The organism is Idiomarina sp. ST10R2A5, from assembly GCF_051842325.1.
In the GTDB taxonomy this organism is placed as follows: domain Bacteria; phylum Pseudomonadota; class Gammaproteobacteria; order Enterobacterales; family Alteromonadaceae; genus Idiomarina; species Idiomarina abyssalis.
On record NZ_JBNIEX010000005.1, the window covers coordinates 1 to 57,671 of the forward strand.

Annotated in this window: 55 protein-coding genes and 1 other RNA gene (1 of these 56 running past the window's edge); 20 read left to right on the forward strand and 36 right to left on the reverse strand. The window is 48.3% G+C overall.

Translation table 11 applies throughout. The annotated features are described in order from the left end of the window. The first annotated feature begins 220 nt into the window (after positions 1–220). Positions 221–673 (forward strand): hypothetical protein, encoded by a 453-nt coding sequence (locus ACP7FG_RS07790; RefSeq protein WP_439226037.1) that lies wholly within the window; start codon positions 221–223, stop codon positions 671–673. Between the two features lie 166 nt (positions 674–839). Here the strand turns inward: ACP7FG_RS07790 and gcvP are convergent, their stop codons facing one another. The 3 genes from gcvP to gcvT all read right to left on the reverse strand — a co-directional run bounded on the left by gcvP (position 840) and on the right by gcvT (position 5,373). Continuing rightward, positions 840–3,728: an aminomethyl-transferring glycine dehydrogenase gene (gcvP, locus tag ACP7FG_RS07795; RefSeq protein WP_439226038.1), complete on the reverse strand. Its 2,889-nt coding sequence runs from the start codon at positions 3,726–3,728 to the stop codon at positions 840–842. A 125-nt stretch (positions 3,729–3,853) separates the two neighbouring features. Further along, on the reverse strand, positions 3,854–4,243 hold the full coding sequence (gcvH, locus tag ACP7FG_RS07800) for a glycine cleavage system protein GcvH (RefSeq protein WP_054491221.1): 390 nt from the start codon (positions 4,241–4,243) through the stop codon (positions 3,854–3,856). Positions 4,244–4,293: 50 nt separating this feature from the next. Next, a complete protein-coding gene (gene gcvT, locus ACP7FG_RS07805) occupies positions 4,294–5,373 on the reverse strand; it encodes a glycine cleavage system aminomethyltransferase GcvT (protein ID WP_278358461.1) in 1,080 nt (359 codons plus the stop codon). A 141-nt stretch (positions 5,374–5,514) separates the two neighbouring features. On the opposite strand from gcvT, the gene ACP7FG_RS07810 reads away from it, so the two are divergent. After that, positions 5,515–6,357, forward strand: coding sequence for a LysR family transcriptional regulator (locus ACP7FG_RS07810; protein ID WP_414018646.1), 843 nt, complete (start codon positions 5,515–5,517; stop codon positions 6,355–6,357). A 182-nt stretch (positions 6,358–6,539) separates the two neighbouring features. On the opposite strand, the gene ACP7FG_RS07815 is transcribed toward ACP7FG_RS07810, so the two are convergent. Genes ACP7FG_RS07815 through ACP7FG_RS07830 form a run of 4 tightly spaced genes read right to left on the reverse strand, consistent with a single transcriptional unit; the run spans position 6,540 to position 10,815 of the window. Further along, entirely contained in the window at positions 6,540–7,733 is a 1,194-nt protein-coding gene (locus ACP7FG_RS07815) for an FAD-dependent oxidoreductase (RefSeq protein ID WP_439226039.1), read from the reverse strand. Then, on the reverse strand, positions 7,730–8,896 hold the full coding sequence (gene ubiH / locus ACP7FG_RS07820) for a 2-octaprenyl-6-methoxyphenyl hydroxylase (RefSeq protein ID WP_439226040.1): 1,167 nt from the start codon (positions 8,894–8,896) through the stop codon (positions 7,730–7,732). Before ubiH ends, ACP7FG_RS07815 begins: the two co-directional genes overlap by 4 nt. Further along, the gene (pepP, locus tag ACP7FG_RS07825; RefSeq protein WP_439226041.1) at positions 8,878–10,200 is read right to left on the reverse strand and encodes a Xaa-Pro aminopeptidase; all 1,323 of its coding nucleotides are present in this window, start codon (positions 10,198–10,200) and stop codon (positions 8,878–8,880) included. Before pepP ends, ubiH begins: the two co-directional genes overlap by 19 nt. A 24-nt stretch (positions 10,201–10,224) precedes the next feature. Further along, the gene (locus ACP7FG_RS07830) at positions 10,225–10,815 is read right to left on the reverse strand and encodes a UPF0149 family protein (protein WP_244994781.1); all 591 of its coding nucleotides are present in this window, start codon (positions 10,813–10,815) and stop codon (positions 10,225–10,227) included. 109 nt (positions 10,816–10,924) lie between these two features. Here ACP7FG_RS07830 and zapA point away from each other — a divergent pair, with 109 nt between their 5' ends. Both zapA and ssrS read left to right on the forward strand, forming a co-directional pair. Next, a complete protein-coding gene (gene zapA, locus ACP7FG_RS07835; RefSeq protein ID WP_054491227.1) occupies positions 10,925–11,236 on the forward strand; it encodes a cell division protein ZapA in 312 nt (103 codons plus the stop codon). Positions 11,237–11,270: 34 nt separating this feature from the next. Next, positions 11,271–11,455, forward strand: a non-coding RNA gene (ssrS, locus tag ACP7FG_RS07840) — 6S RNA. Between the two features lie 6 nt (positions 11,456–11,461). Here ssrS and ACP7FG_RS07845 read toward each other — a convergent pair. Beyond that, complete coding sequence (locus ACP7FG_RS07845; protein ID WP_439226042.1) at positions 11,462–13,030, reverse strand: amidohydrolase family protein; 1,569 nt, start codon at positions 13,028–13,030, stop codon at positions 11,462–11,464. Between the two features lie 50 nt (positions 13,031–13,080). Here ACP7FG_RS07845 and ACP7FG_RS07850 point away from each other — a divergent pair, with 50 nt between their 5' ends. The 3 genes from ACP7FG_RS07850 to serA all read left to right on the forward strand — a co-directional run bounded on the left by ACP7FG_RS07850 (position 13,081) and on the right by serA (position 15,639). Continuing rightward, positions 13,081–13,668, forward strand: a complete 588-nt coding sequence (locus ACP7FG_RS07850) for a 5-formyltetrahydrofolate cyclo-ligase (protein WP_439226043.1) — start codon at positions 13,081–13,083, stop codon at positions 13,666–13,668. Positions 13,669–13,741: 73 nt separating this feature from the next. Further along, a complete protein-coding gene (rpiA, locus tag ACP7FG_RS07855) occupies positions 13,742–14,413 on the forward strand; it encodes a ribose-5-phosphate isomerase RpiA (protein ID WP_439226044.1) in 672 nt (223 codons plus the stop codon). Beyond that, positions 14,410–15,639, forward strand: coding sequence for a phosphoglycerate dehydrogenase (gene serA, locus ACP7FG_RS07860; RefSeq protein ID WP_439226152.1), 1,230 nt, complete (start codon positions 14,410–14,412; stop codon positions 15,637–15,639). Before rpiA ends, serA begins: the two co-directional genes overlap by 4 nt. Here serA and phoU read toward each other — a convergent pair. The 15 genes from phoU to ACP7FG_RS07935 form a co-directional block, all read right to left on the reverse strand. Then, positions 15,636–16,355 carry a phosphate signaling complex protein PhoU gene (gene phoU / locus ACP7FG_RS07865; RefSeq protein ID WP_054491232.1) on the reverse strand — a complete coding sequence of 240 codons (720 nt, stop codon included), beginning with the start codon at positions 16,353–16,355 and terminating at the stop codon, positions 15,636–15,638. The genes serA and phoU overlap by 4 nt on opposite strands. A 10-nt stretch (positions 16,356–16,365) precedes the next feature. Next, entirely contained in the window at positions 16,366–17,184 is an 819-nt protein-coding gene (gene pstB, locus ACP7FG_RS07870) for a phosphate ABC transporter ATP-binding protein PstB (protein ID WP_199494386.1), read from the reverse strand. A 59-nt stretch (positions 17,185–17,243) separates the two neighbouring features. Beyond that, on the reverse strand, positions 17,244–18,899 hold the full coding sequence (pstA, locus tag ACP7FG_RS07875) for a phosphate ABC transporter permease PstA (RefSeq protein WP_439226045.1): 1,656 nt from the start codon (positions 18,897–18,899) through the stop codon (positions 17,244–17,246). A 23-nt stretch (positions 18,900–18,922) separates the two neighbouring features. After that, positions 18,923–21,187 carry an ABC transporter permease subunit gene (locus tag ACP7FG_RS07880; RefSeq protein ID WP_439226046.1) on the reverse strand — a complete coding sequence of 755 codons (2,265 nt, stop codon included), beginning with the start codon at positions 21,185–21,187 and terminating at the stop codon, positions 18,923–18,925. A 161-nt stretch (positions 21,188–21,348) separates the two neighbouring features. Continuing rightward, positions 21,349–22,326 carry a PstS family phosphate ABC transporter substrate-binding protein gene (locus tag ACP7FG_RS07885; protein WP_439226047.1) on the reverse strand — a complete coding sequence of 326 codons (978 nt, stop codon included), beginning with the start codon at positions 22,324–22,326 and terminating at the stop codon, positions 21,349–21,351. 97 nt (positions 22,327–22,423) lie between these two features. Continuing rightward, on the reverse strand, positions 22,424–23,719 hold the full coding sequence (phoR, locus tag ACP7FG_RS07890; protein ID WP_054491236.1) for a phosphate regulon sensor histidine kinase PhoR: 1,296 nt from the start codon (positions 23,717–23,719) through the stop codon (positions 22,424–22,426). Between the two features lie 17 nt (positions 23,720–23,736). Beyond that, positions 23,737–24,423 (reverse strand): phosphate regulon transcriptional regulator PhoB, encoded by a 687-nt coding sequence (phoB, locus tag ACP7FG_RS07895; RefSeq protein ID WP_054491237.1) that lies wholly within the window; start codon positions 24,421–24,423, stop codon positions 23,737–23,739. A gap of 94 nt (positions 24,424–24,517) precedes the next feature. Further along, positions 24,518–25,435: an AEC family transporter gene (locus ACP7FG_RS07900; protein ID WP_439226048.1), complete on the reverse strand. Its 918-nt coding sequence runs from the start codon at positions 25,433–25,435 to the stop codon at positions 24,518–24,520. An 88-nt stretch (positions 25,436–25,523) separates the two neighbouring features. Then, a complete protein-coding gene (locus ACP7FG_RS07905) occupies positions 25,524–26,495 on the reverse strand; it encodes a porin (RefSeq protein WP_222235736.1) in 972 nt (323 codons plus the stop codon). A 150-nt stretch (positions 26,496–26,645) separates the two neighbouring features. Beyond that, a complete protein-coding gene (locus ACP7FG_RS07910) occupies positions 26,646–27,902 on the reverse strand; it encodes a tetratricopeptide repeat protein (protein ID WP_439226049.1) in 1,257 nt (418 codons plus the stop codon). 11 nt (positions 27,903–27,913) lie between these two features. Beyond that, complete coding sequence (locus tag ACP7FG_RS07915) at positions 27,914–28,519, reverse strand: energy transducer TonB (RefSeq protein WP_222237020.1); 606 nt, start codon at positions 28,517–28,519, stop codon at positions 27,914–27,916. A 3-nt stretch (positions 28,520–28,522) separates the two neighbouring features. Beyond that, positions 28,523–28,930, reverse strand: a complete 408-nt coding sequence (locus tag ACP7FG_RS07920) for an ExbD/TolR family protein (RefSeq protein WP_199494367.1) — start codon at positions 28,928–28,930, stop codon at positions 28,523–28,525. A 21-nt stretch (positions 28,931–28,951) separates the two neighbouring features. Then, entirely contained in the window at positions 28,952–29,482 is a 531-nt protein-coding gene (locus ACP7FG_RS07925) for a MotA/TolQ/ExbB proton channel family protein (protein WP_439226050.1), read from the reverse strand. A 2-nt stretch (positions 29,483–29,484) separates the two neighbouring features. Further along, positions 29,485–30,864 carry a MotA/TolQ/ExbB proton channel family protein gene (locus ACP7FG_RS07930; protein WP_439226051.1) on the reverse strand — a complete coding sequence of 460 codons (1,380 nt, stop codon included), beginning with the start codon at positions 30,862–30,864 and terminating at the stop codon, positions 29,485–29,487. A 12-nt stretch (positions 30,865–30,876) separates the two neighbouring features. Further along, positions 30,877–31,671, reverse strand: a complete 795-nt coding sequence (locus ACP7FG_RS07935) for a DUF3450 domain-containing protein (protein ID WP_273023207.1) — start codon at positions 31,669–31,671, stop codon at positions 30,877–30,879. A 181-nt stretch (positions 31,672–31,852) separates the two neighbouring features. Here ACP7FG_RS07935 and ACP7FG_RS07940 point away from each other — a divergent pair, with 181 nt between their 5' ends. Next, the gene (locus ACP7FG_RS07940; RefSeq protein WP_439226052.1) at positions 31,853–33,586 is read left to right on the forward strand and encodes a sensor histidine kinase; all 1,734 of its coding nucleotides are present in this window, start codon (positions 31,853–31,855) and stop codon (positions 33,584–33,586) included. 71 nt (positions 33,587–33,657) lie between these two features. Further along, on the forward strand, positions 33,658–34,548 hold the full coding sequence (gene rdgC / locus ACP7FG_RS07945; RefSeq protein ID WP_439226053.1) for a recombination-associated protein RdgC: 891 nt from the start codon (positions 33,658–33,660) through the stop codon (positions 34,546–34,548). Here rdgC and ACP7FG_RS07950 read toward each other — a convergent pair. After that, positions 34,545–35,393 (reverse strand): HDOD domain-containing protein, encoded by an 849-nt coding sequence (locus tag ACP7FG_RS07950; protein WP_222235742.1) that lies wholly within the window; start codon positions 35,391–35,393, stop codon positions 34,545–34,547. The genes rdgC and ACP7FG_RS07950 overlap by 4 nt on opposite strands. Before the next feature lie 97 nt (positions 35,394–35,490). Between ACP7FG_RS07950 and ACP7FG_RS07955 the strand changes: the two genes are divergently transcribed. The 8 genes from ACP7FG_RS07955 (at position 35,491) to srmB (ending at position 45,694) form a co-directional block, all read left to right on the forward strand. Beyond that, positions 35,491–37,143, forward strand: a complete 1,653-nt coding sequence (locus ACP7FG_RS07955) for a dipeptidyl-peptidase 3 family protein (RefSeq protein ID WP_439226054.1) — start codon at positions 35,491–35,493, stop codon at positions 37,141–37,143. 418 nt (positions 37,144–37,561) lie between these two features. After that, positions 37,562–38,302, forward strand: coding sequence for a metalloregulator ArsR/SmtB family transcription factor (locus ACP7FG_RS07960; RefSeq protein ID WP_439226055.1), 741 nt, complete (start codon positions 37,562–37,564; stop codon positions 38,300–38,302). Beyond that, positions 38,289–39,329, forward strand: a complete 1,041-nt coding sequence (gene arsB, locus ACP7FG_RS07965) for an ACR3 family arsenite efflux transporter (protein WP_439226056.1) — start codon at positions 38,289–38,291, stop codon at positions 39,327–39,329. Before ACP7FG_RS07960 ends, arsB begins: the two co-directional genes overlap by 14 nt. Positions 39,330–39,574: 245 nt before the next feature. Next, on the forward strand, positions 39,575–40,570 hold the full coding sequence (locus ACP7FG_RS07970; RefSeq protein ID WP_439226057.1) for an ArsJ-associated glyceraldehyde-3-phosphate dehydrogenase: 996 nt from the start codon (positions 39,575–39,577) through the stop codon (positions 40,568–40,570). Continuing rightward, positions 40,570–41,781 carry an organoarsenical effux MFS transporter ArsJ gene (arsJ, locus tag ACP7FG_RS07975; RefSeq protein ID WP_439226058.1) on the forward strand — a complete coding sequence of 404 codons (1,212 nt, stop codon included), beginning with the start codon at positions 40,570–40,572 and terminating at the stop codon, positions 41,779–41,781. The genes ACP7FG_RS07970 and arsJ overlap by 1 nt, the downstream gene beginning before the upstream one ends. 280 nt (positions 41,782–42,061) lie before the next feature. Continuing rightward, positions 42,062–43,552 carry a SulP family inorganic anion transporter gene (locus ACP7FG_RS07980; protein ID WP_439226059.1) on the forward strand — a complete coding sequence of 497 codons (1,491 nt, stop codon included), beginning with the start codon at positions 42,062–42,064 and terminating at the stop codon, positions 43,550–43,552. 17 nt (positions 43,553–43,569) lie between these two features. Next, positions 43,570–44,418, forward strand: a complete 849-nt coding sequence (locus ACP7FG_RS07985; protein ID WP_222235749.1) for a universal stress protein — start codon at positions 43,570–43,572, stop codon at positions 44,416–44,418. A gap of 31 nt (positions 44,419–44,449) precedes the next feature. Next, positions 44,450–45,694, forward strand: a complete 1,245-nt coding sequence (gene srmB / locus ACP7FG_RS07990) for an ATP-dependent RNA helicase SrmB (RefSeq protein ID WP_222235750.1) — start codon at positions 44,450–44,452, stop codon at positions 45,692–45,694. Here the strand turns inward: srmB and ACP7FG_RS07995 are convergent. The 4 genes from ACP7FG_RS07995 to pomA all read right to left on the reverse strand — a co-directional run bounded on the left by ACP7FG_RS07995 (position 45,691) and on the right by pomA (position 49,281). Then, the gene (locus ACP7FG_RS07995) at positions 45,691–46,035 is read right to left on the reverse strand and encodes a VanZ family protein (protein ID WP_054489423.1); all 345 of its coding nucleotides are present in this window, start codon (positions 46,033–46,035) and stop codon (positions 45,691–45,693) included. The genes srmB and ACP7FG_RS07995 overlap by 4 nt on opposite strands. A gap of 19 nt (positions 46,036–46,054) precedes the next feature. Further along, positions 46,055–47,506 (reverse strand): tRNA uracil 4-sulfurtransferase ThiI, encoded by a 1,452-nt coding sequence (gene thiI / locus ACP7FG_RS08000; protein ID WP_439226060.1) that lies wholly within the window; start codon positions 47,504–47,506, stop codon positions 46,055–46,057. Positions 47,507–47,572: 66 nt separating this feature from the next. After that, entirely contained in the window at positions 47,573–48,511 is a 939-nt protein-coding gene (locus ACP7FG_RS08005) for a flagellar motor protein MotB (RefSeq protein WP_222235752.1), read from the reverse strand. A gap of 2 nt (positions 48,512–48,513) precedes the next feature. Continuing rightward, entirely contained in the window at positions 48,514–49,281 is a 768-nt protein-coding gene (gene pomA, locus ACP7FG_RS08010) for a flagellar motor protein PomA (protein WP_222235753.1), read from the reverse strand. Positions 49,282–49,483: 202 nt separating this feature from the next. On the opposite strand from pomA, the gene ACP7FG_RS08015 reads away from it, so the two are divergent. The 3 genes from ACP7FG_RS08015 to dxs are packed head-to-tail and all read left to right on the forward strand — an operon-like array spanning position 49,484 to position 52,468. Next, positions 49,484–49,723 (forward strand): exodeoxyribonuclease VII small subunit, encoded by a 240-nt coding sequence (locus tag ACP7FG_RS08015; protein ID WP_054489432.1) that lies wholly within the window; start codon positions 49,484–49,486, stop codon positions 49,721–49,723. Next, positions 49,720–50,607, forward strand: coding sequence for a polyprenyl synthetase family protein (locus ACP7FG_RS08020; RefSeq protein WP_439226061.1), 888 nt, complete (start codon positions 49,720–49,722; stop codon positions 50,605–50,607). The genes ACP7FG_RS08015 and ACP7FG_RS08020 overlap by 4 nt, the downstream gene beginning before the upstream one ends. 4 nt (positions 50,608–50,611) lie before the next feature. Then, on the forward strand, positions 50,612–52,468 hold the full coding sequence (dxs, locus tag ACP7FG_RS08025) for a 1-deoxy-D-xylulose-5-phosphate synthase (RefSeq protein ID WP_439226062.1): 1,857 nt from the start codon (positions 50,612–50,614) through the stop codon (positions 52,466–52,468). 27 nt (positions 52,469–52,495) lie between these two features. On the opposite strand, the gene ACP7FG_RS08030 is transcribed toward dxs, so the two are convergent. The 8 genes in view from ACP7FG_RS08030 to yaaA are tightly spaced (at most 55 nt apart) and all read right to left on the reverse strand, a layout consistent with a single transcriptional unit that may run on beyond the window. Beyond that, entirely contained in the window at positions 52,496–52,978 is a 483-nt protein-coding gene (locus tag ACP7FG_RS08030) for a phosphatidylglycerophosphatase A family protein (protein ID WP_439226063.1), read from the reverse strand. A 14-nt stretch (positions 52,979–52,992) separates the two neighbouring features. Further along, a complete protein-coding gene (gene thiL, locus ACP7FG_RS08035) occupies positions 52,993–53,997 on the reverse strand; it encodes a thiamine-phosphate kinase (RefSeq protein WP_439226064.1) in 1,005 nt (334 codons plus the stop codon). Positions 53,998–54,000: 3 nt separating this feature from the next. Next, positions 54,001–54,420, reverse strand: coding sequence for a transcription antitermination factor NusB (gene nusB / locus ACP7FG_RS08040; RefSeq protein ID WP_222235758.1), 420 nt, complete (start codon positions 54,418–54,420; stop codon positions 54,001–54,003). Positions 54,421–54,430: 10 nt separating this feature from the next. Continuing rightward, entirely contained in the window at positions 54,431–54,895 is a 465-nt protein-coding gene (ribH, locus tag ACP7FG_RS08045; protein WP_054489444.1) for a 6,7-dimethyl-8-ribityllumazine synthase, read from the reverse strand. Between the two features lie 55 nt (positions 54,896–54,950). Then, complete coding sequence (locus ACP7FG_RS08050) at positions 54,951–55,601, reverse strand: GNAT family N-acetyltransferase (protein WP_439226065.1); 651 nt, start codon at positions 55,599–55,601, stop codon at positions 54,951–54,953. Next, a complete protein-coding gene (locus ACP7FG_RS08055; RefSeq protein WP_439226066.1) occupies positions 55,595–56,197 on the reverse strand; it encodes a 1-acyl-sn-glycerol-3-phosphate acyltransferase in 603 nt (200 codons plus the stop codon). The genes ACP7FG_RS08050 and ACP7FG_RS08055 overlap by 7 nt, the downstream gene beginning before the upstream one ends. Before the next feature lie 4 nt (positions 56,198–56,201). Next, on the reverse strand, positions 56,202–57,080 hold the full coding sequence (locus ACP7FG_RS08060; RefSeq protein WP_439226067.1) for a DUF3014 domain-containing protein: 879 nt from the start codon (positions 57,078–57,080) through the stop codon (positions 56,202–56,204). An 11-nt stretch (positions 57,081–57,091) separates the two neighbouring features. Beyond that, on the reverse strand, positions 57,092–57,671 hold the 3' portion of the coding sequence (gene yaaA / locus ACP7FG_RS08065; RefSeq protein WP_222235760.1) for a peroxide stress protein YaaA. It continues 197 nt past the right edge of the window; only the last 580 of its 777 coding nucleotides appear in the window; the start codon falls outside the window, past its right edge — the gene reads right to left on this strand; it ends in the stop codon at positions 57,092–57,094.

Below are 57,671 nucleotides of genomic sequence, written 5' to 3' on the forward strand. Positions count from 1 at the left end.
GCTCGGTGACCTGCTTGACGGCTTCAATCTTGAATTCTTCGGTATACCGTTTGCCTTTGCTCATAAACACCTCTAGTTTGAGTTACATTGTAACGGTTAAAAGTGTCTAGCAAAGTCTGGGAAGTCCACTCCTTGACAAGGAAAGTAACTATACTATCTTGATACTATGCTATGACGTTAATCGTATATATTTATTGTTAAATATGAAAAGGAGTTCATTATGAAAGTAAAATTACTTGTATTTTTAGGTTTGATACTTCTATCATCTGCTGCGTTAGCAAATCAGTCCTTTCCCCCATGCTCATCTGATGTTTGTACTAAAGTTGTGCATAATAAAGACTTTGAGAGGCTTTCCGTTTTAGTGTGGAACAGTAAAGGTGAATTAATCCACTCAAATCAGTTCGATTTGGATAGTGAAGCTAAATTAGTTCATACAAGCAGCGACGACGGTGGCCTAAGCTTAAACGGCGGCGATTATTACTCAACATCCAATAGCGGTGCTCCACCAGCTCCTTGCAGTACCGGGGCATGCTCCGTACCAGTGGCTACCTCTTACGAGACCGCTACAGAAATTGTAACTATTGTAATTACTTACACCTATCATAATGGGCAATTAGTAGGTGCGAATACGACACGATACGTTTCTCCGAAAGCTGCAGAAATTGATCCCTAAAGCACCCAAAGCAGGGTAATGTCATACGATTTTTTGAACTTATCTTAAAGGTAAAGCTACTGGCCGTAAGAACTAGTAGACGTAAAAAGCCCGCTAAAAGCGGGCTCCATAGTCATCTCAGGCAAGATCGAATCAGACCTAAACGTCAGGCCACCCACCACAACACTTACCGATACTCTTCAATGCTCGGGCATGAGCACATCAGATTACGGTCGCCGAATACGTCATCAATACGGTTTACGGTTGGCCAGAACTTGTCGTAACCAACGGCTTCAACCGGGTAGGTTGCCGTTTTTCTATCGTATGGGCGGTCCCACTCTGCATCGGTAATGTCGGCTAATGTATGCGGTGCGTTCACCAGTGGGTTGTTGTCTTTTGGCCATTCACCGGCGGCTACTTTCTCGGCTTCAGCTTTAATGCTTACCAAGGCTTCAATAAAGCGGTCCAGTTCGGCTTTAGACTCAGACTCGGTCGGCTCAACCATAATGGTACCCGCTACCGGGAAGCTCATGGTTGGTGAGTGGAAACCATAGTCCTGCAAGCGCTTAGCCACATCAATTTCGGCAATGCCGGCGGCGTCTTTCATTGGCCGCAAATCGATAATGCACTCGTGCGCGACACGATTGTTGCGGCCACGATACAGAATTTTGAAGTGCTTACTGAGCTTCTCAGCTAAGTAATTGGCATTCAAAATAGCGGTTTCTGACGCTTCACGTAAGCCGCGTCCACCCATCATGGCAATGTACATCCAGGAAATGGTCAGAATGCTGGCACTACCAAACTGAGCAGCAGATACCGCGCCGTTGCCTGCTTTAGGCCCGTCAATGTTCACAATGGAGTGGTTTGGCAGGAATTCAGCCAAATGCTGCTTCACACCAATAGGACCCATGCCAGGGCCGCCGCCACCGTGCGGAATACAGAAAGTTTTGTGCAGGTTCAGGTGCGACACGTCAGAACCAATGTAACCCGGTGAGGTTACGCCAACCTGTGCGTTCATGTTGGCGCCGTCCATGTAAACCTGACCGCCATAGCTGTGAACCAGGTCACAAATGTCTTTAATGCCTTCTTCGTAAACACCGTGCGTTGACGGGTAAGTGACCATAATGCACGACAGGTTCTCGCCCGCTTCTTCGGCTTTGGCTTTTAGGTCGTCCATATCCACGTTGCCGTGCTTGTCACAGTCAACCACCACCACTTTCATGTTCATCATCTGAGCTGAAGCTGGGTTTGTACCGTGGGCAGAACTTGGAATAAGACAAATGTTGCGGTGCCCGTCGCCGCGGCTTTCATGGTACTTCTGAATAGCCAGCAGACCGGCGTACTCGCCCTGCGCACCGGAGTTCGGCTGCATCGACATGTCGTCATAACCGGTTACGTCAATTAACCATTCAGACAAGGTTTCAACCAGCTCGTAATAACCCTGTGCCTGCTCTGCCGGGCAGAACGGATGCAACTGACCAAACTCAGGCCAGGTCACCGGAATCATCTCGGCGGTGGCGTTCAGCTTCATGGTGCACGAGCCCAGAGAAATCATGGAATGGTTCAACGCTAAATCTTTGTTTTCAAGCTTTTTAATGTAACGCAGCATTTCAGTTTCTGAGTGGTACTCATTAAATACCGGGTGCTGCAAATACTGAGAAGTACGCACTAAATCAGCAGGAATAGATTCCACGTCTCCACCGGCAACACGGCTGTCCAGTACGTCAATGTCTAAACCGTGGTTGTCGCCAAACAGCGCGGCAAATAAGCTTTCAACGTCGTCACGTGTTTTGGCTTCATCCAGGCTAATACCAAACACGCCTTCGCCGTCAACGCGTAGGTTAAGACCCAACGCTTTACTGCGCGACAATACGTCTGCAGCGTTTTCTTTCATTTCAAAGGTTAAGGTGTCAAACCAGTGGCTGTTCACCAGCTTCACGCCTTTGTCCTGCATACCTAGCGCGACAATGTCGGTTAAACGGTGAATGCGGTTGGCAATACGACGCAAGCCTTCAGGGCCGTGATACACAGCGTAAAACGACGCCATGTTCGCCAGCAGAACCTGCGCGGTACAAATGTTCGAGTTCGCTTTTTCGCGGCGTATGTGCTGCTCACGCGTCTGCATGGCCATACGCAATGCAGGGCGTCCACGCGAGTCTTTAGAAACCCCGATAATACGACCCGGCAATGAACGTTTAAATTTGTCACGGGTAGCAAAGAACGCCGCGTGAGGGCCGCCATAACCCATTGGCACACCAAAGCGCTGTGCGTTACCGAACACCATGTCCGCGCCCATTTCGCCCGGTGACTTCACCATTAGCAGGCTCATTAAGTCAGAAGCAACGGCAACAATGGCCTTTTTCTCCTGCAACTCACCAATTAACTGTTCAATGTTGTGCAGCTGGCCTTGCTTGTCCGGGTACTGCAACAACGCACCAAACACGTCATGATCAGAGGCTTCACGCGCCGGTCCGACAATAATGTCGAAACCAAAGTATTCCGCACGGGTTTTCACCACGTCGATGGTTTGCGTGTAAACGTTGTCGGCAATGAAAAACGCGTTGGATTTTTTATTTTTAGAAACACGTTTTGCCATGGCCATAGCTTCGGCGGCGGCAGTGGCTTCGTCCAGCAATGAGGCGCTGGCTAAATCCAGGCCGGTTAAGTCCATGGTCATTTGCTGGAAGTTAAGCAGTGCTTCTAAACGGCCCTGAGCAATTTCCGGCTGATACGGCGTGTACGCTGTATACCAGCCCGGGTTTTCCAGCACGTTACGCAAAATAACGTTAGGCACTACGGTGTCGTAGTAGCCCATACCAATGTACGAGGTACAAATTTGGTTCTTTTTCGCAATGTTTTTAAGACGAGCCAGAGCTTCGCGTTCAGTTTGCGGCTCCCCTGTCTGCAGGAACGGTTCACGCAGAATCGCACCAGGCACAGTGTCTTTGGTTAATGCTTCTAAAGAATCTACACCCAGCTCAGCCAGCATGGCTTTTTGCTCATCAGCGCTTGGGCCAATATGGCGGCTAATGAATTCATCGTGGTGCTCTAATTGCGTCAGGGTAGTACTGCTCATTTAACTCAGCCTCGTACATTTATCGGAAATTTATCGAAAACTTATCGGATACAAAAAACAATGAACCCCGGCTAATTTCCGGGGCTCAGGACGCTCTGTGTCATTGGTGCTATGCGCCAATGGCCTCAGTCTTCGTCGATTGAAGCCTCGTAAGTGTTCGCGTCTAATAAGTTGTCCAGCTCGCCGCTGTCATCTGCTTTTATACGGAATAACCAGCCGTCACCGTAAGGGTCGTTGTTGACCGTTTCAGGGGCATCTTCCAGATCTTCGTTCACAGCAACAACTTCACCGGTCATTGGTGCGTAGATATCTGAAGCGGCTTTTACAGATTCAGCGACAGCAATGTCATCGCCTGTGGCAACTTTGTCGCCTACGTCAGGCAATTCAACAAACACCATATCGCCAAGAAGTTCCTGCGCGTGCTCGGAGATACCTACAGTAAAAGTACCGTCGCCTTCATCACGAACCCATTCGTGGGTTGATGCGTATTTCAGATCTGCTGGAATATTGCTCATATTGCTTTCCTTCTACCCGGGTTACCCGGAATGTATTGAATCTTGTTCGATTATAAAACAGATTGACCGTTTCTGACGAAACCTGGCTTAACCACCTTCACCGGCATTTGTTTCTTACGCATTTCCACTTCCGCTGTATCACCAACACTGGATGGAACGCGAGCCATTGCAACTGAGAAACCAAGTGTAGGCGAGAATGTACCAGAAGTGATGATACCTTCGCCACCCTCAACGGTTACTTTTTGACCGTGGCGCAGTACACCTTTCTCTTCCATCACAAGGCCGACTAATTTGTCATGACCTTTCGCTTTTTTCTGCTCTAAGGCTTTACGACCAATGAAGTCGCGATCAGCCGGTTCAAACGCCACGCTCCAGCCCATATTGGCTTCCAGCGGCGTGATGTTCTCATCCATGTCCTGACCATACAGGTTCATGCCAGCTTCTAAACGCAGTGTATCACGAGCACCCAGTCCACATGGAGCAACCTCGGCTTTTAGCAAGTCATTCCACAAGGCTTCAAGTTGCTCGGCCGGAACCACAATTTCGTAGCCTTTTTCGCCGGTGTAACCTGTGGTCGCAATAAAGTAATCGCCAACGTCTTTGCCCACAAAAGGCTTCATGCCGTCAATTTCGGCATACTGCTCTGCAGTTAGTACGTTTTGAATTTTTTCAGCGGCCTTAGGGCCCTGCAAAGCCAGCATACCCATGTCGTCACGCTCTTTGGTGGTGACATCAAAATCGGCTGCTACTTTTTCAATCCATGCCAGGTCGCGGTCACGGGTTGCTGAGTTAACAACCATGCGGTAAGCGGTTTCTGAGAAGAAATACACGATAAGGTCGTCAATAACACCGCCGTTTTCATTCAACATGCTGGTGTATTGTGCTTTGCCTTCCGTTTTTAGCTTGGCAACGTCGTTAGCCAGCAGGTAACGCAAAAACGCCTGAGCCTGTGGGCCTTCTACGTCAACAATGGTCATGTGCGACACATCGAAAACACCGCAGTCACGGCGTACAGCATGGTGCTCTTCAATTTGTGAGCCGTAGTTCAGCGGCATGTCCCAGCCGTGAAAATCAACCATCTTCGCACCCGCTTTTACGTGTGCATCGTACAGTGGCGTTCTGCTACCCATACCGTGTTCCTTCTCTGTTCACTTTATGTGCGTGTGTATGGGCGCAAATTATAGGCGTGATTCACTTAAACTTAAAATCAATAATGCTTATAATGGTATTAATTTTTCAAATACCCAGTGACGACTTTATAAAGCGAACCAATGAAACATTTATCCTTAGAAGCCTTACGCAGTTTTAGTGCGGTTATAGAGCTGGGCAGTATGACACTCGCCGGCGAACGCATGGGGCGCTCTCAACCTGCTATTAGTCTGCAGCTTAAAAAGCTGGAACAGCAACTGGGCGTTGAACTGCTAACCCGCCAGGGCAGTGGCTTTGCCCTTACCGCCGACGGTGACGTGCTGTTTGACTACGCCCAGCGTATGTTGGCGCTGAATGATCAGGCCTGGGCGCAGTTCGAACCGCAACAGGTTAGCGGTAAAGTGCGGCTGGGTATTACCAGTGAATTTGCTTCCAGTCTGCTGCCCAAAGTGCTGGGTCAGTTTGCCCAGGTTTACCCACAGGTTACGCTGCAGGTGACTTCGGCGTTGAGTAAAGACTTACTGTCCGGACTAGGGCAACAGTTCGATATTATTCTGGCACTGCGAGAACAGACCAATAAAAGCGATGTTTTGATTCAGCGCGAAGAGCTGGTTTGGGTGGGCTCCCCCGCCTTGGTCGAGCAACCCAGCTTGCCTTTGGTTGTAGCCCCGGAAGGATGCATTTATCGCCGCCGTGCCGAACAGAGTCTGCAACGGATACATCAGCCCTACAGAATCACCTACACCAATACAGACTTCTCAGGGCTTACCGCCGCACTGCACAGCAGTTTGGGAATAACCGTACTGGCCCGTAGCACGGTACCGGACAGTGTTTCAGTAATTGACGCGCTTGCTAATGGAAAGAAATTACCAGCACCGGGCTCAGTCAACGTCATTATGCGTCTGGCCGGCGGCGCCTCAAGCGCTGCCTCTCAATTGGCGGATTATCTAAAAGCAAGGATTTGAACACCTCACCTGACATGAACGTCAGGCTAAATCTGGTGAGCGCTGAGCCGCTGAGATAGGTGGCGCTTATGGTTGGTACCTATTGGTCAGGGAGTGTGCGGCGCCATGGATGGCGACGCCCAAGCCCTACAGGGACGTATTCACGGGCGTCTCCCTGAACAATAGGTGCCAACCACAGCCGCCTAGCTCTGGGGGTCAGTGCCCAGCGCGATTTCGGCTAGTTTGCGTTTTAAAAAGGTGAGTTTGTTTGGCAGTGCGAAAGCCAGGGCGCGTAGGCCTTTCACTACTGGGTTTGCTGTGCCGAAACCACGTTTGAACGTTTCCATTGCGGCTATCATTAGCTGGGTGTCGGCTTTGCGCTCGCGCTGATACGCACTCAAGGACCGGTGCAATTGAGCCAGCGAGGATAAATCCACGCCCTCAAGTTTCTCCGCTAAGGCTTTCACGTCACCAAAACCTAAGTTCGCACCCTGCCCGGCCAGCGGATGAATAGTGTGAGCCGCGTCACCAGCCAAGACAATACGATGCTGATACCATTGGCGGGCGTACTGCATTTTAAGCGGAAAGGCTTTTATATCAGACACACACTCGCAGGCGCCTAATACCCGCCCTGACTCTGTTTCCACCTGTTTTGCAAAGCGCTCAGCGGGCTCATTAAGCAAGTTTCTGGCGAGATCTTCATCGGCAGACCAGACAATGGAAACGGTATGAGAGTCAGGTGTCGGCAGAAGTGCCAGCGGCCCTGTTGGTAAAAATACCTGACGAGCCACGCCATTATGAGGTTGTTCCGTGCGAATATTCGCCACAATGCCTTGCTGCCCGTAGTCCCAGAAAGAAATTGGTAATTCAGCATACTGACGCACTTTCGAACGACCACCGTCAGCTCCTACTATAAGATCGGCTGACAGTAACCACTCACCAACCTCTATTTCCCCGCGGTGAGAATCATCGCCGGCATGAACCATTGTCCACTGTTGCGTCTGTAATATCTCAACACCGACCTGCTCAGCACGTTGCCACAAAAAGTGCTCCACAACGTTGTTTTCAACTATAGCGCCTAAATCTGCGGCGTTAATTTCCCGGGCTGAAAACTCAATGTGCGCAGGGCTGTCTTTGTCCCACACTTGCATGCTTTGGTAGGGGCCACTCCGGTGTTCCTGCACTAAAGGCCAGGCACCACAGTCTTTTAATACGCTGCGACTGCGATCATTCAGAGCACTCACCCGCAATGCCAGCTCTTCAGAAAGTTCAGGTTGCGAATGTCTTTCCAGAACCATCACTCGTCGGTTTTGCTGAGCCAGACGTATTGCCAGGCTCAGGCCAATCATGCCGCCGCCAACAATCACAACATCGAGCTTTTTGCGTTTCATGGTCATGGTTGCATCCCCATGGTTAAGCGTGCGAAGGCGGATTTCAGCGGCGAACAATGCTGCAGTAACATCAGCGCACTGTTGCGACCCAATACCGTGGGCCAGTAGTGATTCGAAAAGCCGCGCACTAAACCGTCCGTCAGTTTAATAATGGCTTGGTAATCACGTTCGCGATTCTGCTCATAACCTTGTAATGCCTGAAAATTACCGGCGTCATCGACATTGGCCAGCGACTCACATAAAACTTCGGTATCGCGCAGCCCCAGGTTAAAACCCTGCCCGGCTATGGGGTGCAACGCGTGCGACGCATTACCGATGATCACACTGCGGTGGTGAGTTGAACGTTTTGCCCGGCGTAACGTCAGCGGGTAAAAAACCCGTTTCGACACGCCGGAAAATAAGCCCGCGCGGTAGCCAAACGCCTGCTGACACCGCTGCACAAATTCGGTGTCGGACCATTGCTGGGCAACGTCACGCTGCGCTTCGGTAAAGCTCCACACCAGTGAAGCCTGACTTCCCTGCATTGGCAGTAAGGCAATAGGCCCATTTTCGGTAAAGCGCTCATAGGCCCAGCCATTTAGTGGCTGCTCTAAATCAAGCGTTGCAATACAACCAAACTGGCCATAATCGTAAACATCCGATTTTAGCCCCAGTTGCTCGCGCACCAGTGAGTTCTGGCCATCGGCACCAATCAGTAACTTAGCCAACAGCTGCTGTCCGTTATCCAGGTTTAATTCCACCTGCTTTTGCTGCTGTTGCAATGAATCTAAACGAACACCCGATAACCACTCAAGGTTGGTCTGCTTCTGACAGCTAAGGTACAAGTTGTTAACCAGCTCGGAGGCGGCAACAACCCGACCTAAGGCCTCAACCCGCTCGTTCTCGGCGTGCAGTTCAGTTGCGCCGGCAAAGCCCCGGTCGGAAATGTGAATATGTTTTATTGGCGTAGTATCAATGCCATTGAGTACACCGAGACTTTGCAGCCGCTGCGCAGATGCAGCAGCCAGAGCAATAATCCGCTTGTCTGCGGGCGGACCTTCGGCTCGTGGTTCACAGACAACAATGTGCCAGTCCGGCCGTTGTTGCGCCAGCATTAAGCCAGTTAAGGCGCCCACCAGGCCACCTCCGGCTATTACAACATCGGCGTGCGTTACTGGCCTTTCATCCATGTCTCAATCTCTTCAATGGTTTTGGGTACATCGGCGGTCATGTTGTCAAAACCGTCCGCTGTTACAACCAGGTCATCTTCAATGCGAATGCCTATGCCGCGCCATTTCTCTTCAACGTCAGCATCTTCCGGAATATAAATACCGGGTTCTACTGTCAGCACCATACCGGGTTTGAAAGGTACAGGCTCGCCCTCCCTGTCGCGATAACGTCCGACATCGTGAACATCCAGACCCAGCCAATGGCCCAGGCCGTGAATAAAGTACGTTTTCCAGCGTTGTTCTTTGAAGTTTTCTTCGGCATCGCCGGTTAAAATACCAAGCTCGGTGAGACCATCGCTAATGACCCTGGCAGCTGCTTCGCTCGCCTGAACCAAATTACTCCCGGGTTTAATTTCAGCAAAGGCCGCCTGCTGGGCTTCCAGCACTAAGTTATAAAGTATGCTCTGTGGTTCACTAAACTTGCCATTTACCGGGAAAGTACGGGTAATGTCGGCAGCGTAACCCTGGTACTCCGCGCCGGCGTCTACCAGCAGTAAATCACCGTCACGCAAAACATCTTGATTGTCGGTGTAATGCAGAACGCAGGCATTAGCACCACCACCGCTGATAATACCGTAAGCCGGATGCAAAGCGCCGTTCATGGCAAATTCATGGTGCAACTCTGCCGCTACCTGATACTCGTGCTTGCCCTCTTCGACAAAACGCATAATGCGACGGAATGCCCCCGAGCTGATTCGGCCAGCTTCTTTCATCACTGACACTTCATTGGCTGACTTAATAAGGCGCATGGCGTCCAGTTGAGTTCTTAAGTCAGACAAGCTTTGAGGCGCTAGTTTACCGCTTCGTCTTGCTTTCACACTGACGTCATCGCGCGCTTCGCTCACCAGTTCGGCCAGCACCGAGTCTTCACCCATGGGGTAGAAAACCGATTCAATACCCTCCAGCAACTCCGGTAAACGTTCCGGCAAAGTGTCGAGATCTTCCGCGCTGTCAACGGCTAAGGCTTCAACAGCATTGGTATAGCCTAAACGCAGCCCATGCCAGACTTCGTGCTTGGGGTCTTTGTCCTGGCAGAATAAAACACTGCGAGGGCTGCTGTCGTTGATCAGCAGCAACACCGCGTCCGGCTCATTAAAACCGGTTAAATAGAAAAAGTCGCTGTTTTGGCGAAAAGGGTACTCGGTATCATTGCTGCGCGTAACTTCACTGTTAGCAGCCACCAGTGCCACCGAGTGTGGTGGCAAAGACTCCAGCAACAGGCGTCGGCGCTGCTTAAATTCATCCTGAGGAATAACGTTTCTCATCAACGACCTCTACTCCGTCAGTAATTAATGCAGAATTTTGGGTGGCTGATTTGCCGGTAGCTCATTACGGCCTAATTCGGCGTAGCACATCATGGCTGAAACACGCAGATACTCGACAATTTCGGTGTAGGCTCGTTCTTCTTCCTCATCACCATCGTCGGTAAACTCTATCTTCGCCAGCTCGACCATGTCTTCAATGGCTTCTTTTAAGTCACCACTTAAGTTGGTCATATTTTCCTGGTTAACGCCATAGCCCACTAAAAAGGCATTAACCCAGCCAGCCAGTGCGCTTAAGCGGTCAGACAGCGGCGTCGTGTCTTCAGGTAACAACAAACGGTAGCCTAAGTCTTCGTCACCCAGCGAGTGCTCAATTTCTTCGGCCTGCTGTTGCAGCAAATTCTCCAGCTCGACGGGCAAGCCCTGGCCGTCGTATGCCAGGTCTGACATTAAGATCATTAATTCATTGCTTTTGGCGTCGCTGCCGGTGGCTATTAGCCCGGTTAACATACCCTGCACTTCTGACGCACTAGGCGTCATGTCGTATTGTGCGTAAAGTTCCACTAAGCGGTCATAATTAAAACGTGTCGACATTAAATTCTGCCCTTTATTTATCATGCATTAATCCTAACACTGGCTTTACATAATCGCTAGCTGACAAACACCGGTAGCTCATGCCATAATGCAGTTATCAAAGCTGTTGAGTCAGTTGCAAGGAGTCTTTTGAATGGCCGCAAAAACCATGGATATAAAATTGCTGGAACGTAATTATAAGGTGGCTTGCCCTGTTGGGCAGGAAAGCGCGTTGCAGCAAGCGGCAGATACGCTTAACGAAAGACTGATGGAAACCAAAGAACGAACGCAACTGACCAATGTCGAACAAATAGCTGTTATGACAGCCCTGAATTTATGCCATGAGTGGATTCAGGATCAAAATGAACAATCTGCAAAAACAGCTAAGCTTGAAGAAAAAATTCAGTTACTTCAGGCAACGATAGAACAGGCAATGAGTGAGCAACGCTCACAACGTAACCGTTAGCGGTTAACCTAAAGCAACATTGTAACCCTTTTGCGGTTTCCTGGGGTGTTTGCCAGCAGGCTTATGTCCCTGAGCCGATGCTTGTATTAAAAGGGGATCACTGGCCTGCCATGTGCAAGCCCGGCATGAACCGGGAAGCCTACGGCAGATACCATTTGCTCCCCGCCTTGAACCAATGGGTTCAAGGGCTACAGCCAGCAGCGGCACCTTGGGAAACCACCCTTACTATTGGCGCTCCGCCTTTTCATCAGCAACAATGGCTTTAACGTCCTCTAGCAATTGTTGTGCGTCAAAAATGACACCGTCTTTAATGGTGTACTGAATACCTTCCGTACGCATTGGTTCGTTATTGCCGTCCAGCTTGAAGTGCCCGGTGCCGTACAACACTTTAAAGTTATCCATCGGGTTTTCGTTCACAATAACCATGTCGGCTTTTTTACCAATAGCAACGGAGCCAATGTCGTCTTCCATATTCAGTGCTTCAGCACCGGCCAGGCTGGCAGCATGGATTACTTCCAGTGCATTCAAGCCGGCTTCACGTAATAACTCCAGCTCGCGAATGTAACCAAAGCCATAAATCTTATAAATGTAGCCCGCATCAGAACCAACCGTAATTCTGCCGCCGTTGGAGTGGAAGTCCTTTAAGAACGCCATCCATTTCTGGTAATTCTTTTTCCAGGCAATTTCATTGTCTGTGGTCCAGTCGAACCAATAAGAGCCGTGGGCGTAGCGGCTTGGCTCGAAAAACTCCCACAACCGCGGCAAGGTGTATTCGTCGTGCCAAATGGCCTGACGTTCACGCATTAAGTCACGCGACGCTTCATATATGGTTAAGGTGGGGTTGATCGTGAAGTCCAGTTCAATCAGTTCATTGCGCACTGAATTCCATTTCTCTGAACCCGGCTCCGCGGCCTGCTTCCATAAGCGGCCAGCCTCTTCAAAGCGGTTTTGCTCGTTGTTGTAATTGTAATTAGCCGGGTAGTCCTGCACGCGGCGCTCTTCAAACAGAGCTTCCGGCAAACCGTACCAATGCTCCATAGAGGTTAAGCCCAGGCGAGCGGAGTCCAGTGCATTCATCGACATTACATTCAGCTGAGCGTGGTGCATCATAGTGCCTAAGCCCTGCTCGTTGGCTTCATCCAGTGCCGCTTCCATAACTTTGCGTGAAGCACCGAAGAACTTAATACCCTTCGCTCCCTCATCTTTAATGTAGCGAACCCACTCACGTGCCTGCTCGCCGTTATAAATAGGCTTATCCCAGCCTTGCCCAAAACCAACATAAGGAATGATTCGCGGCGACGTAATGCGATTATCGACAGCGCGTTCTTCATGCCACTGAACCCAGTCCAGGCCATTAAAACTGCCGGGCTCCCGAATGGTTGTAATGCCGTGAGCCAACCACAACTTCAATACATACTCCGCCGGAATACCTTTTGCGGAGCCGCCAATATGCGCATGCATATCAACAAAGCCGGGCAAGATGTACTGGCCGCTGACATCCAGCTCTTTATCACCTGCTTCAGCTTCAGGACGCCCTTCGGGCTTAACTGGCACCCCCGGATTACCAACACTGACAATATTCACGATACGATCGTCTTCAATTACGATGTCTACCGGACCAATTGGTGGTGCGCCTTCGCCATTAATTAGTGTTCCGCCCCGTAATATCAGGCGCTCGTACGGACCTTCACCGCGATCACGCTCCGGCGCTTTCGGGGGAGCCTGTACAGCATGGGCTGCAACCGTAAAAGCCATCGCTACCATGGCTAAAGCTATCGTTTTTATTGTTTTCATCGGTTATCCTCTGGCAATTACTCAGCGGTTATCATTAAGCAGACTCTAGCATGACTCGACAGGACCTCCGACGCAAGTTACAGCAAATTCGCCGCAATTTAACCGCCGAACAGCAAAGCGAAGCGGCGTGTCTGGTTGCTGACAAACTGGAGCAACGTCTGAGCAACCTTGAGCCCCGGCAGACCACCGTTGCCGTGTATAAAAGCTTTTCCGGCGAGCTGCCAACCTCAGCCATTATTCAAAAACTGTGGCAGTTAGGTTTTAATACCGTTTTACCCGTGCTTCACCCTTTTGCTAAAGGTCATTTGCTGTTTTTACACTATGCCCCGGATACGCCAATGACAACCAACAAGTACGGTATTGCCGAACCCGAACTGAATGTTCAAAACGTGGTGCCATTGTCCAATATTCAGATACTGCTGATGCCACTGGTCGGCTTCGACAGTCAGGGCAACCGATTAGGCATGGGTGGCGGTTATTACGACCGGACATTAGCGCAATGGCATAATGGGAATAGACCCAACTTATCGCCCATTGGATTAAGCTATAACGAACAGCAGGTTAAACAGATACCGGTTGAGAGTTGGGATATTCCACTGCCGGAAATTATTACACCAGCGCAACACTGGCGCTTTTAAAGCAAAAGAAAGTTCGATAAAAAACAACAAATTCCCTATACTGAGCCTAAAGAAAACACACGGAGAAACGCTCATGTCAGGCAACGCTGATGCACTAAAAAAAGCGGCAGCAGAAGCTGCTATGCAATACATTGAAGACGGCACTGTCGTCGGAGTCGGTACCGGCTCAACCGTAAACTTTTTTATCGATGCGTTAGCCGAGCGAAAACATGACATTGAAGGGGCTGTTTCAAGTTCTGAAGCCTCTACCGAGCGCCTGAAGTCTCATGGTATTGAGGTGTTCGAACTCAACTCCGTTGCCGATGTTCCCGTTTATGTAGACGGTGCTGATGAAATTAATGAGCATGGCCAGATGATTAAAGGCGGAGGCGGAGCGCTGACCCGTGAAAAAATTATAGCCGCAGTCGCTAAAAAGTTCGTCTGTGTCGCTGATGAAACCAAAATGGTTGGCCGTTTAGGTCAATTCCCACTGCCGGTTGAAGTGATTCCTATGGCACGTTCATACGTTGCCCGCGAAATTGTAAAGCTTGGCGGCGACCCGGTCTGGCGCCAGGGTTTTACCACCGACAACGGCAACTGGATCCTTGATGTGCACAACTTTGACATCATGGAGCCCATGAAGCTTGAAGCTCAACTGAACAATATTGTCGGCGTAGTCACTAACGGACTGTTTGCTCAGCGTGGTGCGGATGTGGCGCTTATTGCCCGTGAAGATGGGGTTCAGACTCTGAAGGTAAGTGTCTGATGCAAACCTCACTAGCAAAGGACAAAATCAAAGTTTTATTGCTCGAAGGGGTTCATGACAGTGCCATCCAGCTATTTCGTCACCACGGCTACCATAACCTGGAAATACTGCAAACCTCTCTGAGCGAAGATGAACTCTGCGAAAAAGTTAAAGACGCTCATATTCTTGGTATCCGCTCACGCAGCCAGTTGAATGAACGCGTATTTGCCGCCGCCGACAAACTCATTGCGGTAGGTTGCTTTTGCATTGGCACCAATCAAATTGACTTAGATGCGGCCAAGCAACACGGTGTCGTTGTCTTCAACGCGCCCTTTTCAAACACCCGCAGTGTTGCCGAGCTGGTTTTAGCCGAAGCTATTATGCTGCTACGGGGCATTCCTGAAAAGAATGCCGTAGCCCACGAAGGTGGCTGGCTAAAATCGGCTAAGCAGTCTTTTGAGGCGCGCGGAAAAATACTGGGCATTGTCGGCTACGGTCATATTGGCAGCCAGTTGAGTGTTTTAGCCGAACAATTGGGCATGCACATTCGCTACTACGACGTTGAAGACAAACTGCCCATGGGTAACGCTCAGTCGGTTCCCACTTTGGATGACTTACTCACGCAAGCCGATATTGTCACTCTGCACGTACCGGAAACCGAACAAACGCAATGGATGATAGGCCGTCGGCAAATTGAACGTATGAAGCCGGGCAGCCTGCTCATTAACGCGTCGCGCGGAACGGTAGTGGATATCGAAGCTCTGGCTGAAGCCCTGTCATCAAGGCACCTGGCGGGTGCGGCAATTGATGTGTTTCCGGTTGAACCTAAAGGTAATAACGACGAGTTTATGTCGCCTCTGCGTGGCTTAAAAAATTGTCTGCTAACACCGCATATTGGCGGATCAACCTTAGAAGCTCAGGAAAACATTGGCGTTGAAGTGGCCGGAAAATTGGTGCGTTATTCAGATAACGGCTCTACCCTGTCTGCAGTCAACTTCCCTGAAGTGAGCTTGCCAACGCACGCAACGGCACAGCGTTTGCTGCATATTCATAAAAACCAGCCGGGTATGCTAAACGCCATTAACCGCATTATTAGCGACAATGAAATTAACGTGGCGGGTCAGTACTTACAGACCGATGAAAGTGTGGGCTACGTGGTGATGGATATTGACGGCGACAATGGCGCCAATATACTTCAACAACTGAAAGACATTCCGGGCACTATTCGTGCCCGGCGCTTATTCTAGTCTTTTTTGCCCATAACCGTGCGTTCCATGCTCTCTGGTGAGACATGGCGCACGTCTTTGCCTTTCACAAAAAAGATAATGTATTCGGCAATGTTCTGACAACGGTCACCAATACGCTCTAGAGAACGTGCGGACCAAAGCACATTCATAATTTTTGGAATAGAGCGCGAGTCTTCCATCATGTATGTCATTAACTGACGTGTCAGCGCTTCGTATTGACGGTCAGCCTGCTCGTCCTGCTGGTGCACATTATAAGCGGACTCCAGGTCCATACGGGCGAAAGCATCAAGTACATTACGCAGCATGCTTAATACGTGTTGCCCCAGGTTTTCGAGACTGACTAACAGTTGTTGTTGGTCGTTACTGAAACTTTCCTTAGCGACTTTTGCAATACGCTCTGCTTCGTCGCCAATACGCTCTAAGTCAGCAATGGTTTTGATAATCGCAATGACTAAACGCAGATCGCTGGCGGTTGGTTGGCGTTTAGCAATAATGTGCACACATTCTTCATCAATCTGCACTTCGAGCTTGTTCACTTTATGGTCACTGGTCAGGACTTTCTCTGCCAAGTCGATGTCGCCCTTCTGAATTGCCAGAAGTGAATCCTGCAATTGTTTTTCAACCAATCCGCCCATGCTTAACACACGGTTACGCACAGCTTCCAGTTCGTCATTAAACTTACCGGAAATGTGCTTACCCATATTCATCTTATCCATGACTCGCTCCTTAACCGTAACGACCAGTAATATAATCTTCTGTCTGTTTTTCAGACGGGGTAGTAAATAAAGTATCCGTATCAGCATACTCAATCAGTTTACCCATATACAAAAACGCGGTCTGGTCTGATACGCGCGCCGCCTGTTGCATGTTATGCGTAACAATAACAACGGTATACTTTTCCTTCAGCTCAGTAATCAGCTCTTCAATGGTCAGGGTTGAAATAGGATCCAACGCAGAGGTTGGCTCATCCAGCAACAAAATTTCAGGTTCAATTGCAATAGAACGCGCGATAACCACACGTTGTTGCTGACCGCCTGACAAACTGAACGCACTGGCGTTTAAACGGTCTTTAACTTCATCCCATAACGCCGCACCACGAAGCGAGGTTTCTACCGCCTCATCCAATACCCGCTTATCTTTCACGCCCTGCAAACGCAAACCATAAACCACGTTTTCATAAATGGATTTAGGAAAGGGGTTTGGACGCTGAAACACCATGCCCACACGGCGACGCAAAGCCGCAACATCGACGTTCTTGTCGTAAATATTGTGACCGTGCATATCAATCTGGCCGTCAATATGGCAAATCTCTACCAAGTCGTTCATGCGATTAATACAACGTAACAGTGTTGATTTACCGCAGCCCGATGGCCCGATAAACGCGGTTACGCGGTTATTGGGAATGCGCATAGAAATATCGTGTAACGCCTGATCTTGACCGTAGTAAAGATTCAAGTTTTTAATATCTAAAGCAGTCTGTTCTGCTGGCAAGTTGTGTAAGTCCAGCTTTTCTAAGTTGCTTGTACTCGGGTTTACCGAAATCATAAGTTCAGACCTTTTTGCTAATTCATCAAAACTTTCGTGTTCAACTGTCGTGTTCAACATTAGTGCTCAAGTGAGCGGTATTTTTCACGTAAATGGTTACGCACACCAATCGCCGTTAAATTCAAACCAACAATAATGGTGATCAGCAAGAATGACGTGGCGTAAACCAGCGGCCTGGCCGCTTCAACGTTGGGGCTCTGAAAGCCTACATCGTATATGTGGAAGCCCAGGTGCATGAATTTTCTGTCCAGATGGAAGTAAGGGAAGTTCCCGTCCACCGGCAGCATAGGTGCAGATTTAACCACACCAACCAGCATCAGTGGCGCAACTTCACCTGCCGCCCTTGCAACCGCGAGAATCAGACCCGTCATAATAGCCGGTGATGCCATAGGCAGAACAATGCGCCAAATGGTTTCCCACTTCGTTGCGCCCAACGACAAGCTGCCTTCACGTAACGCCGGTGGAATTCTCGAAAGCCCTTCCTCGGTCGCAACAATCACCACGGGCAATGTCAATATAGCCAGAGTAACGGCAGACCATAAAACACCCGGCGTACCAAAAGTCGGATTCGGTAAGGCTTCCGGGTAGAAAATCTGATCGAGACTCCCACCCACCATATAAACAAAGAAACCTAAACCAAATACGCCATAAACAATCGACGGTACCCCAGCAAGGTTAATGACAGCAATACGGATTAATTTAGTGACCGCATTTTTGCCCGCGTATTCATGTAAATAGACGGCCGCAATAACACCAAACGGAGCGACAATAACGGACATTAACAGCACCATAAATACCGTGCCGAAAATGGCCGGGAACACCCCACCTTCGGTATTAGCTTCCCTGGGCGGTTCAGAAACAAACTTGCCAATTTGCTGGAAGAAATGCCCAAGCTTTGAGAAAAAGCCCATATCGTTAGGGAAGTTCACATCCAGTACGCGGTACATAGGCACTTTGACTTCTTCGCCGCGCATATCCCGCATAATTAAAGAGTCACGACCGGCTTCATCACGCAGTGCGAAAAGTTCTTTCTCGTATTCCAGGTACTCGGCCTGAAGCTCTTCGCGACGTTGCTCAATGTCGTTTATCGCTTCTTCAGTCAAGCTGCCGCTAAGCTCAAGGCCACGGCGTTGTAGGTTCAATTGCGTTAACTCATAGTTAATAGCACCAATTTCACCTTCCTGCAGCGCCATAGCCTGTTCATTCAGCTCAACGGCGCGCTCAACCCGCTTAAACAATTCATCTCGCAAGTCGCCATGTGTCGCAACACGTTCGCCTGCCTGCTCGATAGCAACTGGATAACCGTAGAAATTACCATCTTTGGTACGTTCAATAACCGCCAGACCAGCCGGTGTTTCATCGGAGCGGATGGCGGGGCCAAGCACCCAGGCAAAATCCAGAGGTACGTACTCACGGTTACCAATTTTCATCAGGTAACGAGTCACTTCCTCTTCTTCGTAACCATCCATGATGGTGCCCGAGTTACTGATTCGTGATGTCGGAACCGACTCGCTCTCATAGATTTCACCAATGAGCGTGCGTGTTGAACCGTCAGCCTGTTCAATAGACATTTCATGAATGCCAGCGGGCCAGAAAAACGACAATCCACGCCAGCCAATCATTAATACCAGCCCGATAACCGCTATTAAGCTGATGCTAACTGAGCCGGCGGTTAACCAGATCCAGGGCTTTCCGGATTTAAACCATGTATTCATTGAATTAAACCTCTGTTCCGGAATTACATCGAGCTGTATTTGTCGCGCAGACGTTGGCGAACAAATTCAGCAATGGTGTTAAAGAAAAAGGTAAATATGAACAGCACAAAGGCTGCCAGGAACAAGATTCGGTAGTGTGAACTGCCAACCTCCGACTCCGGCATTTCGACCGCAATGTTTGCCGACAAGGTGCGCATACCTTCAAAAATGTTCCAGTCCATGATGGGTGTGTTTCCGGTTGCCATCAGTACAATCATTGTCTCGCCTACGGCGCGTCCCAGCCCCATCATAACCGCTGAGAATATGCCCGGACTGGCGGTTAACAGAACCACTTTAGTCAAGGTTTGCCATGGTGTAGCACCCAGCGCCAGCGAACCGTTAGATAAATGTTTCGGCACACTGAATACCGCATCTTCTGCAATTGAGAAAATGGTCGGGATAACCGCAAAGCCCATCGCAATACCAACAACCAGGGAATTACGCTGGTCGAAGGTAATACCCAGCTCATTGGTTAAATAGCCACGCACATTGCCATCGAACAACACTTGCTCAACCCAGGGACTAAGGCCAAACGATAACCAACCGACCAGAATAACAATAGGTATGAGCAGCAAAGCGGCTCGTCCATCGGTAACGGTGTTACGAATATGGGAAGGTAACTTCGACCATAAGAATGCGGTCAAAATTATCGCTGCCGGCACCAGCAGAAGTACGGCTATCAGGCCCGGAAGATACCTCTCAATTATCGGTGCCAGCCAAAGACCGGCCAAAAAGCCGAGAATAACCGTCGGTAAGGCTTCCATAATTTCAACGGTCGGCTTGACGTATTTACGCACCGACGGAGACATAAAGTACGCCGTGTAAACAGCAGCAGCCAAACCAATAGGCACAGCAAACAGCATTGCATACGCGGCTGCCTTGATGGTGCCAAAAGCAATAGGAACCAAACTGTATTTAGACTCAAAGTCATCGGAACCAGAGGTCGACTGCCAGGTGTAGTCGGGCTCAGGGTATCCCTCATACCAGACTTCCTGCCACATAGCGCTCCAGGTGACTTCAGGATGTTCGTTCTTAATATCAAACACACTGAAGCGATCACCACTTTGCATAATGAGGTAGTTGGCTCGAGGGTCGACCATGACGTGCTCTAAACTGGATTCAAGAGGGTTGCCCCGGTACAGGTCCGCCTCTGAAGTGGTATAGAATATGCCTAGCTGTCCGTTTTCTGAAACGGTGTAGAAAGTACGTCGATAATATTCAACTTCAACGTCTTTAACCGGTGAGCCAGCATCAAATGAGCGAATATATTGATATTGCCGACCTTTATCTGTCGATACCTGGAACCACTGTGTTACCAGCCCGGTATCATGAGTCACCAAAATAGAGCTTGCTCCGGCCAGTAAATAAAGACCCGTGGCATTACCCTGCTCACGCGCATTAACCAGCATTAATTCACGCTCACTTACCTGACCTGAAATTCCGACATCGAATACATGAATTCGGTTACCGCGACGCGCCATAACCTGACGTAAATCCGGAGTAACAATTAAGTCATCGATAGTACCGTTTAGTGTCACCTTATGAAAAACCGGCTTTAATGTCGTTTCGCCAGTCATAAAGTTTTCTTCTGCTGCGTACTTGGTAATAAGCAGATTATTGCCGCCCTGCACAGCAGCAAACATCATAGTGTCACCATCGCTCTCGTAAGCCAGTTTTTCTAAAGCCTGACCACTTTCATCGACAACTAATGGTTCGCCATTATTCAATACCTCCACACGCGGCGTTATCGTACGCTCAAGTGCGCCTGTCTGAGGGTCTTCAGCAAAAGACACTTTAAACTTAGGCTGAACCACCATCGCCGTACCATCGTTCAGACCGTATGCGTACTGCTTGTTGACCGGCAGAGTGCTGGCAAAGCTCGTTATTTTGTCATCAGAGACCACTTCTTTTGAGTCGATGATATCGCCGGCCTTGCGCTTAACGATAGATTTATCGGCCAGCGCAAAGAACTCAAATTTCCCCGATTTCATTAGACGGTAACCAATTTCGGCCTGCTCCTCCATGCCAAGTGCTTCTACATCATCACTGTTTGGCAATGAAAAGCTCTGTTCCTCTTTTAAGGAAACCGACTCGAAAATAGGCTGAACAACATAAAGCAGATAGAAAAAGATAAGCAACAGCGCTACCAACACCATAATGCCACCTAAAGTGACACCATAGCGAGCGGCACGATCTTTAAAGAGTCGTCCCCGGTTAGCGGCTAATTGTTGAGCTGACAGTGATGCCATCAGAAACCTCAGGTTTGAATACGCGTTACTAAAATTCTGCAAATAGTTTAGTTGAAAAATATGACAGTATTGTTACACCACTGTCATATTTTCTTAATAATGCAGTAATAGTTATAAAAAAGCCGGTAGCAAGCTACCGGCAAAGCAGTCTCAGGGACAAATTAATCTAAGCCAAGCTTTTTCAATTCAGCTTCAACAACCGCTTTAGGCAGTCCAATGTAACCGTCTTTATTGACAATATCCTGACCTGTTTTTGACAAGATCATGCGCAGAAACTCACCTTCCGCTTTACCCAGTGGTTTCGTCGGATGCTTGTTCACATAAATATATAGGAAACGAGCTAATGGATATTGACCTGCCAACGCATTCTCAGCAGTTGCGCCGATAAACTCCTGACCTTCGGCTTTTGCGATAGGCACCGCTTTAACACCTGAGGTCACATAGCCGATGCCGGAATAACCAATGGCATTAATTGAGGTTGAAACTGACTGCACAACCGACGCTGAACCGGGCTGTTCATTCACGTTCGAGCGGAAGTCGCCGTCACACAAGCCAATTTCTTTAAAGTAACCATAGGTACCTGATACCGAGTTCCGGCCGTAAAGCTGCAAGTCACGGTTGGTCCACTCACCTTCCATGCCCAGGTCACCCCAGCGGTTAACCTGCTCGTTCAGGCCACATTTGCGGGTTGAGGAAAATATTGCGTCTACTTCAGGAATCGTCAGACCTTCAACTGGGTTGTCTTTATGCACAAAAACGGCCAAAGCATCGATAGCAACACGCACTGGCGTAGGTTTGTAACCATGGCGCTTTTCAAAAGACTCGATTTCTTTTGACTTCATTGCGCGGCTCATAGGACCGAAGTTTGACGTGCCTTCAGTTAAAGCCGGTGGAGCCGTTGAAGAACCTGCCGCCTGCACCTGAATGTTTACGCTTGGGTAGTTACGCTTAAACTCTTCACTCCAGAAGGTCACCATATTGGCCAGGGTGTCAGAACCCACTGAAGATAAGTTGCCGGATAAGCCACTTACTTTTTTGTATTCAGGTAAGTCGTCAGTTGCCGCTGCCAATGTACTGAATGCCAGTGAGCCTGCAACAACTAAGCCTGTTAATGTCTTGTTCAAAGTAGATTGAAACATAGTGTATTCACCTCTAAGGGTTATTGAACTGTTTTCGAATTATGGCCAGTTTAAGACGCTTATGTGACAGCTTTATGACAATGTGAAAAATTTATGACTAATTCACTAAAAGTCCGCTCGGAATGCGAAATGAAAAGCGACTGCCTTTTTCTAGTGAACTATTAATATCCAACTGTGAGTTATGATGCTCTATTGCATGCTTAACAATAGAAAGGCCCAGCCCGGTTCCGCCACTGGCACTGTTACGATCATCCTCAACCCGGTAAAAACGTTCGGTTAGGCGAGGAAGATGTTCAGCGGGTATGCCTTTACCATTGTCCGTGACGCTAAACTCCGCACCGCCGGCCACTCGTTTCCACGACACCGTAATGTTCCCGCCCTCTTGCGTATAATAAATAGCATTGGTTATCAGGTTCTGCATGGCACTGCGCAGAAGGTTTTCTTTACCGTAAATTCTGACAGGAGCCACCTGGAACTCAATAGTATGCTGCTTCGCTTCATTTAAACGTTTGGCTTCAGCCTGCAATTGTTCAAGCATAGCTGGCATATCGACTTCATGGTCGAATACGTCGTCACTGGGGGTTTCCATGCGTGACAACGTCAGCAACTGATCAACCAGGTTCGACATACGAGTACTTTGTGCATTCATGTTTTCAACGGCTTTTTTCAACATGGCCGGCGGCGTTTGCTGTGGGTCGTCCATCATTTCCAGATAGCCCTGCAGTACCGTCAATGGCGTCTTTAATTCATGCGATACATTGGCCACGAACTCCCGACGCAAATTTTCCAGCCGTTTCACCTGCGTCACATCACGCGCAACCAACAAGAACTGATCTTCGCTGTAAGGCATGATACGAATTTCAATATCCAGACTTTCACGTATTGGCGACGGTATTGTCAGCTCTTCTTCGAAATTACCTTCGTTCAGGTAGGCATAGAATTCCGGGTGACGAATAAGGTTCGATAAACGTTGACCGGCATCGTCAGGCCAGCGCAGACCGAAATAGAACTGGGCTAATTTATTGCTCCAAAGCAAGGCACCGTCAGCACGGAATACAATAGCGGCGTCGGGCAAGGCTTCAGCCGCCTCGCGAAAACGGCGTAGTAAACGAGCCAAAGCTTTACGTCGTTTTTGGCTGCGGCGCTGGGAGCGGTATATTCCGTCGTAAATATAAGACCAGCTTCCCGGTGCAGAGGGCGGCATTAGAGTACGACTTTGCCAAAGCCACTTTATGAGCTTTTGCTGATAATAATAATGCCAGCAAACCAGCCCCAATAAGGCTAAAGTCGTTATTGGCCAGAACAGGTCAAATAACCAGCCAACAAATAAGAAGGGCAGCAAAAATAAGAGCAGATTGCTGAAAGACTGCCAATTAGAGTAGTTCCTGTCCATGCTAAATCAGCCTAAGCTTAACGACTTGAGAAACGATAACCGACTCCCCGCACCGTTTGAATCAAACGGTCATAACCATGCTCAGTCAGCGCTTTACGCAGGCGGCGAATATGCACGTCGACAGTTCTGTCTTCAACATAAACGTTTGTACCCCATACGTGATCAAGTAACTGCTCTCGACTGTAAACCCGCTCCGGGTGCGTCATAAAAAAGTGCAGTAATTTGAACTCCGTTGGCCCCATATCAATACCTTTATCATCGACCGAAATACGATGTGATACCGGATCAAGTTTCAGCCCTTCAACTTCCAGAGGCTCGTCCAGAACCGTTGGGGCAACGCGACGGAAAACAGCGCGCATACGAGCCATCAATTCCTTCGGTGAAAACGGCTTGGTAATGTAGTCATCGGCGCCAACTTCCAGCCCTTTGATTTTATCCTCTTCCTCACCTCGTGCTGTCAGCATAATGATGGGAATATTACGGGTGAAATCATCGCTCTTTATTTTCTTCGCCAACTGCAAACCAGAACCGCCGGGAAGCATCCAGTCCAGCAACACCATGTCGGGGTATGGTTCAGCAATTTTACTAACAGCAGCATCGAAGTCATTGGCCTCTACAGCCTGATAACCGTGTTGTTCCATAACAAAGCTCAACATCTCACGAATGGGCGCTTCGTCTTCAACAATTAGAATTCTACGTGACATGCATTGGTTCCCTAATATGAACTGATGCTGCAATTATTACTAAAGAATATGACACTTTTATGAACCTGGACACATCTCTGTAAAATTTCTTATGTCATTGAGCAGAGAGCCACTGCAATAACTCGTAAACAATCGGAAGAGAAACAAAAGCAAACAGAATACCGTAACCCACCATGGCGGCCGATAACCTTGGCGCCAGCCCTGCCATAATGGCCACTGCACCTGCCGTGATCATAGGCGGCATAGCACTTTCAAATACGGTTACCTGAATCAGCGTGCTTTCAAAACCAAAACCAAATAATAAGGCAATTGTTAATGCCGGCATTAAGACTAACTTGGTTAATAAACCAATGGTTAGTGGTGTTTTACTGCCTTTGGGCAAGCGGAACTTAAGCTGAAAGCCAACAGCAATCATAATGACAGGCACTAAAGTTACGGCGAGTGAGTCAATCAGCCGCTGAAAAACTTCAGGGTAAGTGAAAGACTTAGTTAACAACGCAATAACCAGCGCAATAAATGGCGGGAAGGTCAAAATTTGCCGCGAAACACTGCCAACTGTCGGTTTTTTGTCCTGCTCACGATACAGGGCAATAATAATTGTCGAGTAAATTGCTAAACCGAAAAAAGAGCCGAACTGATCGTACAATAACCCGTAAACAATAGCGTCACTGCCGTAAAAGGCTTCTATCATGGGAAAGCCAAAAAAGGACGTATTGCCCAGCGGCACACAAATGAGTAATGCACCTACTACTTCTTTTGGCCACTTAAAAGCGCGACCCAGCAGCCATATAAAAACCGCACTGGCTATCAGTAAAACCCAGGGAATAACAACCGGGATCAGTAGCTCAGAGGAAAACTCCAGGGCCGGAACTTTACTGAAAATAACGCCGGGGAGTGCGGCATAAATAACGTAAAGGTTAAGAACTTGTGCGGTGTTATCCGGACACTTGCCGGTACGCTTAAGGATAAAACCAATAAGTAGGTAGAGCCCCAATACTGCGAGGTTGATCATAGCGTACAGAAAGGTTGAGAGTGACCGCTATAGTGTAGCCTGACAACCACTGTCAGGCTACTTTTGTGTTTACTTTAGGAGAAAGCGCTTACCAGGAAAAGTCGTGGCGAATACCCACAGCAATAAAGTCCTGCTCTACGCCGGGGGTTGCACCACAACCACGGGTTGAATAAAGCGCGATGTCACATTCACGACCGGTGTACCAGGCGTAAACGCGGGTATCACCGCTAAAGAAGTAATCGGCTCCCACTGACAAAGAAGCGTCGTTATCATTGCCGTCATCAATAGCTTGATACTGCGCTTTAAACACCCAGTTTTGATACGGGTGTGCAGCACTTACCAGGTAGCCGTCGGAGTCGTTCGCACCGTTAATGGTTTCAAACTGCTGCAGAGCCACACCAACGCGTGTTTTACCAAACTTTGTTGCGCCGGTTAACTGAGTAATATCATAACCATTAACGTCACGGTCAAACGCTAACGCTGCATAATAATTGGTTTTCTTCAGCTTGCTGTCACCGTAAAGCAGGCCAAATGAGAAGCCATCGTCTTCATTGTCATTCTCTGATGCAACGTAGGTCACACCCAGTTTAAAGTTATTAAACGAAGGTGAGTAATAGGTCAGCGTGTTATCCGGGCGGTTTTCGCCACGGAACAAGCTTTTCAGGTCAGCTTCATAGTCTGTAAATTCATCAATTGAACCTTGGGAATCTTTCAGAAAAGTATCGTACCGGCCAATCATGACCTCACCGAAATTACCGCGTAAGCCAACCACCTGATTACGGTTCGTGACAGCGTCTTTATCATCATCTGAATCAGCCAGATCAATACCAAACTCAATTTGGTAAAAAACCTCTAAATCAGATTCCAGCTCAGCGGCGCCTTTAAAGCCAAAGCGCGACGAGTTACTGACAACTTCAGTATCAGCCCCATTACCATAGTCATTGCTTTGCAAAGACACATTCGCGCGACCGTAAACCGTTAAGCTGTCGTCGTCATTAGCAAAAGTGGAAAAACTGGCTGCAGTAGCAGCAATTAATAGCGGAACCGAGTACCTTTTCATAGTCATCCTCACGAGGTCTAAACTGGAACTGTCTAAATTTTACGCACATTATAGTGCCCGCAAAATTTATTGCAGTTATTTTTCTGTCGTGAGTCAATTCTATGTCCTTTTTATGACATAAATATGACAGATGAAGGTTTTATTTAAGATTTATTTCAGTTTTGCTAATTGCTGCTGTTGCTTAAGCTGACTTTTGGCGTATTTGAGCCACTGCTGTGCCGACTGTTCAGTTGCCTGATAACCTAAAGCCTGTTCAAAATGCGACGTTGCCTGTTCGTAATGCTTTAAATTCAGAGACGCCATACCTTTTATCAAGTAAAGGTTGCCTTCGTTGTCCAGGTTTCCTTTACTGAGAGCGCTTTCCGCACTTTCCAGAGCTTTCTCGTTATTGTTCAGAGTTAAGTGTAACTGGGCAACCTGCAGCGCAAAGTTCCCGTGCTCAACCTTACCGGAAAGCTCGTTGTAGGCTTCAATTGCGAGTTCATATTCTTTCGCCTGAGTATAAGCCTGAGCCATAAATTTCAGATTATCTACTGACTTTTCAACCTGACCGTCAGACATTGCCTGGTGGATAGTTTCAGCGGCTTTATACGGCAACTCGTTAAAATAGTAAGCCTGCGCCAGTTGCTTCCACTCACTGCCTTTTTCAATAAAGCCTTGCTGCCGCGCTGCTTCTAAAACGGCTAACTGCTTGTCATCCTGCTCTAACTGAGCATAAACACCGGCAAGCTGTAACCAATATTCCGGCTTGCTATAGTCCGCAACCAAACGCTCCATCACTTTAGCAACCTGTTTGGGCTGTTCTAGTTCGTAATGCAGCGCACGCTTTAAAATCAGCCAGTTCTCATCGGGTGTTTTGTTTTTCGAGTCTGCGGCGGCTATGGCTTTATCAATGAGTGGCAAGGCTTCCTGATGTTTATCGGCCTGGTAATAGGCTTGCGCTTTTAACACCCAGGCTTTACTCATCTCGTTCTCTTTCGCTAAACCTTCCCACTGCCCCAAAAAGCCAATTGCGCGTTGGAACTGACCGTCACTTAAAGCCAACTGAGCCAGGCTGTAGAGTGTGCTTTTCTGTAAAGAATCGGGAATAGGCGACTCATTCACTACCTTTTCAAAGTAATTAATGGCTTGTTTGGTATTGCCCTGCTCGTAATACATGAAGCCATAAAAGTTCCACATCATGGCGCGCTCATAGCTGTTCATGCTGTCCGCTTTTTCAGCTACCTCGCCCAGTATTGATAGCCCCTGCTCCAGGTTACCATTGTCCGCCTGCTCCTGAGCACGGGCTAGCTGTCCGTAGACTTTTTCGCGCAACGCCGGAACACGCTCTGTCTGTTGAGCCTGAGCCGGATGCACAAATAACAACCAAACACTGCAAACCGCTAACGCCAGAAATTGTAATTTCATAAGTCACCCATTCAGTTCATTTCAAAGGTCATGCGGTTACGAACGCCGGCCACTTCAACGGCTTCACCATCAATAACCCGGGGTTTGTATTTGAACTTCAGCACGGCATCCATGGCAGCCTGATCAAAAATACCTTCCGGTTCCGCCTCTACAACAACCGGGTCTCGTACTGACCCCTGCTTTGTCACTGTAAACTCAACCACCACATAGCCCTCGATGCCACGTTGCAAGGCTCTGCGAGGATAAGCAGCCTGTACTTTCACGATAGGTAAATACTCACCGTCACTTGCCTGCAGCGACATACCATTTCCAATATCTCCGCCAGCATCCATGTTGGCAGAAAAGTCATAACCTGAACCGCTGTCAGAATCGGCAATGTCGTTATTCATTTGCGGCTGCGGTAAGTCTTCAGGCGGCTGTTCAGGCTCTGGTGGACGCTCGGGCTTGCGCTCCTTTTCCTGCACCTCTTCAGGTTCCGGCGTACGCACAAAGTCCAGTACGCTACCGCGCGGAGGCTCGCTCATGGCACCTTCACCACCACTGATTAACGATTGCATCAGGTAGAACAAGCCTATGGTGACAAATGCCGCAACCAATAGTGCTGCCAGGAATCTCATCATTTAGTCTTCATCCGTTGCTACAGAAACATCGTAAACACCTGCTGATCGGGCCGCGTCCATCACCTTAATCAGCACTCGGGTGTTTGACTCTTCATCGGCCTGGATAACAACAGAACCTTGAGGGTTTTCCGCATACAAACGTTCAATGTTGGCTTGTACCGCTCTTACGTCCACCTGTCGTTTGTCTATCCAAATTTCATTGTTTTCACTTATTGCAATGAGAATGTTGGCGCGATCTTTCTGTACCGCAGTCGCGGCATCCGGACGGTTAACATCAATTCCGGCTTCCTTCACAAAAGACGCGGTGACAATGAAGAAAATCAACATAATGAACACCACGTCGAGCATCGGCGTCATATCAATAGCGCTTTCTTCTTCTTCAATTAAATTGGCAAAATGCTGCTTCATAATCTTGTCCTCAACGTCACCTTAGTGACGCTCCAATAAAATTTTATCTTCCAGCTTCATGCGCTCCCGACGTGTGGTGCGTTGCAACCAGGTTGCTGCGAACACACCGGACAAAGCCCCGACCATGCCAGCCATGGTCGGAATTGTGGCCTTAGAAACACCTGATGCCATTGAACGTGCGCTACCGGTTCCGGTGACAGCCATAACATCGAACACTTCTATCATGCCGGTTACCGTACCCATCAGCCCCAGCAAGGGACAAAGAGCAACCAGCGCTTTAATAACCGGTAAGTTGCCGCCAAGCGCTAAACTGGCTCGCGAGATCATTGCCTGGCGAATTTGTTCGGCATTCCAGGACGACTTGTCTTCACGCTGCTGCCAGCGTTTTAGCATGTCTTTAACGCGAGCACGGTGTCCTTTCAGATAGTAAAAAATGCGTTCAAGAATCATCAGCCACATGGTGAAGATGAGAATACCGATGACCAGCAGCACTTGTCCGCCGGCCTCGATGAAGTCTCTAATCGCATTACTGAATTCAATGAGGAATAACACGGTTACTCTCCTCGCTCAGACCGCTCCGCAATAATGCCGGATGCTTGTTCCTGCAATATATGAATCAGGTTCTTACTACGGGTATGTAAGGTGGCAAATAATAAGGTCATAGGAATCGCAACCACCAGACCCAGTACCGTTGTTACCAGAGCCTGCGATATACCGCCTGCCATCAGTTTCGGGTCACCGGTGCCAAACAGTGTTATCGCCTGGAAGGTGTTGATCATGCCGGTTACCGTTCCTAACAGACCCATCAGCGGTGCAACCACAGAGATGATCTTTATAAACGTCAGGTTACGAGTGATTTTCGGCACTTCCCGCAAAATGCCTTCACTGAGCTTCAGTTCAAGCGTTTCTGTATCCGCCTGTGGGTACTTGTCTTTAATCAGCATGACGCGACCGAGCGGGTTATCATTGCTTGGCTTGTCTTTCTTAAGCTGACGTTTAACTTTGTTACCCAGCAGCATCAGTGATACAAAGCGTTCTAAGGCAAACAGCAGACCAATAGCGCCCAAAGCCAGAATGATGTAACCAACCGTACCGCCCTGGTCGATGCGCTCACCTAAACTCGGTGCCTGAACCAGTAAACCAAGAATAGAGCCGCCTGTAGGGTCAAGACCAAAGGTCACAACGCCGCTGTCGGTTTGCTGAATATCTTCCGCAGTGTTCAGATAACGACCCGAAGGTTGACGCACCAGCTCAGCAACCGAGCCCGTTGAGCTCATGCGCTCCAGATACTTACCGTTTGAAACCAGGTTAAAAGCGCCAACACGAACCACGTCCTGCTCGGCTTTGTCGCCATTAGCAGCCGTTACTTCGGTGGTGAATTCTGCCACTTTGCCCGACTCTGTCATTTCCTGTTGCAGAGCAAACCAGACACTCTCAATGTCCTCAATTGACGCCAGCTTAGAAGACGATCCCATACGTTCAGCAAGCTCGTCTAACTGCTCTGCCCGGCCCGGATACTGCGCCGAAATAACCGAATTATTAAAGTTACTGGATGCATCATTGGCAACCTGCTGCAGCACACCAAACAGCTCTTTTAGTGAGCCCATGCGCTGCGTTAAGGTGTCGCTCAAGTTACCCAAGTCGACTTCATTCTGCTCGAACTGAGTTTCCAGATTTTCAGCTCGCTGCTCTAAACGGTTACGCTCAGCAATAGCGTCAGCCAGCATGGCTTTTTGCTCTTGTTCTTTTTCACGGAAACGCTGTTCGCGCTCTTTATTACTTTCCGACTGAGAAAACTTACCCTGCTGTAACTGCTGTAACAGTTCATCTAAGTTAATCGGGTCCTGAGGGACAGGAGCTGCCAACGCCGTAACAGAAGCACATGCCAATGCCGTTACTGAAAACCATTTTGCGATACGCTGTATTAAATTCATGGTTATTACTCCTTATTGACCGGCGCTGTTTTGGGTAGAACTGTTTGATTTATTCGCAAACAGCGGCATCATCAGTAAGTCAGGTGCTAACTGCTTTCTGGCTATGCGAATCGCTTCGTCTACGGCAGGTAGGTGTTTACTGTCCAGCTCTTGCCAGCTGCGCTGCTCCTGGTTCCAAATACCTAAGTGCTGACCGTCACGCGTTTTATAAATCAATGCCACACGACCAATGCGGAGGTAGGTAACGTCTTGCTGCTGACCGTTAATTTCATGTTCTGCGGTATAGGCTTCAATATTGCGGCCATAATCGGCTTCTATCTGATAAGCCTCCATGACCCGGCGGAACTTCTCCGAAACATCAACATTCGCGCGTTCCATTAGGTCATTCAATTGCTGTAACCGCTCACTGCGCTCGGTTTGCAAAAATGGCACATCTAATTCAACAAAAGACTCAAGGGAGTCAATCATTCGCAACATCAGAGGAGTAATTTGACGCTCGACATAGCTGACCTGATCAATAGAATTATTGATGTCCTGCTTTTCACTTTCCTGGCTGCTGATTTGCTGCTCAACTTGGGTGGTATAAACTTTTAAGCCATCAATTTCTTTCATGATGCGTTTATACTGTTGCAGCCGCTCCTGCATATCATCTGAGATTTGATCGATGGTAAGCTGCGACTTACGGGCTGACTCGTTGATGGATGAAGCACCCTCAACCACAGGCTCAAGTTTATCTTCCTGTGAATAAGCAGGAGCAACAGCTAAGGCAACGGCAACTAAAACGCCAGCAGAAGTAATTAACTTCATAAATTATGACCTTTGTGAATTAATTTGTGGCGACTTTAGTGACTTTTCGTGACAGCTTAATGACCGAAAAATGTCATTTTTATGTCAGTGGCTTTATTTAGGATGAGCGGATTGCTTTATTGCGTTATTCTGGCCAATGAATTAGTTTATCCCTATCTGTTCAATTCGTTGACATCTGTCTATGGCAATCAAAAGCATTTCTTCCTCGCTGCTTACCCGGGTATTATCCGTTTACTTCGTGCTGACACTGATAGTAACTGCGGTGCAGATAGGGGCGGAGTATTTTGATACCAAGCGTGTATTGATTGCTGAACTTCAGAACCAACAAAGTACCTTCAATGGTTCACTTACGCGCTCGTTGTGGGAGTTCAATAGCAACCAAATTGATACCATCGCCGACGGACTTATCAGCATTCCCGCCATAGCCGGGGTACTTATCCGCGACGACGCCGGAAATATCCTGGTCCAGCTGGGCGAAACCACAGAAATGAGTGATTTACCGGACGATAATAGCGAAGGTATGTTACTTCCGGAACGCGAAGGTATTTTCGGTTACTACGATTCATTAATATTTGAGTTTTCCGGTCACTCCACCAAAGTCGGTGACGTCAGTCTGTTCTCGACGCGCGATATTGCTATTGACCGCATAAAAGTCAGCCTTGGCTTTATTATCGGTAATGCCATTATTAAAAGTACCTTCCTTATTGTGCTTTTTACCATTGCCTTTAACCGTATGTTAAGCCGCCCGTTAAGTGATTTAACTCAGCAAATTAAAGGGTTCCGGCTGGATAATCTGGAGCGTTCAAGAATTCGTCTGAACGACCAGCACAACAACGAGTTGGTGTTAGTTGAGCAGGCATATAACCAGTTACTCGACAATATCGAGGAGTACCAGGCAGACCTGGACCGGACCCAAAAGAAGCTCAAAGCAGCCAACCGTCAGCTGGATGAACAAAACGCCATACTCGAACAGGAAGTGGCACGCAAAACGTCGCGTTTAAGTCAGGTTATGCTGGACCTGGAGCAACGGAAAAACGAACTGGAAATGCGCCAGGAGAAACTGGAGCGCGAAGTGGGTCAGCGCCGTGCCATTGAAAATACCTTACGTCAGTCGAACCAACGCTTAGAGTCTTCACTGAACCATTTACGGGAAACACAGCAGCAATTAATTGAGTCAGAAAAAATGGCTTCATTGGGCGGTCTGGTGGCCGGTATTACTCACGACGTAAACACCCCCATTGGCATTAGTGTCACGGCCTCATCTTACTTAAGGGAGAAGCTGGATACCCTGGACCAGTCACTGCTTAATAAAGAGCTGACTCAGGCACAGTTGAAGAAGTTTATTGAAGAAGGCCGCGAAAGCCTTAACTTACTGGACAATAACCTGCACCGCGCGTCTGATCTTATCAGCAGCTTTAAGCAGGTGGCCGTCGATCAGGCATCTGACGCCATCCGCGATATTAACCTGAAAAGTTATATCGAAGATCTGGTCCAGTCATTACAGCCTCATTTAAAGAAAACCAACCATCAGGTGCAGCTCGAATGCGCCGATGACATTTTTATACGTTGCCCTGCAGGGGCTTTATCACAGATATTCACCAACTTGATTCTTAACTCATTACGTCATGCTTTCGACGGCATCAATAACGGCGTTATGACCATTTCTATTAAGCTCGATGGTGAAACACTTCAGGTGCGCTACTCAGATACCGGCAACGGCTTATCTCAGGAACAGCTCAGCCGTCTGTTTGACCCCTTCTTTACCACCAAACGGGACCAGGGTGGCAGCGGACTGGGTACGCATATTGTCAGAAACCTGGTAACCCAGACTCTGTCCGGCGAAATTAGAGCCGAGAGCGAACCCGGTGACGGTTTAAGCTATTTCTTTTCGTTTCCTGTACAGGTTTTAAACTGACAGACCTCCCTTAACGGGATACAATCCGCTGTTATCTTTCTTTACTATGTTGCGACAGGAACAGCTTATCTATGTGGTTTAAAAATCTTCGGTTTTACCAATTCAGCGAAACCTTTTCATTACCCGATGACTTCTCTGAACAGCTAGCGGAACACAGCTTTCACCCCTGTTCGCGCTCCGATCAGAGCTCATTCGGCTGGACTTCCCCTTTTGGTGCGGACAACGAAGTACTGATCCACAGCCTGGGTAACTGCTGGCTGCTTTGTGCAAAACGTGAAGAAAAAGTGCTGCCAAGCACAGTGGTCAACGCACAGCTGGATGAAAAAGTTCGCCAGATTAGTGAAGTTGAAGGCCGTTCGGTACCACGTAAAGAAAAACAGAATTTAAAAGAAGATTTAATTCACCAGCTTTTACCACAGGCGTTTAGTCGTTTTCGTCAAAGCTGGGGTTATATTGACCTCGACCGTCAAATTATTGCAATTGATGAATCTGCAGCCAACAAAGCCGAAGACTTTTTAGGGTTACTCCGCTCTTCTGTAGGCTCTTTACCTGTGCGTCCGGTAAGCCCCGGCGATGCCGTTGAAACTTACCTGACTCACTGGCTGCAAAGCACAGACTTACCAAACCCTTTTGAGTTTGGTGACGAGGCCGAGCTACGTTCCCCCCAGGCCGATGGCGGCATCATTCGTTGTAAACAGGAAGACTTAACCCGCGAAGACATTCAGGCGCACTTAGCCGGCGGCAAACAGGTGACTCGCTTAGGTTTGGTTTGGCAGGAGAACTTAGAGTTTATTGTCGAGTCTGACATGGCCCTTAAACGAGTTAAGCCCACTGACCGTCTGCTTGACGCCAAAGATGATTTAGTGGATCCAAGCCCGGAAGAGAAAATTGATGCCGACTTCGCCTTAGTGAGTGCAGAAGCCGGACTTCTATTTGATGATTTAAAACGAGCCTTTGGTTAAGACAGTAACTCCAGCATTTGGCGGTAGGAATCCTGAACCGATTCCTGCTGCCAAAAATCATCCGTTTTAATAACTCCTCGCATTTGATACTCAACAACAGTCACACTGTTTTTATTGGGTTTGGCATTACCGGTCAATAAGCTCGCCAAATGGACAATATCGCAGTAGTTCACCGTTATCGCATCGTCTAATTCCATCCGGCCTTTGTAAAAATGCAACGGCACCTGCACCAAGTTGGGTGTGAACTGCCAATAACGCAGAATATTACTGCCTAATGCAGAACTGAACTGAGTAATACATTCGTTAATAAACGACGGATTCGCGAAACTGTCTTCAAACTCGTTGGCCATACGCAAAATTGGGGCAACACCAATGCGTGAAATCATCCCGGCTAACAAAGACACATCCTGATGTAACCGATGACCGATTCCCCGCCGTTGAAGATCCTGAGTGATAACGACAGAGGCTGCGGCTATTTCACGGCTTTCGTTAATAAACTGCTCAGAAAACATTTTTACGATGTCATTATCGGGTTTGAATACCTGCTCCATCGCCATTGCCAGTGCCAGAGTACGAATACGCCGCATGCCGATACGGGTCAACGCCTGCATCAAACTCTCAGCCTTATTTCTTCCGCCCAGATAAGCACTGTTTGCCAGACGAATCAGGCGGGCACTCAATACGGTATCTTGCTGGATAATATGACTAAGATCGTGCAGGTTACAATCTGGGTCCATGGTTGCGTTACGCACTTGCTCTGCTGTTTCAGGTAAGCCCGGAAGCTTGAGCTCATCGCGCTTAAGTCGCTCGTCAATTAGCAGATATAACGCATTTTGCGATGACATTTTAAGTCCTTATTATTATGGTTTTCTTGCTTCTCAAAAAGCTTGGAAGTAGATTAACAGAACTTGCCAACAACACAATTTATACAAAAGTCATATTATGAAAAAAACACTGTTTAGTTTAGCCCCACTGGCGCTGATTTTAATGGGCTGCAGCGAGCCTGAGCCAACCGATAAAAAATCAATTGAGAATTACGAATTAGTTGCTGAAGCTGAACAACGGCTTGATATTTATACACCTTATCAGCTCAAGACCGACTTATCGCATTTGTCAGACGACCAGAAAAAGATGGTCAGTTTACTCATAGATGCGTCGGAGATTATGGACAACCTTTTCTGGCGACAAGCTTTCCCCGGAAATAAAGAAAGCCTTTTAAGCAGTGTTGAAGGTGACGTGCGTGAATTTACCGCAATTAATTACGGCCCCTGGGATCGCCTCAATAACAACAAACCTTTCTTGACCGGTTTTGAGGAAAAACCTGAAGGTGCGAATTTCTACCCGGCCGATATGAGTAAAACTGAATTTGAAAATGCAGACCTTGCTGACAAAGACAGTCTATACACGTTGTTGCGCCGTGATGAGCAAGATGAATTGATTACCGTACCCTATTCAGAAGCTTTTAAAGATTCATTAACCAGAGCTTCGGACATACTCCTTGAAGCCGCAGACCTAGCAGAGAGTCAGGCATTCGCCAAATATTTGCGCCTGCGCGCCGAGGCTTTTTTAAGTAATGAATACCAGCCGTCAGATATGGCCTGGATGGAAATGACCGATAACGATGTTGATGTGGTTATTGGCCCTATCGAAAACTACGAAGACCATCTGTACGGTTACAAAACCGCGTTTGAATCTTATGTTTTGATAAAAGATAAAGCATGGAGCGAGCGCTTAGCGAAATACGCTGAGTATTTACCGCAATTACAGGAAGGCTTGCCCGTTGAGCCGGCTTACAAAGCAGAAATGCCGGGCGCCAATGCTCAGCTAAATGCCTACGACGCGGTTTACTATGCCGGTCACTCCAATGCAGGCAGTAAGACCATTGCCATAAACCTGCCTAACGACGAAGAAGTTCAGCTGGAAAAAGGCACTCGCCGCTTACAGCTGAAAAACGCCATGCAAGCTAAGTTCGATAAAATTCTGGTGCCTATTGCAGAGCAGTTAATTGTGCCGGAGCAGCGCGAGAACATTACGTTTAATGCCTTCTTTGCCAATACCATGTTCCACGAAGTGGCACACGGCCTGGGTATTAAAAACACCCTGAATGACAAAGGCACCGTGCGTTCGGCATTGAAAGAGCACGCTTCTGCGCTGGAAGAAGGTAAAGCCGATATTCTGGGGCTTTACATGGTCACCCAGTTGTTTGAACAAGGCGTTTTAGCTGAAGGTGAGCTGGAAGACTATTACACCACCTTTATGGCCAGTATTTTCCGCTCGGTGCGCTTTGGTGCATCCAGTGCCCACGGCAAAGCCAACATGATTCGTTTCAACTACTTTGCCGATGAAGGCGCCTTCAAGCGCAATGAAAAAGGCCAATACGCCATTGATATGGACAAAATGCGTGCCGCCATGAACAGCCTTTCAGAAAAAATTCTGACCCTGCAAGGCGACGGCGACTACAACGGTGTGGCTGAACTGGTTGCAACCTTAGGCGTTGTCAGCCCACAGCTCAAAGCCGACCTCGACAAACTCGCCGACGCCGGCATCCCCGTTGACGTCACCTTCAAACAAGGCAAAGACGTGCTAGGGCTATAGAGCGTGTGGAGGGATTGAACCACGAGCGCTGAGGCTTCAGGAGCTACTGCGGAGGACGCCCGTGAATACATCCCTGTAGGGCTTGGGCAGCGCCATCCATGGCGCTGCACACCTCCTCAGTAGCTCCCGAAACCATTGGGCGCACTCATGGTCCATTCCCCCCACACGACCAATGGTAGATAGGGCCGGTTGCTCACTTGTAAGCGTTACGAGTGTTGAACCTCCTGTGGCGGAGTGTCGAAGGCCAAGGATGGCCTTCGTCAAGCGTTCATGGATGAACTCGTAGCGTCTCCGCCACAGGAGGTTCAATGCTCAAGCGAAACAAGTGACAACCGGCCCTCCTCCCAGCTTGGCTATTGCGCGGTCAATATATTCGGTATAGCATATATATGGATTATCGAATATATGGTGTTACCTGATGACGAAGGTTTTGTTTCTGTGTACGGCGAATTCTGCGCGGTCTTTGATGGCGGAGGCTATTTTTCGGCAGTTTGCTGGTGATGATTTTGAGGTTGCCAGTGCAGGTACTGAGCCGACACAACCTGAGCCGGGAGCTTTAGCGGCATTAGAGCACTTGGGTGTTGAAACTGATGGGCTGCATTCAAAAGCGCTTGATGAAATTAATCTCAATAGCTTTGATTACGTGATAAGCCTCTGTGATCGTGCTCGCACTGAATGCCAGACTTTATGCGGCGATCAGCATTTCATTGCCTGGGACTTCCCCGACCCGGTGGCCAGTAAAAAAGCGGATGCTTTTAAGAAAACGGCGCACGAATTAAGCGAGCGTATAAAGATGCTGTTGCTTATTTTACGCAAGAAAAGTGACCGTCCGCAGCTGTTTGATGCACCGCATGAGTTCTTCAAAATTATGGCTGACCCCCTGCGCCTGAAAATGATTTTGATGCTGCAACACCATGGTGAGTTATGTGTTTGTCAATTCGTGGACGCGACTGGTATGTCACAGCCAAAAGTGTCGCGGCATTTGGCGCAACTGCGCGAATACGGCTTATTAGCCGACCGTAAAGATCAGCGCTGGGTGTACTATCGAATTAATCCCGCCCTACAGGACTGGATGGCGACTATGATTAAAACCACGGCGGCTTATCACGCGTCGTTAATTCCTCAACAGGTCAAGGATGTCGATAATGGGTGTGTTTGAACGGTTTTTATCGGTTTGGGTCGCTCTGGCGATTATTGCAGGAACCTTACTGGGCAATGTATTCCCGGCAATTTTTGAATTCTTGTCAGGTATTGAATTTGCACAAGTTAACCTGATTATCGCCGTACTGATATGGCTGATGATTTATCCAGTGATGGTGCAGGTAAACTTCGAATCTATTACACAAATTGCTAAAGAGCCCAAGGGGCTTATTCTAACGGTCGTTATTAACTGGCTGGTAAAACCCTTCACCATGGCGCTGGTTGGCTGGCTGTTTTTCAAAGGTGTATTTGCTGACTTTATTCAGCCGGAGACCGCTAACGAATACCTGGCCGGGGTCATTCTACTCGGTGTTGCTCCTTGCACGGCTATGGTGTTTATCTGGAGCCAACTGACCAAAGGCGATGCCAGTTATACTCTGGTACAGGTATCGGTCAACGACGTCATTATGATTTTTGCCTTTGCCCCAATTGCCGCCCTGTTGCTGGGTATTACCGATATTATTGTGCCCTGGCAAACCTTGCTGTTAAGTGTTGGCCTATACGTAGTAGCCCCCCTTATTGCCGGGCTGTTAACGCGCCAGCGGCTAAAGAGCAAAGCAGAATCGCAGCAGCATAATGTCGACTCTGCACTGCAGGCCTTTGATACGCGCATAAAGCCCTGGTCCATTGTCGGCTTACTGCTAACCGTGGTGCTGCTGTTTGGCTTTCAGGCAGAGGTGTTACTCACACGTCCACTGGACATTGCCATGATAGCAACCCCGTTGCTGATTCAAACCTACGGCATTTTTGCTATCACTTTTATTATCGCGTTACTGATTAAGTTGCCTTATAGAATTGCGGCTCCGGCCTGCTTAATTGGCACATCCAACTTTTTTGAGTTAGCAGTAGCTGTGGCTATTTCATTATTTGGTTTGCAGTCCGGCGCGGCGTTGGCCACTGTTGTTGGTGTATTGGTTGAAGTACCGGTGATGCTCTCTTTAGTCTGGTTCGCGAATAAGACGAAACACTGGTTTACATCAAGTTAAAGGGGAATGATGAGCGCAAAAACCCTTTAGATACTGGAGGGGGAGTTTGTTGTCTTGTAAGCGTTATGAGTGTTGCGCCCCCTATGGTGGAGTGTCGAAGGCCAAGGATGGCCTTCGTCAAGCCCTCATGGATGAGCTTGTAGCGTCTCCGCCATAGGGGGCGCAATGCTCAAGCGAAACAAGACAGCAAACTCCCCCCCGAGCCCAAAAGCAGGCAGGTAAGAGATACACAAAAGGAGTCTTTTATGACGATTAAAGTTGGAATTAACGGTTTGGGTCGTATTGGCCGTCTCGCTTTGCGGGTGGCGTGGGAAAACCCTGACCTGGAGGTTGTTCAGGTGAATGACCCGGGTGCCGATGCAGCTACTTTTGCGCACTTACTCAATTTTGACTCGGTGCATGGTCGCTGGGGTTATGAAGCCGAAGGCGCGGACAATGCTATTCAAATTGGTGGGGAACGCATTGCTTTTACTCAACACAAAACCATTGCTGACAACGACTGGAGTGGTTGTGATGTGGTTTTAGAAGCCTCCGGTAAGATGAAAACCGTGAAGGTGCTCAACGACTACCTGTCACAGGGCGTTAAACGAGTCGTCGTCTCAGCTCCGGTCAAAGAGCCCGGAGCGCTGAACATTGTTATGGGCGTTAATGACCACCTCTATGATCCTGACAAGCATCAGATAATCACTGCCGCGTCCTGCACAACCAACTGTCTGGCGCCTGTGGTTAAAGTTCTGCAGGAAAAAATAGGTATTAAGCATGGGTCTATTACCACCATTCACGATTTAACCAACACGCAGACCATTCTGGACGCGCCGCACAAAGACTTACGCCGAGCCCGTGCCTGCGGCATGAGCTTAATTCCTACATCCACCGGTTCAGCAACGGCCATTGTGGAGATTTTCCCGGAACTGAAGGACAAAATTGACGGCCACGCTGTACGAGTCCCCCTTGCCAATGCGTCCCTAACCGACTGTGTATTCGAAGTGGAAAAGTCCACTTCTGTTGAAGAAATTAATGGCTGGATGAAAGAAGCCGCCGAAGGTGAGCTTAAAGGCATTCTGGGTTACGAAGAACGCCCGTTAGTGTCAATAGATTACAAAACTGATCCTCGCTCAAGCATTGTCGATGCCCTGTCGACCAAGGTCGTTAACGGCACGCACGTTAAAATTTATGCCTGGTACGACAACGAGTGGGGTTATGCAAACCGTGCAGTTGAGCTGGTAGAAAAGGTTGGCTAATGCTGAGTAAGCTATCTCCTGCGATCCGCCAGTATTTAATTGTCACGGGTAATTATTGGGCTTTTACCCTGACTGACGGCGCGCTGCGTATGCTGGTGGTGCTGCATTTCCACCAGTTGGGTTACAGTGCGCTGGAAGTGGCCATGTTGTTCCTGTTCTACGAGTTTTTCGGCATAGTCACTAACCTGTTTGGTGGCTGGCTGGGGGCCCGTTGGGGGCTCAATCGCACCATGAACATTGGGCTCGGCATACAAATTGTGGCACTCGCCATGCTGTTGGTGCCCAGTTCGATGCTCACTGTTATTTGGGTGATGGCGGCTCAGGCGCTGTCCGGTATTGCCAAAGATCTCAATAAAATGAGCGCCAAAAGCACCATTAAGCTACTGGTGCCGGACGACAAACAAGGCCAGCTGTATAAGTGGGTCGCCATACTCACTGGCTCAAAAAACACATTAAAAGGCGTTGGCTTTTTCCTGGGTGGCTTGTTGCTTACATTAATTGGCTTTCAGGGCGCAGTGCTTGCCATGGCAGTTATGCTCAGCCTGGTTTGGGTAGGCAGTTTGATCTTCCTGAAAAAAGAGTCTGGCAAAGCCAAGTTCAAACCTAAATTTAAAGACATTTTATCCAAAAGCCGTCCTATTAATATTCTATCGGGCGCGCGTTTTTTACTTTTTGGCGCCCGCGATGTCTGGTTTGTGGTGGCCTTACCGGTGTTCTTAGCCAGCCAGCTGGACTGGAGCCACTGGCAAGTGGGCAGCTTTTTGGCCTTGTGGGTTATTGGCTACGGTTTTGTGCAAAGCATTGCGCCTAAATTCACAAAAAGTAGCAAGGACGTGCCCAAAACTCAGGCGGTGGTATGGAATGCACTACTGACGCTGAGCCCTCTCGCACTTGCTTTGGCGCTTTGGCAACACTTGCCGGTTACCCAAAGCATTATTATTGGCTTAGGGTTGTTTGGTATTCTGTTCGCTATTAATTCGTCGTTACACAGCTATCTTATTGTCTCTTACTCACGAGCCGACGGTGTGTCATTGGACGTAGGCTTTTACTACATGGCCAATGCAGCCGGGCGTCTATTAGGCACCATTTTATCGGGTTGGGTGTATCAGCAATGGGGACTGGTTGCTTGCCTAATGATATCAACGCTGTTATTGCTATTATCCACTACTGCAATTAGTTTTTTGCCCGAGCGGGAGCAGCATCGCGTCTGATATATCGTAGCCCGACATTTATGTCAGGTGCGATATCTGACCTGACGTAAACATCAGGCTACGCCGACGTGGAAATCACTTGTAGTTGGCACATTTTATGCTAAAATTCGCGCTCTTTTTTTGACCAGCCTAAAACCAGAAGGAGCCACCTACGTGCTGACGCGTATTACGCCACCCTAGCCGTCACTTCCCTGTCACAGGTGCGCAGTAGGCTGTTCACTGCTTTTCTGGTCATTCCGGCCGCTTTATGTTTGCTATTAAAATTTGGTGTCATTTAACTATGTTGAAGTCTATCCAGCAGAACTGGTTTTCTAATATACGTGGTGATTTTCTCTCAGGTATTGTCGTTGCTCTAGCGCTAATTCCTGAAGCTATCGCATTCTCTATTATCGCCGGTGTTGATCCGAAAATAGGCTTGTACGCTTCTTTCTGTATTGCCGTTGTTATCGCTTTTACGGGTGGCCGCCCGGGTATGATATCTGCCGCAACCGGCGCTATGGCCCTGCTAATGGTCACCCTGGTCAAAGATCACGGACTTCAGTACCTGCTAGCCGCCACTCTATTGACCGGCGTACTGCAAATAATTGCCGGCTACCTCAAACTTGGGGAGCTGATGCGCTTTGTTTCACGCTCGGTAGTCACGGGTTTCGTTAACGCGCTGGCCATTCTGATTTTTATGGCACAATTGCCAGAGCTGACCAATGTCACCTGGCACGTTTATGCAATGACCGCAGCAGGCCTCGCCATTATTTACGGTTTCCCCTACGTTCCGGTTATCGGTAAAATACTGCCCTCTCCGCTGGTTTGTATCGTGTCCTTAACCATAGTTGCCGTATTCTTAGGCTTAGATATTCGAACCGTTGGCGATATGGGTGAATTACCAGACACCTTGCCGATATTCCTGTGGCCTGATGTTCCGTTAAACTTTGAAACCTTAGCGATAATTTTCCCTTACTCTGCGGCACTTGCGGTTGTTGGTATTCTTGAGTCACTAATGACAGCAACCATTGTTGACGACTTAACCGATACTTCCAGCGACAAAAACCGCGAATGTAAAGGTCAGGGTATTGCGAACATTGGCTCTGGTTTACTCGGCGGTATGGCGGGTTGTGCCATGATTGGTCAGTCGATTATTAATGTAAAGTCTGGCGGTCGTACTCGACTCTCCACACTTGTCGCCGGTATATTCTTATTGGTCATGGTTTTAGTTCTGGATAAATTACTGGTGCAAATTCCAATGGCCGCATTAGTTGCCGTAATGATAATGGTCTCTATTGGTACCTTTAGCTGGAGCTCCATTAAGAACTTGAAGAAGCATCCACTGTCCACCAATATTGTCATGGTAACCACGGTTGCTGTCGTTGTCGCAACACATAACCTGGCTTATGGCGTTCTGGTTGGCGTGCTTCTGGCTGCTATGTTCTTTGCGAACAAAATTGGTCATTATCTTTACGTTAAATCAGACATCGATGCGGACGGCAATAAGCGTACCTACCGTGTCATTGGACAGGTATTTTTCAGTTCATCTGAAAAGTTTCTTGCGGCATTTGATTTTAAGGAAGGGGTTGAGCAGATTGTCATTGACCTGAGTCATGCTCACTTCTGGGATATTACCGCCGTTGATGCGCTTGATCGGGCTGTAGTCAAATTTCGCCGTGAAGGTGCCGAAGTTGAAGTCATTGGGCTGAACGAAGCCAGTGCAACTATCGTTGACCGTTTTGGCGTACACGACAAGCCTGATGCCGTTGACAAGCTGATGGGCGGTCACTAATGGAAAAGGATTCAATAATGAAACATGTTGTTGCTTGTATTGATGGTTCCGCGTCAACGCAGTCAGTCTGTGATTACGCCAGTTGGGCGGCGTTACGTTTAAGTACGCCTCTGACACTCTTTCATGTTCTGGACCAAGCCCGCTACCCTACCGAACCGGATATGACCGGCAACATAGGTTTAGGCAGCAGAGAAGCCTTGCTTGAGCAATTAGCAGAACTGGACCAGCAACGCAGCAAGCTTGCTTTAGAGCAAGGTCACCACATGCTTGAAAGCGCAAAGGAAAGAGCGCTTCATGACGGTGTCGAACAGGTCAATCTGCGACAACGTCATGGTGATTTAGCCGAGTCTCTTTTAGAAATTGAAGACTCTATGCGGCTACTGGTTATGGGCCTTCATGGCGAAGACACCTCTCGCACCAACCGCGTGGGTAGTCAGCTTGAAACTGTTGTACGAACCATGCACCGACCAATACTGGTTGCGCCTGAAGAGTTCACTGAACCGAAAAGTGTCATGCTGGCATTTGATGGCAGCGACTCTTCTCGAAAAGGCATTCGTCTTTTGGCTGAAAGCCCAATATTTCGTGGACTGCCACTGCATTTGGTGATGGTGGGTGCTGACACGAATGACAGCTACGCCTCTATTGAAGCGGCAGCAAACCATCTGCGTGAGCTGGGTCATAACGTGCATTTTGAAATACGCTCCGGGGAAGTTGAACCGACTCTGCACGCCTATCAAAAAGAGCATAATATTGATCTAATGGTAATGGGTGCCTATGGTCATTCGCGTATTCGTCAGTTTTTAGTTGGCAGTACCACAACCAGTTTGTTACAAACGACCAACTCTGCTTTATTGCTGCTGCGTTAATCGCAGACAAAATGATCTCAAGGAAAATAATATGACCCCAGACTGGGAAGAGTTTGATCTTGATGACCGCTTAATTGCGGTCCTTCGGGACGCACAACTGAACAAACCGGCAAAAGTACAGCAACAGAGCATTCCTGCAGCCCTCGATGGCAGAGACTTGCTTGTTAGTGCCCCGACAGGAACCGGCAAAACCTTAGCCTTCCTGTTACCGGCTCTGCAACATTTGCTGGACTTCCCACGTCAACAGCCAGGTCCTGCACGCATTCTGGTTCTTGCTCCAACTCGCGAACTGGCTGAGCAGATTCATCAGCAGGCCCAACAGTTTGAAAGCAAGACGGGGTTGTCGTCCGTTGTGGTGACCGGCGGTATTAATTACGGCTCGCAACTGTCTCTGCTGGAAAAAACGCACGATATTCTGGTCGCCACACCCGGTCGCCTGATGGATTTACTCGAAGCCGAACAGTACAACCTGGAAGGCATAGAGTGGCTGATCATTGATGAAGCCGACCGCATGTTGGACATGGGCTTTGCAGCAACAGTTAAAGAAATGGCACTGCAGGCACGCCATCGCCAACAGTCATTGCTACTGTCTGCAACACTGAATAGCTCAGGTGTTATTAAGTTTTCGCGCGAGCTGCTGACGGAACCTGAATACATTGACGTTCAGCCACCAAAGCGTGAACGTGGTAAAATTGTTCAGTGGGTACACTTAGCGGATACCGATGAGCATAAACGACAGCTTTTAATGAGCACACTGAAAGAACACCAGGGGCGGCAGTTTGTTTTCGTCAGAACACGTGAGCGGGTAGAGCTCATCGCCAACTTTTTACGCAGTCAGTTTGGTACCGGGCGCAAAATTGTCACCTTGCGGGGCGACATGCCGCAAAGTGATCGCCAGCGCATCATGAACGAGTTAAAACAGACCACAGATATCACGCTAGTAGCTACCGATATAGCCGCAAGAGGCCTGGACGTTGATGATATTACCGTGGTTGTTAACTACGACTTACCAAAACAAGCGGACGTCTATCTGCACAGAATTGGCCGCACCGCTCGCGGTGGACAAAAAGGCATAGCCATTTCATTAGTGGAAGCGCACGATGCTTTATTACTGGGGCGTATTGAACGTTACTTAGACGCTAAGCTCGACAGAAGAACCATTCAGGGCTTGAAGCCTCAGTATAAGTTCCCGTCGACAGAAAAGGCTCGTTCTAAGAAGAAAGATAAAAAGAAAAAGGATGCAAAGAAAAAAGATACAAAGAAAAAGTCGCGTTAACGCGACTTTTTTCTTAGGTATTTTTCTCTCAAGTGATGCCAGGCAAAGTAAGCGATAACGCCGCTGGCATCCGCTAACCAGTCATAAACATCTGCGCCACGCCCCGGCGCATAAGCCTGAGCCAATTCAATCATTAAACCGTAGCAGGCTAAAAACAAAAGCGATAACCTGGCAGACAACGCAAAGGCCCGGTGGAACGTCAAAGCCAGAACGAAGAAGATCACAAAATGAACCAGCTTATCCATATAAGGGATACTCTGAGCTCCGGTACTGGGGAACTGCCACAGAAATAAAAAGGTGGTTATCGACAGCAGAACAAAAAACAGAACTCTTGCCAGCATAATTTACTTCTCTATTAAATTAAGGCTTATAAACCGATACGTTGCTATAGCCATTTTCGTGCAATAACAAAGCCTGCATCCGGCTCATAATGCCCTGATCACAATACAGCAGGTATTCACGACTTTGATCCAATTCAGCAAATTGAGTGGCTAATTTAAAAAATGGTATCTCAATAACCTCTACATCTACCGACAAAGGCGCAGCTTCAATTTCTTCATCATTTCGAATATCTATGATGGTGGTATGACTTTTGAGTTCCGTGGTTGTATCCGGCAGCTCCAGTTCTTTATCAGTTTGAGTTGCTATATCCTGCATGCTGAGTACGTTTGACGCCTGCACCACTTGCTCGAGTAAATCTTTATTAAGCTTTGCTTCTTCGGCTTCGATAACCGCAGGAATAGCTTTAACCGTTGGCTTATTTGAAATAACCCCACAGTATTCGGGAATCGATTTTGCCAAAGGCTCGGTGCCAATACGCTTGGCTTCATCAACAATTTCTTGTTTGTCCTTGGTAATAAGAGGCCGTAAAACTAACGCATCGGTTGCCTGGTCAATAACCCGCAAATTAGCCAGAGTTTGACTGGAAACTTGCCCCATCGCCTCGCCGGTGACCAAAGCCTGAGCTTTGACATAGCGCGCAACTTTATCGGCAGCACGTAGCATTTGACGCTTCAATACCACGCCCATTTGTCCGTTTTCCACATTGGTAAGAATGTCATCAACAATGGGCGCAAAATCAACGCTGATGAACTTAATGGGATGCGAAGCGCTGTAACGCTTCCAGAGGTAATAGGCTATTTGACGCACGGCCACTTCATGAGCATCGCCGCCTAAATTAAAGAAGCAGAAGTGCGTTCGCGCACCGCGCCGGATAAACTCATAGGTTGCAACGCCTGAATCAAAACCGCCGCTAAGCAAGGACAATACAGTTTCCTGAGTAGGAATTGGAAAGCCACCTAAACCTTTAATACGCTCTCCAACCAGGTGCACGACCTTATTCGTAATTTGCAGTGCAATTTCAAGGTCGGGTTTAGAAAGGTTAACGGATGCATCGGGAACGCGTTGCAGCAAATAGCCACCAATGTAACGCTCCAGCTGCTGCGAGTTAAATTCGTGATGCCCCTTGCGCTTAACACGCATAGCAAAGGTTTTACCCGGCAGGCGCTGTAGCCAGTGTTCGCCCACTAATTCCGCAATGGCATCAAAGTCGGTTAATGGCTGCTCGATAACCTCTGCAAACCAGGAAATGCCCGGCGTATTCTGTAAGACTTCTTTGATTTGATTACGTACCTCAGAATCATCGCCAGCGGCTGAAACCTCAATTCGGTCCCACAGCCACTTTGCGTAAACCGAGTCATCTATTGGAGCCAGAATTTTACGCAGGTTATTGGTAAGTACTTTACCGTAACGCTTGCGTACAGAGCGGCTTTTAATGGTAATTTCGGCGTGCAGGCGAACAACAAACTTCATAGCAAAATCGTCAAGTCTTTAGGAAAGTGGGCAATTATACGTGTCCTGCCCGACAGAAACCAGCACTCAGTCAATAACATCAACCGGGTCAGATTCTGCCGCCTTACCCTGCATAACCGAAATTTCAACCCGGCGATTGCGCTTACGATTTTCTTCAGAATTGTTTGGTACTAATGGTTTAGTGTCGGAGAAGCCCATGACAACCAAGCGGTCCTCACTAAAGTCTTCAACTTTCAGCATTTCTTCAGCAACGGCCACCGCGCGTTTGCTGGAGAGATCCCAACGCGACGAGTAGATTTCTGAAACCAGACGTTCATTATCACTGTGCCCGGAAATGGTAATTTCGCCGGGAATATCTTTTAATGCCTCGGCAACCTGCTGAATGATAGGCCGGAACTGCGGCTGCAAGAACGCAGAACCTTCAGGGAATGAGCCCTGCTCGCGAATACGAATAATGATTTGCTGACCATGCTGTTCCAGCTCTATGGTTCCGGCTTTAATTTCATTCTCTAGCTGTTGTTCAATGCGGCGCATAAGCTCTTTAGACACCTGAGTCATGGCTTCGGTGTTTTCAGATTCAGCTTCTTTTTGATCTTCTGCGCTGTCAGCTTCCTGACCACCACGTTCGGTTTGTTGCCCCCCGGCAAAATCAGACTCGCCTTCCTGGAATTCCAGCATTTGCTGGGTCATTTCAACGGTTTGTTGCTGAATGGTTTCAATGGGGGTCGGCTCCGGACGGCCGGGCCGGAATTCCTGTGCAATGACACTGGTACCTTTAGGAATGTCTTTAACTTCAATTTTATTCTGTACACCTAAGGCGTACTTCATAGAGCCGGCAATTTGCTTAAACTTTAATACATCCATTTCGGAGAAAGCCAGCAAGAGCACGAAGAAGCACATGAGCAAAGTCATGAGATCGGCAAAGGTTGCCATCCACATAGGTAAGCCCGCTGGCGGGCAGTTGCAGTCTTCTTCTTCTTCGTCTCTGACTTTCTCTGAGGCCATGACTACTCGTCCTCATCCTCATTACCAATACGCTTAGATTCAGCCAGGTAATTACGCAAAATACCTTCAATGACACGAGGGTTTTGACCGTCCTGAATACCTAAAATTGCATCCAGTATCAATTGTTGGTTCAGTTTTTCCTGTTCTGCGCGCAGCAACAGTTTATTGGCAATAGGAATAGCAATAACGTTCGCCAGAAACGCACCATAAAGCGTGGTTAACAAGGCAACGGCCATAGCCGGACCTATGGCTTTAGGGTCGTCCATATTGGAAAGCATAGCGACCAAACCAATCAAGGTACCTATCATACCCATTGCCGGGGCGACATCACTGAGTATTTTAAATACGCGAGCACCTTCCTCGTGACGAGAAAAACTCATTTTTATGTCTTTTGACAAGGTTTGGCGAACCACTTCGGCGTCATGCCCATCAACCAGCATGTCGACGCCTTTACGAAAAAACTTATTCGGAATTTCCGCCTCTTCCAAAGCCAGGAAACCGCCTTTTCGCGCAGAGTCAGCCATTTCAACGGCAGTGTCGATAAGCTCTTGTGGGTGTTCAATTTTAAAGAAAAAGGCCTTAACGACGACTTTTCCCGTCCCTAAAAACTGGCTTAACGAGAAATTAGCTAAGGTTATAAATAATGAGCCACCGAATACGATAAAAAACGAACGCGCATCGATAAAAAGACTTATATCCCCACCCAGAATCATGGCGACCACAACAAAGCCGATGGCGCCGATAATTCCTATGAGCGTTGCTATATCCACTCAGCTTTCCTCCCCGATTTGCGTTTTCGCTTATGCTGCTGTGCTCATTCTTAAACAATAGCGCCGCTCTGACAAGCGACATCTGATCATCTTACACAGGAATAATGAGATCATCGGCTGACATTCGGGATTCTTTATCGGATAATTAACTTTCATTCTTGTAGCAATGCGGCTCAAAACAGATTTTAAGGCAGACTCAGCTATGGCAGAAGAACAGAAGCAGCAATCCTTTGAACAGGCTCTTGAACAGTTAGAGCAACTGGTTAATGAACTGGAGCAAGGCGATTTACCCTTAGAGCAGTCGCTGAAAAAGTTTGAGCAGGCCATTGCGCTGTCACGCTCCAGCCAGCAACAATTGCAGCAGGCTGAACAAAAAGTCACAACCCTGTTAGCCGAGCAACAACAATCAGGCAATGATGAAAGTGATGGAGAACTGATGTGACGATTAATTCGTTAACAGCAGATACAAGAAAGCAAGTCGACACATTTTTACAGCAGAAGCTCGAGCCCCTGACGTTAAATAAGCGTTTGAGCCAAGCAATGCAGCATGGTGTTTTACTGGGTGGGAAGCGTATTCGCCCCTATCTGGTAATGACTGTTGCCGATATCTGCGGCGCCAACCAAGACGATGCCTTGCGTGCAGCAGCTGCTATTGAATTAATTCACGCTTATTCATTAATTCATGACGACTTACCGGCCATGGACGATGACGATTTACGTCGCGGACAACCAACTTGCCATATTGCGTACGATGAAGCGACAGCTATTCTCGCAGGTGACGCACTGCAAACTCTGGCCTTTGAAATACTGACCGAAAGCAGCATGCAGGGCATACCGGCAGAGCGCCAACTGCAACTCGTTCATGTATTGGCTAAAGCCAGCGGTGCCCGGGGCATGTGTGCCGGTCAGGCAATTGATTTACAGGCAACGGCAAAGAACCTTACCGAAAGTGCACTGGAGCAAATGCATTTAAGTAAAACCGGCGCATTAATAACAGCAGCAGCCAGCATGGGCGTTTTATGTGGTAGCAGCGCAGCCCAAAAGTGGCAAGAAAAATTCGAACAATTTGCGCGTTATTTGGGGCTGGCATTTCAAGTACAGGATGATATTCTCGATGTTGTAGGTAACACTGAAGCACTGGGTAAACCTCAGGGTTCAGATGCCGCGTCTGAAAAATCCACATACGTGCGTTTGTTAGGTATTGAAGGCGCTCAACGACGCTTACAAAACTTACATAACAAAGCGCTACAGTCATTAAGCGATATCCCTTACAATACCGACAAACTCGAACAATTTTCCGACTTGCTGTTAAAGCGGGACCACTAACTGAATGACTCAACAATATCCGTTACTCGATAAAATTAATTTACCCGCCGACTTGCGTCGCCTGTCACGCTCGCAATTACCTGACTTGTGCGCTGAAATTCGTCAGTTTTTGCTGACATCGGTCAGTCAGAGCAGTGGCCACCTTGCCTCCGGTTTAGGTACGGTTGAGTTAACAGTCGCCCTGCACTACATCTACCACACTCCTGAAGACAAGCTGGTGTGGGATGTTGGCCATCAGGCTTATCCGCATAAAATACTGACCGGGCGTAAACAGCAGTTGCACAGCATTCGCCAGAAAGACGGGTTACACCCTTTTCCGTGGCGGGAAGAAAGCGAATACGATGTCTTATCGGTGGGTCACTCAAGCACGTCGATATCTGCTGCTTTAGGCCTGGCCGTGGCAGCGCAACGCCAAAGTTTACGCCAGAAAGTGGTGTCTATTATTGGTGACGGAGCCATGACCGCAGGTATGGCGTTCGAGGCAATGAACCATGCTGGTGACATAAAACCCGACATGCTGGTGGTGTTAAACGACAACGATATGTCCATTTCTGAAAACGTCGGTGCTTTGAACCATCACTTCGCCCGTCTGTTATCCGGTCGTTTTTATACTTCATTACGCGAAGGCAGTAAAAAGTTACTCAGTCCTCTGCCGCATATTCGTCATTTTGCCAGCCGCGCTGAAGAGCACATGAAAGGCATGATGGCACCGGGTACTATTTTTGAAGAGCTGGGCTTCAACTACATAGGTCCTATCGACGGCCATGATGTCGACACCCTGGTGGAAACCTTGTCCAACATGCGCGATTTAAAAGGTCCGCAATTACTGCACATAGTGACGCAAAAAGGAAAAGGTTATAAACCGGCCGAGAAAGACCCCATTGGTTATCATGGCGTTCCTAAGTTTGACCCGGCGGAATCCAGCTTGCCGAAAAAAGCGGCAGGCGTTCCCAGCTACTCTGAAATTTTTGGACAATGGCTGTGTGATACCGCAAGTGGCGATCCGTCGCTAATGGCAGTAACTCCGGCAATGCGTGAAGGCTCGGGTATGGTTGAGTTTTCGCAGCGCTTCCCAAAACAGTATTTTGACGTGGCGATTGCTGAGCAACACAGCGTGACCTACGCCGCAGGTTTAGCCATTGCCGGAATGAAGCCTGTTGTTGCCATTTACTCTACCTTTTTGCAACGCGGTTACGACCAATTAATTCATGACGTGGCTTTGCAGAACTTAGACGTGTTGTTCGCCATAGATCGTGCCGGCATTGTCGGTGCCGACGGGCCGACCCACCAGGGCGCTTTCGATTTAAGTTATCTGCGCTGTATTCCAAACATGTTGGTTATGGCGCCCAGTACTGAACAAGAATGTCTGGATATGCTAACCACAGGCTACCAGCATAAAGGTCCGGCTGCAGTACGATACCCCCGTGGTGCAGGCGTTGGGTTGGAATTACGTCAGGGTAAGGCTATAGAAATTGGTAAAGCGGTAACCGTTAAAAAAGGACAGGATGTCGCATTCTTAAACTTTGGCACACTGTTGCCCGAAGTAAAAGAAGCCGCTTCAGCATTTAATGCTACCGTCATTGACATGCGTTTCGTAAAACCGCTGGACACCAACTGTGTGGACGAATTAATGAAAGACCACTCAGTACTCGTTACGGTGGAAGAAAACGTTGTAGCGGGCGGTGCAGGCAGCGCAGTCAGTGAATACGTCGCGCAGCACAAAGTCCGTCCTCAGGTTCTCAATATTGGTTTGCCCGATGAGTTCATTAAACATGGCTCTCAAAGCGAGGTTCGCGAGGAAATTGGACTTGACGCGAAAGGCATCCAAAGCCAGGTGAGTAACTTCCTGAAAAAAGGTTAGAACAGACGGTTAGAGTGTCGGGTTTATTTAGCTGAGTAAACCCGATACCCACCATCCAAGGTGCAGTAACGCAGCAGAGAAAATACCGGCGAGGACATCATCCATCATGATGCCGTTACCACCGTGCAGCTTTCTGTCAGCCCAGCCTATTGGACCGGGTTTCCAGATATCAAAAATACGAAACAGGACAAAAGCAGCAATCAGCCAGAAAGGCTCCACCGGCAGCGCGAACATGGCTATGGCGTAGCCAACTATTTCATCCCAGACAATAGCAGGGTGATCGTGCTCTCCCATAGCCTTAGCCGTATACTGGCAGACCCAGATACCCGCAAGCGTCATAATCACTAGCGCGAGCAGATACTCCCACCAGTTAAGCTGAGCCATTAAGAAAACAACAGGGATACCAACAAGAGTACCAAAAGTACCGGGAGCTTTGGGCGCCAGACCCGAACCAAACCCCAGAGCCAGCCAATGTATTGGGTTAAACCATGAAAGCGATGTCTTTGACATTAGTACATAACCCTCTAGCCCTTTTCCCCGGAAAGATCATTTTCCGCAAAATGATTAAAACTTTGGTAACCATCGGCCAGAGACCATTCTTCGCCCTGATAACGCAATTGAATGCCCCCTTTTCCGCCATTAGCGACCCTGCCAATACAAACTGGCCGTGTTTTAAGGTGGGCTGTCAGGGTTTCCATACGTCCGCGATGCTCTTCTGGCAAGGTAAAGCAAAGCTCGTAATCGTCGCCGGCTGTTAGTGCCAAAGCTAATGCTTCATCCACTTTCAATGTTTCGGTTAGGGCTAAAGACAAGGGTAGTTTATCTAATTCGAGTTGACCGACAGTTCCGGCTTCTGTCATTAAATGCCCCAAATCTGCAAGTAAGCCATCGGAAACATCAATACAGGAGCTGGCTATGCCACGTAAACTTTGCCCCAAAGCAACTCTGGGCGTAGGAAAGTGCAACCGCTCAATCACTTGCTGTAAGTGCCGTCCTGTCGTGCTGACTTTGTCCTGAGTTACCTTTAGGCCTAAGCCTGCATCGCCCAGAGAACCGCTAACGTAAATCCAGTCTCCTGCTTTGGCCCCGGAGCGCGGTATTGCGCTTCCTGAAGGCAGCTGACCATGCGCGGTTACGGTAATAGTGAGAGGCCCTTTGGTTGTATCGCCACCAATCAACTGACAGTCGTAATAACTGCAAATTTCATCCAACCCGCCACTAAACTCCTGTAGCCAGTCTTCATCAACGTTTGGCAGGGTTAAAGCCAGACTCACCCAACAAGGTTGGGCACCCATTGCAGCTAAGTCACTTAGGTTAACAGCCACACTTTTATGACCAATTGCTCTTGGCGGTGTGGTTTTATCAAAATGCACGCCTTCTACCAGAGTGTCGGTAACAATGACCAGGTCATGCTCGGGCAGCGGACGGACAACAGCGCCGTCATCTCCAATCCCCATAGCAACATCGCCCCGTTTTGCGGAGCGATGAGTAAAGTATTCATTGATTAGCGAAAATTCATCGCGAGGCATAAGTTACTGCCTGGTTGGGCGGAAAGTATCTACTGCTTTATCGAGAACGCCGTTTACAAAACGATGGCTTTCGTCGGCACCGAAAGATTTAGCCAACTCTATCGCTTCATTAATCGCGACTTTATAAGGTACATCCACTCGCTCGCGCAACTCGTAGGCAGCCAGTCTCAGAACGGCCATTTCAATTGGGTCGAGTTCTTTAATGGGTCTGTCTAAAAACGGTTCCAGCGCATCGTCCAGTGTCCGGTAATGCCCGCCAACACCACGAACCAACTCTAAAAAGTAGTCGACATCAACTTTGCTGGTATCGTTTTCTGTTAAAAATTGAGCCTCAATATCGCTAAAGCTATTTTGCGATAACTGCCATGAGTAAATTGCTTGCACGGCCAGCTTACGGGCCTTTCTTCTTGCTGCGGGTTTCATTTAATGTGTCTCAGAGTTGTTTCAGTACATTAACCATTTCAAGCGCGCTTAGTGCGGCTTCCGAGCCTTTATTGCCGGCTTTAGAACCACTGCGTTCAATGGCTTGTTCCAGCGTATCGGTGGTGATAACACCAAACGCCACAGGCAAATCAAATTCCGTTGCAACCCGGCCTAACCCGCTATTACATTCACCTGCAACAAACTCAAAATGAGGTGTTCCGCCACGAATAACAGCACCAACGGCAATAATCGCATCGTATTTACCTGAACTGGCCAGGCGCTTAGCCGTTACCGGCATTTCATAAGCACCGGGAACGCGCACAACCGTGATGTCTTCATCGGCTACTTCCCCGTAGTGTTTCAGCGTCTGCACAGCACCGTCTAATAGGCTTTCCACCATAAAATGGTTAAACCGGGAGACAATAATGGCAAACTTTTTACCAGCTGCGTTAATTCCGCCTTCAATTACCTGCATGAGTTTTCCTTATTAACCGTTCGTTAATTGCGCGCGATGATAGCACAATGCGGGATTATTTGCGTGATATTGCGTAGGAGAAATACTTTTCTTCTGCATCTAAGTCACGCCCGAGCGAACGCGCGTTACTACTTTCTAATAGCTGTAAGGCTGTATCGTTGCTTTGCGATACCGGGAACAACACTTGCCGCCAGGGCCAGCTTGCCTCCAGCCAATTTGTTAACAAAACAAAAAAGTCATTGTGCAAATTGTCATTCACCGCTGACTCTAATAACCACCAGCTAATTTCAGCGTTAAAAGAATTGCGGGGAATACCGCTTTTCTCCTCTCTGCTGGCGGCAACGGGTACCATGTAAACGGCGCCAATTATAGACTTGTCTTCTTTATCGAGTACTAAGTAGGTAAAGCTTGTTCTTTCTTTGGCTTGCTCCAGGTGGTAGCTCACCATAGTTTCATTTTGTTCCAGACTGCTTTTTTCCGAAGGCCAGGCCCACCCAAGACGGTTATACAGCCACTTTTGCGATGTCATGTAACTGTGGAAGAAGCGGTCAGCATCCGATGCTTCTAATGGGCGAATTATTAGCTTTTTGCCTTCAGCAGATTCAGGCACCATCCATTCACTGCGCCAGAAGTCTGCCGCTACCGCCGAGTTAAAAACCGGCAGTATTAACAGCAGTAGACAAAGGCGCAAAAAAAGCTTCAACACGCCTCTACCCGCTTACCTTGAGCATGCTCGAAATAGGACTTCACTCGCTGTAGTTCTTTCTCAATTTCGTCACCAATCATTAATGCCGGGCCAATATCAATCGCTTTACGCGCGTAGTCAAACGCTATGGGGACAACAGGCACTTTCGCTTGCTGCGCCATGTGTAAGAACCCTTTTTTCCATTCATGCACGCGTTTCCGGGTTCCTTCCGGAGTTATGACCAGAATCAGTTCATCTTTTTCTCTGAACTGCTTTACCATGTTGCCGACCACGCCATTGGCGCTACTTCTGTCTATAGGAATGCCACCCAGTTTTGTCAGCAGTCCTTTGAGCGGAAAACGGAACAAGCTATTCTTGGCAAGGTAATTCAGTTTTAAACCCATAGCTAACATAACGCATGCCCCGACTGGAAAATCCCAGTTTGAGGTATGTGGTGCCACAGGAAGAATGGCCTTTTTCACACTCGGCATTTCACCATTAATTTTCCATCCGCCCAGAACTCGCAGACCGAGTCGACCAACCCAGCGCAGGAATCGATTATGGGTAACAGGGAACTCGCCTTTAACGAATTCGGGAATGGTATTTTTATCAGTCATAAATTTACTGCAACGCTCTTCTTATTTCGCGTAATTTATCTTTTACACGCTGAATATTATCCGGGCCCATACGTAATAGCTGTTTTTGCGCCGCCGGTAATGACTCATAGCTATCGTCCGCAAAGGTATACATTACGCTATCGTCTTCTACTTGAACCAGTCCATCCGGCACCGGTGTATCAAGAGCAACTTCGACAGCTTCCAGTAAAGTACTGTCAAAGTCAGATTCCGGATACCCTATTTCTGCGTAAGCTTCCTGCACTAAGGGCTTAAATAACTCGTAGTTTTCAACTAAGACATCCGCTTCCAGGCTAACAAACCAGTCAACTAAGGCATCGTAGCGGTGATAACTGCTTTCATCGATATAAAGCTCGCCATCAACTTCCAATACCTTAAAGCGCCCATCTGGACGTTGTACAATAGTACGCTCGCGAACAATACTGCCGTTACTGATGTTATCCATTAGCACAACAGCATCGCGGATAAGCTGCGAGCTTTTTAATGGACGAATATTGATTTCCGCTGAATCAAGGTTCTGCAATACGGTTGGTGTGCTCTCATCAAGTTCTGGCAAAGCTATGGGCTCAGGCTCCGGTTCCTTAGGTTCAGGAGTCGCTTCCGGCTTAGCTGGAATTGGCTCTAACTCCAGCTCTGGTTCCGGCTCTGCAGTTTCTTCGTCATAGCTTTCAACTTCGACTTCACTAGACTGCTGCTGATCCACCTCGACCGTCTCAGTTTGTGGTTTTTTGTCCTCAGAAGCGGGTAACCACCACCATACAATAGCGGCAATAACTGCCAACACAATTAAGCTAACGACAACCCAAGTCGTTTTACGACTGGCTTCTTCAGTTGCCGGTGATGTTTCAACCTGATCGTCACTCATTGTGCGCTCCTTTATTTTTGCTCAGCACGACAAAAAACCAATTGCTTATCGCTCGACATTGCTTCATTAAAGCGATAACCACTTGCATCAAACTCTTTAAGATCAGACACAGATTTTGGCTTTTGGTTCACGATGAATCGCGCCATAAGCCCCCGCGCCTTCTTCGCATAAAAGCTGATAACTTTATACTGGCCGTTTTTCTCGTCTTTAAATACCGGCGTGATAATATCCGCATTAAGCGCTTTTGGCTTAACGGCAGAAAAGTACTCATTTGACGCCAGGTTCACTAACGTCGAGCTCCCCAGCCTGGCCAAGTCGTCATTCAGCAGCTCAGTAATGGTATCGCCCCAGTATTCATATAGGTTTTTACCCTTTGGATTGTCCAATTTAGTTCCCATCTCCAGCCGATAAGGCTGCATAAGGTCCAACGGACGCAAGACACCATAAAGGCCAGAAAGAATTCGCAGCTGTTGCTGTGCCGTATTAATGGCTTCCGAATTCAAACTGGCAGCATCTAATCCAGTATAGACATCACCGTTAAACGCGAACATTGCCGGACGTGCATTTTCTTCATTAAAAGGCCGTTGCCAT

Excerpts from the sequence above, each read along its gene's own strand:
- rpiA (WP_439226044.1), top strand. The coding sequence starts at position 13,742 with ATGTCAGGCAACGCTGATGCACTAAAAAAAGCGGCAGCAGAAGCTGCT.
- ACP7FG_RS08060 (WP_439226067.1), bottom strand. The coding sequence starts at position 57,080 with ATGAGTGACGATCAGGTTGAAACATCACCGGCAACTGAAGAAGCCAGT.
- ACP7FG_RS07850 (WP_439226043.1), top strand. The coding sequence starts at position 13,081 with ATGACTCGACAGGACCTCCGACGCAAGTTACAGCAAATTCGCCGCAAT.
- ACP7FG_RS08005 (WP_222235752.1), bottom strand. The coding sequence starts at position 48,511 with ATGGCCTCAGAGAAAGTCAGAGACGAAGAAGAAGAAGACTGCAACTGC.
- gcvP (WP_439226038.1), bottom strand. The coding sequence starts at position 3,728 with ATGAGCAGTACTACCCTGACGCAATTAGAGCACCACGATGAATTCATT.
- ACP7FG_RS08030 (WP_439226063.1), bottom strand. The coding sequence starts at position 52,978 with ATGTCAAAGACATCGCTTTCATGGTTTAACCCAATACATTGGCTGGCT.
- nusB (WP_222235758.1), bottom strand. The coding sequence starts at position 54,420 with ATGAAACCCGCAGCAAGAAGAAAGGCCCGTAAGCTGGCCGTGCAAGCA.
- rdgC (WP_439226053.1), top strand. The coding sequence starts at position 33,658 with ATGTGGTTTAAAAATCTTCGGTTTTACCAATTCAGCGAAACCTTTTCA.
- ACP7FG_RS07830 (WP_244994781.1), bottom strand. The coding sequence starts at position 10,815 with ATGATAAATAAAGGGCAGAATTTAATGTCGACACGTTTTAATTATGAC.
- ACP7FG_RS08055 (WP_439226066.1), bottom strand. The coding sequence starts at position 56,197 with ATGACTGATAAAAATACCATTCCCGAATTCGTTAAAGGCGAGTTCCCT.
- ACP7FG_RS07910 (WP_439226049.1), bottom strand. The coding sequence starts at position 27,902 with ATGAAATTACAATTTCTGGCGTTAGCGGTTTGCAGTGTTTGGTTGTTA.
- ubiH (WP_439226040.1), bottom strand. The coding sequence starts at position 8,896 with ATGGATGAAAGGCCAGTAACGCACGCCGATGTTGTAATAGCCGGAGGT.
- ACP7FG_RS07815 (WP_439226039.1), bottom strand. The coding sequence starts at position 7,733 with ATGACCATGAAACGCAAAAAGCTCGATGTTGTGATTGTTGGCGGCGGC.
- phoU (WP_054491232.1), bottom strand. The coding sequence starts at position 16,355 with ATGGATAAGATGAATATGGGTAAGCACATTTCCGGTAAGTTTAATGAC.
- ACP7FG_RS07995 (WP_054489423.1), bottom strand. The coding sequence starts at position 46,035 with ATGCTGGCAAGAGTTCTGTTTTTTGTTCTGCTGTCGATAACCACCTTT.
- pstA (WP_439226045.1), bottom strand. The coding sequence starts at position 18,899 with ATGAATACATGGTTTAAATCCGGAAAGCCCTGGATCTGGTTAACCGCC.
- thiL (WP_439226064.1), bottom strand. The coding sequence starts at position 53,997 with ATGCCTCGCGATGAATTTTCGCTAATCAATGAATACTTTACTCATCGC.
- ACP7FG_RS07880 (WP_439226046.1), bottom strand. The coding sequence starts at position 21,187 with ATGGCATCACTGTCAGCTCAACAATTAGCCGCTAACCGGGGACGACTC.
- phoR (WP_054491236.1), bottom strand. The coding sequence starts at position 23,719 with ATGGACAGGAACTACTCTAATTGGCAGTCTTTCAGCAATCTGCTCTTA.
- ACP7FG_RS07810 (WP_414018646.1), top strand. The coding sequence starts at position 5,515 with ATGAAACATTTATCCTTAGAAGCCTTACGCAGTTTTAGTGCGGTTATA.
- dxs (WP_439226062.1), top strand. The coding sequence starts at position 50,612 with ATGACTCAACAATATCCGTTACTCGATAAAATTAATTTACCCGCCGAC.
- ACP7FG_RS07930 (WP_439226051.1), bottom strand. The coding sequence starts at position 30,864 with ATGAATTTAATACAGCGTATCGCAAAATGGTTTTCAGTAACGGCATTG.
- srmB (WP_222235750.1), top strand. The coding sequence starts at position 44,450 with ATGACCCCAGACTGGGAAGAGTTTGATCTTGATGACCGCTTAATTGCG.
- zapA (WP_054491227.1), top strand. The coding sequence starts at position 10,925 with ATGGCCGCAAAAACCATGGATATAAAATTGCTGGAACGTAATTATAAG.
- ACP7FG_RS07885 (WP_439226047.1), bottom strand. The coding sequence starts at position 22,326 with ATGTTTCAATCTACTTTGAACAAGACATTAACAGGCTTAGTTGTTGCA.
- ACP7FG_RS07980 (WP_439226059.1), top strand. The coding sequence starts at position 42,062 with ATGTTGAAGTCTATCCAGCAGAACTGGTTTTCTAATATACGTGGTGAT.
- ACP7FG_RS08015 (WP_054489432.1), top strand. The coding sequence starts at position 49,484 with ATGGCAGAAGAACAGAAGCAGCAATCCTTTGAACAGGCTCTTGAACAG.
- ACP7FG_RS07950 (WP_222235742.1), bottom strand. The coding sequence starts at position 35,393 with ATGTCATCGCAAAATGCGTTATATCTGCTAATTGACGAGCGACTTAAG.
- arsJ (WP_439226058.1), top strand. The coding sequence starts at position 40,570 with ATGCTGAGTAAGCTATCTCCTGCGATCCGCCAGTATTTAATTGTCACG.
- ACP7FG_RS07960 (WP_439226055.1), top strand. The coding sequence starts at position 37,562 with ATGACGAAGGTTTTGTTTCTGTGTACGGCGAATTCTGCGCGGTCTTTG.
- arsB (WP_439226056.1), top strand. The coding sequence starts at position 38,289 with ATGGGTGTGTTTGAACGGTTTTTATCGGTTTGGGTCGCTCTGGCGATT.
- thiI (WP_439226060.1), bottom strand. The coding sequence starts at position 47,506 with ATGAAGTTTGTTGTTCGCCTGCACGCCGAAATTACCATTAAAAGCCGC.
- ACP7FG_RS07845 (WP_439226042.1), bottom strand. The coding sequence starts at position 13,030 with ATGAAAACAATAAAAACGATAGCTTTAGCCATGGTAGCGATGGCTTTT.
- pstB (WP_199494386.1), bottom strand. The coding sequence starts at position 17,184 with ATGATTTCGGTAAACCCGAGTACAAGCAACTTAGAAAAGCTGGACTTA.
- gcvH (WP_054491221.1), bottom strand. The coding sequence starts at position 4,243 with ATGAGCAATATTCCAGCAGATCTGAAATACGCATCAACCCACGAATGG.
- ribH (WP_054489444.1), bottom strand. The coding sequence starts at position 54,895 with ATGCAGGTAATTGAAGGCGGAATTAACGCAGCTGGTAAAAAGTTTGCC.
- gcvT (WP_278358461.1), bottom strand. The coding sequence starts at position 5,373 with ATGGGTAGCAGAACGCCACTGTACGATGCACACGTAAAAGCGGGTGCG.
- ACP7FG_RS07940 (WP_439226052.1), top strand. The coding sequence starts at position 31,853 with ATGGCAATCAAAAGCATTTCTTCCTCGCTGCTTACCCGGGTATTATCC.
- ACP7FG_RS07790 (WP_439226037.1), top strand. The coding sequence starts at position 221 with ATGAAAGTAAAATTACTTGTATTTTTAGGTTTGATACTTCTATCATCT.
- ACP7FG_RS07985 (WP_222235749.1), top strand. The coding sequence starts at position 43,570 with ATGAAACATGTTGTTGCTTGTATTGATGGTTCCGCGTCAACGCAGTCA.
- phoB (WP_054491237.1), bottom strand. The coding sequence starts at position 24,423 with ATGTCACGTAGAATTCTAATTGTTGAAGACGAAGCGCCCATTCGTGAG.
- ACP7FG_RS07920 (WP_199494367.1), bottom strand. The coding sequence starts at position 28,930 with ATGAAGCAGCATTTTGCCAATTTAATTGAAGAAGAAGAAAGCGCTATT.
- ACP7FG_RS07970 (WP_439226057.1), top strand. The coding sequence starts at position 39,575 with ATGACGATTAAAGTTGGAATTAACGGTTTGGGTCGTATTGGCCGTCTC.
- ACP7FG_RS07905 (WP_222235736.1), bottom strand. The coding sequence starts at position 26,495 with ATGAAAAGGTACTCGGTTCCGCTATTAATTGCTGCTACTGCAGCCAGT.
- ACP7FG_RS07935 (WP_273023207.1), bottom strand. The coding sequence starts at position 31,671 with ATGAAGTTAATTACTTCTGCTGGCGTTTTAGTTGCCGTTGCCTTAGCT.
- pepP (WP_439226041.1), bottom strand. The coding sequence starts at position 10,200 with ATGAGAAACGTTATTCCTCAGGATGAATTTAAGCAGCGCCGACGCCTG.
- ACP7FG_RS07915 (WP_222237020.1), bottom strand. The coding sequence starts at position 28,519 with ATGAGATTCCTGGCAGCACTATTGGTTGCGGCATTTGTCACCATAGGC.
- ACP7FG_RS07900 (WP_439226048.1), bottom strand. The coding sequence starts at position 25,435 with ATGATCAACCTCGCAGTATTGGGGCTCTACCTACTTATTGGTTTTATC.
- ACP7FG_RS07955 (WP_439226054.1), top strand. The coding sequence starts at position 35,491 with ATGAAAAAAACACTGTTTAGTTTAGCCCCACTGGCGCTGATTTTAATG.